At 46.4% G+C, this 54,254-nt stretch carries 48 protein-coding genes; 20 read left to right on the top strand and 28 right to left on the bottom strand.

The window, feature by feature from the left end; translation table 11 throughout:
- The 12 genes from OPS25_RS00435 to ccmA all read right to left on the bottom strand — a co-directional run.
- Nucleotides 1–411: hypothetical protein (locus OPS25_RS00435; RefSeq protein ID WP_265615671.1), on the bottom strand; the 411-nt coding region annotated here is incomplete at its 3' end.
- A 424-nt stretch (nucleotides 412–835) separates the two neighbouring features.
- On the bottom strand, nucleotides 836–3,163 hold the full coding sequence (locus OPS25_RS00430; protein WP_265615670.1) for a PKD domain-containing protein: 2,328 nt from the start codon (nucleotides 3,161–3,163) through the stop codon (nucleotides 836–838).
- A gap of 328 nt (nucleotides 3,164–3,491) precedes the next feature.
- The gene (locus tag OPS25_RS00425; protein ID WP_265615669.1) at nucleotides 3,492–4,310 is read right to left on the bottom strand and encodes an MlaA family lipoprotein; all 819 of its coding nucleotides are present in this window, start codon (nucleotides 4,308–4,310) and stop codon (nucleotides 3,492–3,494) included.
- Complete coding sequence (gene ccmI, locus OPS25_RS00420; protein ID WP_265615668.1) at nucleotides 4,307–5,548, bottom strand: c-type cytochrome biogenesis protein CcmI; 1,242 nt, start codon at nucleotides 5,546–5,548, stop codon at nucleotides 4,307–4,309. Before ccmI ends, OPS25_RS00425 begins: the two co-directional genes overlap by 4 nt.
- Complete coding sequence (locus OPS25_RS00415) at nucleotides 5,545–6,003, bottom strand: cytochrome c-type biogenesis protein (RefSeq protein ID WP_265615667.1); 459 nt, start codon at nucleotides 6,001–6,003, stop codon at nucleotides 5,545–5,547. The genes ccmI and OPS25_RS00415 overlap by 4 nt, the downstream gene beginning before the upstream one ends.
- Nucleotides 5,996–6,595 (bottom strand): redoxin family protein, encoded by a 600-nt coding sequence (locus tag OPS25_RS00410; protein WP_265615666.1) that lies wholly within the window; start codon nucleotides 6,593–6,595, stop codon nucleotides 5,996–5,998. Before OPS25_RS00410 ends, OPS25_RS00415 begins: the two co-directional genes overlap by 8 nt.
- Complete coding sequence (locus OPS25_RS00405) at nucleotides 6,592–8,595, bottom strand: heme lyase CcmF/NrfE family subunit (protein WP_265615665.1); 2,004 nt, start codon at nucleotides 8,593–8,595, stop codon at nucleotides 6,592–6,594. Before OPS25_RS00405 ends, OPS25_RS00410 begins: the two co-directional genes overlap by 4 nt.
- Nucleotides 8,592–9,062, bottom strand: a complete 471-nt coding sequence (gene ccmE, locus OPS25_RS00400) for a cytochrome c maturation protein CcmE (RefSeq protein WP_265615664.1) — start codon at nucleotides 9,060–9,062, stop codon at nucleotides 8,592–8,594. The genes OPS25_RS00405 and ccmE overlap by 4 nt, the downstream gene beginning before the upstream one ends.
- A gap of 12 nt (nucleotides 9,063–9,074) precedes the next feature.
- A complete protein-coding gene (gene ccmD / locus OPS25_RS00395; protein WP_265615663.1) occupies nucleotides 9,075–9,302 on the bottom strand; it encodes a heme exporter protein CcmD in 228 nt (75 codons plus the stop codon).
- A complete protein-coding gene (locus OPS25_RS00390) occupies nucleotides 9,292–10,062 on the bottom strand; it encodes a heme ABC transporter permease (RefSeq protein ID WP_265615662.1) in 771 nt (256 codons plus the stop codon). The genes ccmD and OPS25_RS00390 overlap by 11 nt, the downstream gene beginning before the upstream one ends.
- Nucleotides 10,062–10,730: a heme exporter protein CcmB gene (ccmB, locus tag OPS25_RS00385; protein WP_265615661.1), complete on the bottom strand. Its 669-nt coding sequence runs from the start codon at nucleotides 10,728–10,730 to the stop codon at nucleotides 10,062–10,064. Before ccmB ends, OPS25_RS00390 begins: the two co-directional genes overlap by 1 nt.
- On the bottom strand, nucleotides 10,727–11,398 hold the full coding sequence (gene ccmA / locus OPS25_RS00380; protein WP_265615660.1) for a cytochrome c biogenesis heme-transporting ATPase CcmA: 672 nt from the start codon (nucleotides 11,396–11,398) through the stop codon (nucleotides 10,727–10,729). Before ccmA ends, ccmB begins: the two co-directional genes overlap by 4 nt.
- Before the next feature lie 121 nt (nucleotides 11,399–11,519).
- On the opposite strand from ccmA, the gene fliK reads away from it, so the two are divergent.
- Nucleotides 11,520–13,466: a flagellar hook-length control protein FliK gene (gene fliK, locus OPS25_RS00375; protein WP_265615659.1), complete on the top strand. Its 1,947-nt coding sequence runs from the start codon at nucleotides 11,520–11,522 to the stop codon at nucleotides 13,464–13,466.
- The gene (locus OPS25_RS00370) at nucleotides 13,463–13,774 is read left to right on the top strand and encodes an EscU/YscU/HrcU family type III secretion system export apparatus switch protein (RefSeq protein WP_265615658.1); all 312 of its coding nucleotides are present in this window, start codon (nucleotides 13,463–13,465) and stop codon (nucleotides 13,772–13,774) included. The genes fliK and OPS25_RS00370 overlap by 4 nt, the downstream gene beginning before the upstream one ends.
- 99 nt (nucleotides 13,775–13,873) lie before the next feature.
- On the opposite strand, the gene recA is transcribed toward OPS25_RS00370, so the two are convergent.
- Nucleotides 13,874–14,911 (bottom strand): recombinase RecA, encoded by a 1,038-nt coding sequence (gene recA / locus OPS25_RS00365; RefSeq protein ID WP_265615657.1) that lies wholly within the window; start codon nucleotides 14,909–14,911, stop codon nucleotides 13,874–13,876.
- A 143-nt stretch (nucleotides 14,912–15,054) separates the two neighbouring features.
- Entirely contained in the window at nucleotides 15,055–15,576 is a 522-nt protein-coding gene (locus tag OPS25_RS00360; protein ID WP_265615656.1) for a CinA family protein, read from the bottom strand.
- Between the two features lie 127 nt (nucleotides 15,577–15,703).
- Here OPS25_RS00360 and mutS point away from each other — a divergent pair, with 127 nt between their 5' ends.
- The 13 genes from mutS to OPS25_RS00295 all read left to right on the top strand — a co-directional run bounded on the left by mutS (nucleotide 15,704) and on the right by OPS25_RS00295 (nucleotide 33,893).
- On the top strand, nucleotides 15,704–18,250 hold the full coding sequence (gene mutS, locus OPS25_RS00355; RefSeq protein ID WP_265616129.1) for a DNA mismatch repair protein MutS: 2,547 nt from the start codon (nucleotides 15,704–15,706) through the stop codon (nucleotides 18,248–18,250).
- A gap of 387 nt (nucleotides 18,251–18,637) precedes the next feature.
- Nucleotides 18,638–20,269, top strand: coding sequence for a CTP synthase (locus OPS25_RS00350; protein WP_265615655.1), 1,632 nt, complete (start codon nucleotides 18,638–18,640; stop codon nucleotides 20,267–20,269).
- A 66-nt stretch (nucleotides 20,270–20,335) separates the two neighbouring features.
- The gene (gene eno, locus OPS25_RS00345) at nucleotides 20,336–21,628 is read left to right on the top strand and encodes a phosphopyruvate hydratase (protein WP_265615654.1); all 1,293 of its coding nucleotides are present in this window, start codon (nucleotides 20,336–20,338) and stop codon (nucleotides 21,626–21,628) included.
- A gap of 69 nt (nucleotides 21,629–21,697) precedes the next feature.
- On the top strand, nucleotides 21,698–22,375 hold the full coding sequence (locus tag OPS25_RS00340) for a hypothetical protein (RefSeq protein ID WP_265615653.1): 678 nt from the start codon (nucleotides 21,698–21,700) through the stop codon (nucleotides 22,373–22,375).
- Between the two features lie 465 nt (nucleotides 22,376–22,840).
- Nucleotides 22,841–24,409: a 2-isopropylmalate synthase gene (gene leuA, locus OPS25_RS00335; protein WP_265615652.1), complete on the top strand. Its 1,569-nt coding sequence runs from the start codon at nucleotides 22,841–22,843 to the stop codon at nucleotides 24,407–24,409.
- A complete protein-coding gene (gene leuB / locus OPS25_RS00330) occupies nucleotides 24,410–25,519 on the top strand; it encodes a 3-isopropylmalate dehydrogenase (RefSeq protein WP_265615651.1) in 1,110 nt (369 codons plus the stop codon).
- A complete protein-coding gene (gene leuC / locus OPS25_RS00325) occupies nucleotides 25,512–26,906 on the top strand; it encodes a 3-isopropylmalate dehydratase large subunit (protein WP_265615650.1) in 1,395 nt (464 codons plus the stop codon). Before leuB ends, leuC begins: the two co-directional genes overlap by 8 nt.
- A gap of 3 nt (nucleotides 26,907–26,909) precedes the next feature.
- Nucleotides 26,910–27,518: a 3-isopropylmalate dehydratase small subunit gene (gene leuD, locus OPS25_RS00320; protein ID WP_265615649.1), complete on the top strand. Its 609-nt coding sequence runs from the start codon at nucleotides 26,910–26,912 to the stop codon at nucleotides 27,516–27,518.
- 126 nt (nucleotides 27,519–27,644) lie between these two features.
- Complete coding sequence (locus tag OPS25_RS00315; protein ID WP_265615648.1) at nucleotides 27,645–28,826, top strand: HD-GYP domain-containing protein; 1,182 nt, start codon at nucleotides 27,645–27,647, stop codon at nucleotides 28,824–28,826.
- Between the two features lie 386 nt (nucleotides 28,827–29,212).
- The gene (locus tag OPS25_RS00310) at nucleotides 29,213–30,568 is read left to right on the top strand and encodes a hypothetical protein (protein WP_265615647.1); all 1,356 of its coding nucleotides are present in this window, start codon (nucleotides 29,213–29,215) and stop codon (nucleotides 30,566–30,568) included.
- A gap of 32 nt (nucleotides 30,569–30,600) precedes the next feature.
- Nucleotides 30,601–31,704: a cytochrome-c peroxidase gene (locus OPS25_RS00305; protein ID WP_265615646.1), complete on the top strand. Its 1,104-nt coding sequence runs from the start codon at nucleotides 30,601–30,603 to the stop codon at nucleotides 31,702–31,704.
- Nucleotides 31,701–32,426, top strand: coding sequence for an MbnP family protein (locus OPS25_RS00300; RefSeq protein WP_265615645.1), 726 nt, complete (start codon nucleotides 31,701–31,703; stop codon nucleotides 32,424–32,426). The genes OPS25_RS00305 and OPS25_RS00300 overlap by 4 nt, the downstream gene beginning before the upstream one ends.
- Before the next feature lie 546 nt (nucleotides 32,427–32,972).
- Nucleotides 32,973–33,893, top strand: coding sequence for a cation diffusion facilitator family transporter (locus OPS25_RS00295; protein ID WP_265615644.1), 921 nt, complete (start codon nucleotides 32,973–32,975; stop codon nucleotides 33,891–33,893).
- A gap of 111 nt (nucleotides 33,894–34,004) precedes the next feature.
- Here the strand turns inward: OPS25_RS00295 and OPS25_RS00290 are convergent, their stop codons facing one another.
- Nucleotides 34,005–35,090 (bottom strand): general secretion pathway protein GspB, encoded by a 1,086-nt coding sequence (locus OPS25_RS00290; protein ID WP_265615643.1) that lies wholly within the window; start codon nucleotides 35,088–35,090, stop codon nucleotides 34,005–34,007.
- Entirely contained in the window at nucleotides 35,083–35,994 is a 912-nt protein-coding gene (locus OPS25_RS00285) for an ExeA family protein (RefSeq protein ID WP_265615642.1), read from the bottom strand. The genes OPS25_RS00290 and OPS25_RS00285 overlap by 8 nt, the downstream gene beginning before the upstream one ends.
- 533 nt (nucleotides 35,995–36,527) lie before the next feature.
- On the opposite strand from OPS25_RS00285, the gene OPS25_RS00280 reads away from it, so the two are divergent.
- The 4 genes from OPS25_RS00280 to hemW are packed head-to-tail and all read left to right on the top strand — an operon-like array spanning nucleotide 36,528 to nucleotide 40,619.
- On the top strand, nucleotides 36,528–37,640 hold the full coding sequence (locus OPS25_RS00280) for a CCA tRNA nucleotidyltransferase (RefSeq protein ID WP_265615641.1): 1,113 nt from the start codon (nucleotides 36,528–36,530) through the stop codon (nucleotides 37,638–37,640).
- Between the two features lie 45 nt (nucleotides 37,641–37,685).
- Nucleotides 37,686–38,885: an ATP-dependent RNA helicase SrmB gene (srmB, locus tag OPS25_RS00275; protein ID WP_265615640.1), complete on the top strand. Its 1,200-nt coding sequence runs from the start codon at nucleotides 37,686–37,688 to the stop codon at nucleotides 38,883–38,885.
- A complete protein-coding gene (rdgB, locus tag OPS25_RS00270) occupies nucleotides 38,882–39,487 on the top strand; it encodes an RdgB/HAM1 family non-canonical purine NTP pyrophosphatase (protein ID WP_407080202.1) in 606 nt (201 codons plus the stop codon). Before srmB ends, rdgB begins: the two co-directional genes overlap by 4 nt.
- Nucleotides 39,480–40,619, top strand: coding sequence for a radical SAM family heme chaperone HemW (gene hemW / locus OPS25_RS00265; protein ID WP_265615639.1), 1,140 nt, complete (start codon nucleotides 39,480–39,482; stop codon nucleotides 40,617–40,619). The genes rdgB and hemW overlap by 8 nt, the downstream gene beginning before the upstream one ends.
- 214 nt (nucleotides 40,620–40,833) lie before the next feature.
- Here hemW and OPS25_RS00260 read toward each other — a convergent pair whose 3' ends face one another.
- The 10 genes from OPS25_RS00260 to OPS25_RS00220 all read right to left on the bottom strand — a co-directional run bounded on the left by OPS25_RS00260 (nucleotide 40,834) and on the right by OPS25_RS00220 (nucleotide 48,884).
- The gene (locus OPS25_RS00260) at nucleotides 40,834–41,589 is read right to left on the bottom strand and encodes a YggN family protein (protein WP_265615638.1); all 756 of its coding nucleotides are present in this window, start codon (nucleotides 41,587–41,589) and stop codon (nucleotides 40,834–40,836) included.
- Between the two features lie 156 nt (nucleotides 41,590–41,745).
- Nucleotides 41,746–42,195, bottom strand: a complete 450-nt coding sequence (locus OPS25_RS00255) for a PAS domain-containing protein (protein ID WP_265616126.1) — start codon at nucleotides 42,193–42,195, stop codon at nucleotides 41,746–41,748.
- 41 nt (nucleotides 42,196–42,236) lie between these two features.
- On the bottom strand, nucleotides 42,237–43,229 hold the full coding sequence (locus OPS25_RS00250; protein WP_265615637.1) for a response regulator: 993 nt from the start codon (nucleotides 43,227–43,229) through the stop codon (nucleotides 42,237–42,239).
- Between the two features lie 171 nt (nucleotides 43,230–43,400).
- Complete coding sequence (locus tag OPS25_RS00245; protein WP_265615636.1) at nucleotides 43,401–44,132, bottom strand: LrgB family protein; 732 nt, start codon at nucleotides 44,130–44,132, stop codon at nucleotides 43,401–43,403.
- A complete protein-coding gene (locus tag OPS25_RS15965; protein WP_407080201.1) occupies nucleotides 44,129–44,434 on the bottom strand; it encodes a CidA/LrgA family protein in 306 nt (101 codons plus the stop codon). Before OPS25_RS15965 ends, OPS25_RS00245 begins: the two co-directional genes overlap by 4 nt.
- A gap of 151 nt (nucleotides 44,435–44,585) precedes the next feature.
- Complete coding sequence (locus OPS25_RS00240) at nucleotides 44,586–45,371, bottom strand: LytR/AlgR family response regulator transcription factor (protein WP_265615635.1); 786 nt, start codon at nucleotides 45,369–45,371, stop codon at nucleotides 44,586–44,588.
- A 56-nt stretch (nucleotides 45,372–45,427) separates the two neighbouring features.
- Entirely contained in the window at nucleotides 45,428–45,748 is a 321-nt protein-coding gene (locus OPS25_RS00235) for a DUF3718 domain-containing protein (RefSeq protein ID WP_265615634.1), read from the bottom strand.
- Nucleotides 45,749–46,630: 882 nt separating this feature from the next.
- The gene (locus tag OPS25_RS00230; protein WP_265615633.1) at nucleotides 46,631–46,960 is read right to left on the bottom strand and encodes a hypothetical protein; all 330 of its coding nucleotides are present in this window, start codon (nucleotides 46,958–46,960) and stop codon (nucleotides 46,631–46,633) included.
- 116 nt (nucleotides 46,961–47,076) lie between these two features.
- Nucleotides 47,077–48,210, bottom strand: coding sequence for an MbnH family di-heme enzyme (locus OPS25_RS00225; protein ID WP_265615632.1), 1,134 nt, complete (start codon nucleotides 48,208–48,210; stop codon nucleotides 47,077–47,079).
- Nucleotides 48,156–48,884 carry an MbnP family copper-binding protein gene (locus tag OPS25_RS00220; RefSeq protein WP_265615631.1) on the bottom strand — a complete coding sequence of 243 codons (729 nt, stop codon included), beginning with the start codon at nucleotides 48,882–48,884 and terminating at the stop codon, nucleotides 48,156–48,158. Before OPS25_RS00220 ends, OPS25_RS00225 begins: the two co-directional genes overlap by 55 nt.
- Before the next feature lie 139 nt (nucleotides 48,885–49,023).
- On the opposite strand from OPS25_RS00220, the gene OPS25_RS00215 reads away from it, so the two are divergent.
- Entirely contained in the window at nucleotides 49,024–51,792 is a 2,769-nt protein-coding gene (locus OPS25_RS00215; RefSeq protein WP_265615630.1) for a choice-of-anchor B family protein, read from the top strand.
- Nucleotides 51,793–53,229: 1,437 nt separating this feature from the next.
- On the opposite strand, the gene OPS25_RS00210 is transcribed toward OPS25_RS00215, so the two are convergent.
- The gene (locus OPS25_RS00210) at nucleotides 53,230–53,535 is read right to left on the bottom strand and encodes a hypothetical protein (protein WP_265615629.1); all 306 of its coding nucleotides are present in this window, start codon (nucleotides 53,533–53,535) and stop codon (nucleotides 53,230–53,232) included.
- Between the two features lie 455 nt (nucleotides 53,536–53,990).
- Nucleotides 53,991–54,254 (bottom strand): TIGR02391 family protein (locus OPS25_RS00205; protein WP_265615628.1); only part of this gene is annotated, 264 nt, incomplete at its 5' end.

The following is a 54,254-nucleotide window of genomic DNA, read 5'->3' as shown; positions in this document are numbered from 1 at the left end:
GGAGCCGCGGAGGATGACGGAAGAATGCCACTTCGTCGCTGCCTCTGTCACTTCGTCACTCCCACGAAGGTGGGAGTCTCCCAAACACGCTGCGTTAGTCGAATAATGCATCGGCTGAACATCAATTGCGTACGAGAGAGATCCTCCGCCGCCGCGGAGGATGACGGAAGAATGCCACTTCGTCGCTGCCTCTGTCACTTCGTCACTCCCACGAAGGTGGGAGTCTCCCAAACATGCTGCATTGTCTGAAAAAAGCATCTGCTGAACACCGGATGTGCACGAGAGAGATCCTCCGCCGCCGCGGAGGATGACGGGTGAATGGAGCCGCGGAGGATGACGGGTGAATGCCACCTCGTCACTCCCACGAAGGTGGGAGTCTCCCAAACACGCTGCGTTAGTCGAATAATGCATCGGCTGAACATCAATTGCGCACGAGAGAGATCCTCCGCCGCCGCGGAGGATGACGGAAGAATGCCACCTCGTCACTCCCACGAAGGTGGGAGTCTCCCAAACTAGCTGTATTACTCGGATAACGCATCGGCTGAACATCGATTGCGCACGAGAGAGATCCTCCGCCGCCGCGGAGGATGACGGGTGAATGCCACTTCGTCACTCCCACGAAGGTGGGAGTCTCCCGACGGATAAATGTGGCCCCGGAGGATGACATGTGAATGTGACAACGGAAGCTGACGGATGAAGAGGTATTAGAAGATAAGGATTTCTTAAGAAAGATAACGAACTAAAGAAGTGATGATAGGTATATATGAACAGTTTTTAAACCATGTTGCCTGTCAGATTATCTGACAGGCACATTAGTCAAGCGTAACCTCGACTTTTATTCAAACACAATTTCGAATGGAGCCGAGTTCGACTTGCTGATCGACAGGATAGAGTTAACTTCAAGATCCTGTTGATTAATAGCTATATCGTTTCTGTGTTGATAGCGGCTATTTAACAGTATTAGCTGATCCTCTGATTCATAGACTTTGGTCCATGTACGTGTTTCAGCTAAGCGGCAACCTGTGGTTTCATTTAACTCACGACAACTCGGATCAGAGTCGCCAATTTTCCTCTTGTCGAAGGTCTTTATAACAAGCGAGTTGCCGACGATTTCCCACTTACCATATTTAGCCGTAACTTCTGAATCAGCTTCCTTCAACATTCCATCCTGGTTGATATCTCTGGTGGTAAAGTCATTAGCATCACCGTTTTCTTTCAGCTCTAAGTAGAAACCGTCATAAGGTGTACTTCCTACACTTTTAAAGTTACCCACATAGAAACCTGGCACCTTTGCAGCATCCCATGCCACTACATTGCCGTTTAACACGCCAGTGCCTGTTGAGATTAGATGATGGTCAGACTCACCATCCTTTTCGACCGTGGCGCTGACAATCTGATGGCCTTCACGGGAGGTAACGACCTTGTAGGACAAGGTATCATTAACCGTAAAGTACGGGTTGGAGTCGCTGAAGTGTTTCATGCCGGTAATTTTCAACGCGTCGTCGGTAACATCCCAGGTAATATCCTGATCAGTTAAAACCGCTTTTCCCGTATTGTTAGAATTCAACTTAAATGTTTCATATTGCGTTTCAGCAAATAGTGTCACGCTATTATTTAAAGCATAAGAGGCATTTAGTTTATTTTTGGGTAGCGGCAGGTACACTGTGCTAGATAACTCTGGCAAGTCTTCGGTTTTAACAGAGACATTGATAGCATCTTGGGTCCTGCTTACGATATTGAAAGAGCCACTCCCTACCTTTTCTTCAAAGTCGGTAATTACGTAGACATTCGCGCGACCATCTACAGGCTCATCTAAAAGTAGTATAGCTACAGATGCGATGCCAAATTTGATTTCCCCCCCCCCAGATGAAGTTGACACAGCGTGGCCTTCATCATCAAACGTGGCTAAATACACACCTTCGTTGGTATCGCCAAACGCGTTGAACGTCCAGGTAAAAGAATATTGGTTCATTCTGCCCGTGCCATCCGCATCAAATACCATGCTATGACTCAACCCATTTAACGGTCGTACCGTATAATTTAATCCATCTTGCGGATTAAAATACAGTGTAAAAGGAGCTGATAATTTAGAGACTTCGTTAAAGTAAACACTGTCGGTAAACAAGGCTGCCTTAACGCCTGTCTCACTTCCATTGCCACTAAACTCAGCACTATAAAAGATGTCTTCCAAGTAGGTGGTCATCAGAACAGGCGATTCTGCCAGCTCAACCGTATTGCTTACGCCAGAAGGCAGTCCGAGCGCACCAGAAGCATCACCATGGGCATTTGCGACGACTATAGCCGAAGCCCAATCATGATAAGTAATTGTTTTGAAGTTTGACATTCCTTTAAGATACGCATCGGTCGAAGTTACACTGCTCCCAACCTGTTGTTTGAATAGGCTGTATTTAGCAGTCGTCAAAGCAGACAAGTTGACCATGAAGTTTTCGTCGTCAGTTAATGTCGCATCACCTTGGGCTTGTACGATTAAGTCATTCACCTTGCCGACTAAAGAGATTAGTCCAACATGAGCGTTAGCTCCTGTACCCGTACCTTTTATCGTAAGATAACCTTCTCTCGCCGCACCTTCTACCTCAAGGGTGGCTTCGTATGTGGTGTTGGTTGGCATATCGATGTCGGCTGCAAATTCTTCACCATTTAACAAAACGGTAATGGTAGAAATATCTGAGCTATCCAACACGTTGCCCTGTACCGTCAGCGTAGCCTTTGCGGTAGGAGGGGGCACTTCACCTTCAGGGAAAACGGTTACCGTAACATTCGCTGAGGCGGATGCGCCATCGTCGTCGGTAACGGTTAATCTTAGTTCTACGTCCTCAGTGCTATTTACATCGGGTGTTGTAAAAGTTACAGAACGCGTGTCTTCACCCGATAAAGAAATTGTTTGGGAACTGGTAACTTCCCATAGATAAGTATCGATTTGACCATCGCTATCGCTTGCGGTGGCAGTGATGGTGATCTCCGTATTAGCTTCTGCGTCAAAGCTTTCATCAACAGTAATGGTTGGAGCCTGATTGGCCGGAGGATTTCCGCCACCACCGCCGCCGCCACCGCCGCCACCAGCGTCACCGCCACCGCCGCCCCCACCGCAGGCAGCCAATATTGTTGACACCATAAGAATCGAAATTAACTTGGTGTACTTCATGATATGTCCTTACAACTATAAGTTTTATGTTTATTGCTAAATCCGCGGATAATGCGAGCCGCCGAATTAGAGTATCTTTCCGTCCATTGCTTGCGAAGAGGTTAGCCCACTCCCGACTTCTACACCTGAAAGCTGTTAAATGCATTCTTAACTCTACAGAGTATAGAAGACAAACCGTTAAATTATTAAAAATATTTAACGGTTGTTAATGAACTACCTACTATAAGCTAATTTTGTGCCAAACGAACAGGAAAAATTTACTCGCTAAATTTGTGCAGATTTTTAGATTTGATTTCGCGAATTTACCAACATTAATTTTTGTTTAGGATCAGTTTTCTAGGTCAGTTTCATAGTCTTCTAGTAGTGACTCAAATTCTTCAAAGTCTTCTAATTCATCTTCTTCAAGATTCTGGTCGCCACTTTTACCATCGGTAACTTTGAACTGGAGGTTTTCAAAGTAAGCATTTTTTACAAACGCATAATCATCCACCGCTTGTTTAAGTTGTTCCTCTTGTGGAATAAGGGAGGCGCGTGCTTCCAAGCCTTTTATTACAAATCGAGCGATAGCTAAGTTAGTATCTAAGATAGTGAGCGGATAATACATTCCGTCAACGATACTCCCGGACAGGCTGCGTACATCGCTTGGTCCTCTTGCTGGAATCATTAAATAAGGCCCTGTTTGCAGCCCCCATACACCCAGTACCTCGCCAAAATTCTCTTCCTGCTGTGGAATACCTAACTTAGCGGCAACGTCGATAGTGCCGAGTAAACCCACCGTAGAATTAAGGATGAACCTAAGCAAACTATCCATACCGGGCGCAACTTTACCCTGTAAGAGGTTGTTAAAGAAGTTACCCGGCTCTTCAAGGTTTTCCGCAGCATTTGAAAGTCCGGTTCGCGCAAATTGCGGCATTACCTCTACGTACCCTACCGTTACGGGACGGATTAAGTAGGCATCTAGGACTTCCCAGTTAAACTCCCAAATTTCCCTATTCACTGCTTCGAAAGGGTCTTTTGGATCTGAATAGTTTTGCGTTGTCTCAGCGCCGTCTGCCACTCTATTGGTATCTGGCGCGGTGGCACAACCAGATAAGCTGGCAATTAGTAACAGAATAAAGAAAAAAGATGACTTATTTTGCACACTCACTGCAACTCCTTGTCGATTATAATTGATTGATTAACAACTGTGCCCTCTACCACTTCTGTGATGATATGCCCCTCTAGCTCTCCTATCTGGGGCATCACATCTTCATCTTTGGAAAGACGCGCTGTCAGTTTGACCGTCTGTAGCTGGCTCAACGAATACTCGGCCATCATTGCATTATCGTTGGTTAACTTGAGTTGTCGAGGAAAACTTGTAAGCGGTAACTTAATCACCGCAGCTGGCATTTTATTATCTGAATTTGCATCCTGTGCAAAAACGATTAGATAGCCCGTATTTGGAATCTTATTTTCATAGCCTTTTGCAATGCTTATTGTCAAGTCAAACCCAGTAAGCGAGTTCTCCCCTTTATCAATGGCTTGCATTTGTGAAAGGTCGCTTCCTTCGATACGAGTGACAAGTTCTTGATAAATATTACTGTCCGGCGACAGCTTGTCTTTTATCTTTGCAAAATAATGCCTGGCCTTTTCCATATCACCTAATTGCGCTGAGGCCACTGACATCAGCAGGGAAAAATTGTCATTTTCAGGAAACTGTTTGATAAGCTGATGCAATATACCCTGAGCCTTTCTAAGAAGCTCAGGCTCATCTGTAGCAGTCAACAATTGCGCGTAGGTGACGTTGACCATGATATTATCAGGGGATACTAGGCGAGCTTTCTCCAGCGCATCGATCGCCTGTTTTTGTTGACCGGCAGCCATCCATAAACGGCCAAGATACAGCCAGCCCTGCACATCGGCGGGATCCACACGCAGTCGTTGACGGATAGCCAAGGTCAAGGCGGTAAGGTCTTGCGCAGTAAAGTCACTGGCCGAGCCATCGGCTAACTTTTCACTTAAGGCCGGAAGTGCATTAATTGCTTCAGAAGCCATACTGACCTGCGTCAACTGATTCGCAGAGAAATAGGCTCCCCCGCCAATGAGTACCGCAATCAATGCACCTGCACTCAAGATAAATGATGTGTGGCTTGAACTGGATTGACTCTTCCTGGTCTCATCAACCAATGCTATTTTCAGTTCCTTTACCGCCTGCTCGCTATCTTCCTTAGAAATAAGACCTTGTTCTACCTCCGCTTGTATTTCAGCTAAACGCTGCTTCACAATTTTTGTATTAACCGACTCTGTGACCTCGGCCGTCTTTTTTCTCCACCAAGGCAGCGAGATTATGAAAATTAACAGTGCAACCAGCATGACACTGGCCGTAATAAACGTTAGCCAGCTCATGATTTATCCTGTTCTAAAATTCGTTCTGCCTTGGCTAACTTCTCAGCATCGCTATCCGTGCGCTGCTGTTGTTTGCGTACAATCAGTACCACCACCGCGATGACGGCAAAAGCTATCGGTAATAACCACAACCAGATAGTGCCCATGGTGACTGGAGGCTGGTAGTAAATAAAGTCCCCATACCGTGATTTCATATAACTGATAACTTCTTCTTCAGACTTGCCCTCTTGCAGCAAGCGAAAGACTTTGCGCCGCATGTCCTGCGCAATCATTGCATCGGAGTCAGCAATATTTTGATTTTGGCACATGGGGCAACGCAGCTCCGCAGTGAGCTTTAAAAACGCTTCTCTTTGCGCCGGATCATCAAATTCATACCTATCCTTTGCTGCGTACGCATCCGTCACAAACGCCAGGGCAAGTAGGAGGATGCTCAATACGGTAATCCGATTACTCACGACCAAGCCTCCGCTCAGGTTCCTGCAGTAAGGTTTGGTAAACTGGCTCGATTTTATTTTTCCACACTCGCTCATTAATATCGCCGATGTGATGTAAACGCACCACACCGCTTTTATCTATTAAAAAATGTTCGGGCGCTCCTGTAATGCCAAGGTCTAATGCTGTCTCTCTGGCAATATCGAAAATATTGAATTCGTAAGGGTTACCATATTTGGTCAGCATCGTTTTCACTTCTCGCTGAATTTGGGGTAACGATTTCTCTCCGAAGTCGGGATCGAGATCCTGGTCGAAGTACAACCCTACAAATCGGACATTTTCACTCTCCTTTAAATGCGTCAGGTAGGGTAATTCAATAGCACAAGTGATACACCAGACCCCCCACACATTCAGAATGGTCACTTTGTTTTTGAACACCTCTGGCGTGTAAGTTATGTCTGTATTTAATAAGTCAGGGAGCGTGAATTCGGGCACAGGTCGGTTATTGATCTGAGATTCCAAAGCTCTGGGATCTGAAAACAATCCCTTGTATAGGAAAACTATAAGTAAGCAAAAACCTATGAGAGGTAATGAAAGTAATGAGACTTTTTTCAAGCACGCTCTCCTACAACTGAATGACGAATCTTGTTCACAAGCTTCTTCGTTACGGCGACTTTAGCCACCCGGTAACGTTTATCGGTAATCGAAACGAAACCGCCAATAGCCATGATAAATGCGCCTGCCCAGATCCAGGCTACAAACGGCTTAATGTAAATTCGCACGGCCCAGGCTTTACCCTCCAACGGTTCGCCTAACGCGATAAATAGATCGCCCGCTACCGTTGAATGGATGGCTGCTTCTGTCATCGGCATCTGATTTTTAAGATACTGACGTTTTTCTGGCTTAAGGTGGACAATTTGTTCACCAGATTTAAACACATCAAACGAGCCCGACTGCGCAGTATAGTTCGGCCCAGTCACGGGGCGCACATGGTTAAAGCGGAAACTATATCCACCCAACTCTACCTGCTCACCCGGGAGCATGCGGATATCTTTTTCTAAGTCATAATTAGAGACTAATGTAATGCCTATCAAACTCACAGCAAACCCTAAGTGTCCTAATGCCATGCCCCAGTGACTACGCGGCAACCTGAGCAACCTGGTGATTAAACTAAGCTGCTTGTCCATCGACGAGGTGCGCTGTAGCACTTCCTGAATACTGGTAATAAGTACCCAAAACGATAATACCAAACCAAAAGCAGCAAAGTAGGTGGGTGAATCGTACGCCGCAGCATTGATGAGGATCGCGGCGGTTATACTCAGTCCTAACGCAAATAAAATTTGGTTTCGTAGGGCGCTGACAGGCTGGCTTTTCCACCGACTTATTGGACCTAGCCCTAAAAAGGTTACGAAAGGAACAATCAACAAAGTAAACATTTGATTGAAAAACGGAGCGCCTACTGATATTGAGCCCAGGCCGAGTTCTTTATGAATTAGCGGTAGAATGGTGCCTAAAAACACCACCAGAGTGGCGGCCAGCAAAAAGATATTGTTTCCCATCAGTAGCGTTTCTTTAGAAAACCACTCATACCGCCCCTGGCTGTAAAGTTGAGTGGAGCGTAACGTAAACAGCACTAACGCTAAACCTGACAAAATAATTAAAATGGTCAGTATAAATAGCCCTCTTGCCGGGTCACTGGCGAACGAATGTACGGAGACGATTACGCCCGAACGCACTAAAAAGGTACCGAGCAAACTAAGCGAAAACGCGGCGATGGCCAGCAGCACAGTCCAGGATTTAAATACTTTGCGCTTTTCAGTTACTGCCAACGAGTGCATAAGTGCCGTCCCTACAAGCCAGGGCATAAAGGAAGCGTTTTCTACCGGATCCCAAAACCACCAGCCGCCCCAACCTAATTCATAGTATGCCCACCAGCTTCCTAGTGCCATACCAACAGTAAGAAAGCACCATGCGGAAATTACCCATGGGCGAGCCCACCTCGCCCAAGTAGAATCCAGTTGGCCTGAAATCAGCGCTGAAACTGCAAAGGCAAACGCGACAGCGAAGCCGACGTAACCCATATACAACATTGGCGGATGAATAATCATTCCGAAATCCTGCAGTAACGGATTAAGATCTTCGCCGTCCACCGGGAAGAAAGGCAATAAGCTTTCGAAGGGATTAGACGTTAATAAAATAAATAGATAAAAACCAATGCTAACGATACCCAGCACGGCCAAAACTCTGGCTACCATCGCCGCGGGGATACCCTTACTGAAGATAGAAACAGCCAGCGTCCACGATGCAAGCATCAATACCCAAAGCAGAAAAGAACCTTCGTGACCGCCCCATACCGCTGTGACTTTATAGTATAGCGGTAATGCAGTGCTGGAGTGATTGGCAACGTACGCCACGCTGAAATCATCTGTCACAAAAGCAAAGGTCAGCGCGATATACGATAAGAAGGTAAATAAGAACATTGCTGTTGCCAGCGGCCGAGCGGTGGCCATCAACGTAGCTTGTTGTTTAAACGCTCCGCTGAGCGGGTAAATTGCCAGAAGAATTGACGAAACTAAGGCCAGTACCAAAGAAACATTGCCTAATTCTGGGATCATGGCGTAGTTGCTCCCTGATTCGGACTGACATGCTTGATGCCTTTCATTTTTTCTGCAAGTTCGGGGGGCATGTATTCTTCATCATGTTTGGCTAAAACTTCTTCGGCGTTAATGGTGGTCTTGTCTACTAATACACCGGTAGCCACAATCCCTTGTCCTTCTCGAAACAGGTCAGGCAAAATACCAATATAATTGACGGTCACTTTGGGTCCAGTGTCTACAAGGTCAAAAGACACCGCTAGAGAGGTGGTATCGCGGACAACCGTTCCAGGCACCACCATCCCACCGATGCGAAGCCGCTGGCCTACCTTGGGATATTGGCCTGCCTTACCTTCTATTACCTCTGATGGGGTATAGAACAAATCAATGCTGTCAGTCAGTGCATAAAGCATCAATCCCATCGCGCCAGCAATTAACCCACCTACCGCGATGACTACCATTAAACGAGATTTTCTTCTTGGATTCATGTGTCACATCTCTTATGAATCGGAATATTGAATTGAATTAGCGGGTTTCGCTTGGCGTGCCTGCTTTATCCGTTGTCGGCGGCTTTGTTCTTTTAACACCTGACTCAACAGCTGTTTACGTTCAACAAAGCTTTGAATTACCAAAATAGCCATACTGAGCAACGTAACCCCAAATGACAGCCACACGTAAAACCCATAGCCACCCATACTAAAAAAGGTCTGGAGAGATTCAAACTGCATGATGCTTCTCCCCTTTATCATCCAGGTTTTGCGCAGCCAGTTGCTGTACCCATGGCCGATGGCGTTCGCGACGAATAATCTCGTTCTGTAAGCGAACCCCAGTGACGGCACCAATAAAGAGGGCAAAACCAAGCAAGTTGATTAACAAAGGCCACAGCATCTCAGCAGCAATTGAGGGGTTGTCGAATTTACTGATTGTGGCTCCTTGATGAAGGGTGTTCCACCATTCTACCGAATAGTGAATGATGGGAACGTTAACCACCCCCACCAGCGCCATGACGCCTGCTGCTTTTCCCGCTTGTTGTTTATCATCGAATGCCGCATAAAGCGCCATAACGCCAAAATAGAGAAATAATAAAATTAATTCAGAAGTTAAGCGCGCATCCCATACCCACCAAGCACCCCACATGGGCTTGCCCCATGCAGCCCCTGTAAACAGCGCAATAAATGTCATTAACGCACCAACGGGTGCCATCGCTATCATCGACATAAAAGCCGTACGCCATTGCCATACAATACCTACCAGTGCCGCTACGGCCATAGCCACGTAAGTTCCCATGGACAAAATGGCTGCAGGCACATGGATATAAATAATTCGAAAAGAATCGCCTTGCTGATAATCTGCAGGGGCAAAGAGTAATCCCCACACGGTGCCAATGCTTAAACACCCTAACGCCCCTAGCCAAAACCAGGGTTTTAAGGTATTACAAAGCTGATAGGCCCTTTCTGTTTTAGCGTAAGGATGCAACCATTTCCACATTAGTTCTGACTAACCTTTAAAGCATAAGACACGGCGAATGGCGATAACGCAAGCGCCAGCAACATGATTGCGGCTATGATAGCAATTTGTGGCCCGTAAGGTAATTGCATAGCAGCAGATTCCACCGCTGAGGTGGCAAAAATCAGTAAGGGAATAAAAATGGGGATAAGTAGCAAGGCTAGTAGCAAACTACCTCGCTGTAACCCGGTGGTCAGGCCCACCGCTATTGCACCAATCAATGAAATCACTGGCGTGCCAAGTAGTAAGGTGAGCAATAACGCCGTATACATAGGAAGAGTTAAATTTAGAAAGAGGGCTAACAACGGCGACAGCATTAATAATGGCATAAAACTTACGAACCAGTGCGTAATAATTTTGCACAACGCTATTTGATAAAGAGGTATGCCGCTTAGCTGCATTTGTTCCAATGAGCCATCAGCAAAGTCGTCGCGAAACAATCGCTCCATGCCTAATAATGAGGATAAAATTGCAGCCACCCAGATCACGCCTGGACCAATACGCTGCAATGTATCTGGTCCTGGGCCAATGCCTAACGGAAATAAGGTAACCACCACCAACAAAAACATTAGAGGCTGCATCAGTTCCGACTTTTGTCGAAATGCCAGCGTCAGATCTCTTTGCAAAATGCCTTTTAACAATACCCTCACAGTCGATAATCCAGATGTTCAACGCGCACCCTGCCCACGCGTTCAGAAAGCGCTTGATGAGAAGTCATGAGTATCGCCCCTTGCTTACTAACGTGTTCAGCAAAAGCTGTTTCCATCAAGGTAATACCTTCTGCATCCAACGACGTAAAGGGTTCATCCAGTAGCCAATACGTGGCGGGTTTCAACCATAACCGAGCTAGTGCCACCCTGCGCTGCTGACCTGCTGACAAATTTTTAATCGGTACCTCTTCCATGCCCACTAAATTCAACGCTGCCAATGCTTCATAAATTTCTGCGTTTGAAACATCAAGTTGATGCTGTGCGCTCCAATAGGTGAGATTTTCTTCTGCACTTAGCAAGCCATTAAGACCTGACTTGTGGCCGATAAACACGATGTTGTTTGCTACCGCAGGCTCAGAAATATCCACACCATCGTAACTCACATTCCCTTCTTCAGGAGAGGACAGTCCAACCAAAATTCTCATTAATGAACTTTTACCTGCGCCATTAGGCCCTTTCAAATGAACTAATTCACCTGCTCGCAAACGGATGTGGAGATGTTGGAATAAACATCTATCCTGCTTGTGAGAGGTTAAATTATTGCCGATCAGACCAGACAACTTAGGCTCCGCGCGCTGAGAATAAAAAATCGGCCAGCATTCTACCATATCCGCGGGTAATACCAATCTCCGTTGGCTCAGTTGTCGCTAATTGATGATACTCTCTGATTTTTATGATTTACTGAATTACACTCAATCAGAGATGTTTGTATATCGGGTAAGTTCGTTAATGAATTTTAAGTTCCCTCTGGACAGTAGCGGTTTGACCAAAACCCCTGATTCCGGTGCAGCCAATACACTAACTAACCATGCTGCCCGCGTGCAGGGAAAAGTTACCCTGGCGCGCTTGCCTGAAAATGTACTTCGCATACAGCCGCAAAGCGCGGCCAATTCAGATGATCTTCATTTCAAAACCCCTTCATCATTTTCTTTTAATGATAAAGCGCAGCATCAATTGGCACGAAACTCGAATTTTCTCGATACGAAACCGGTTCTAGCTGAATATACCACCTCCACCAAACGTGTGGTCGTAAGTCCAGAGCAAGCCAGCAAAATTGCGCAAGCGGTAAGTAAAGCATTACCCGCTAATGCTTCAGTAACGGCTGGCCCGATTCAAGCAACCGTTGTCCATGCACCGGGTAGCCAACTCTCGTTGAAACTAGCTTTACCGGGTAGTCCCATCGTTAATATAGCGTTAAATCAGCCGGTGGTAGTCACCCAGGGTGACAAAATTCAACTGTCTCTGATCGCTAATTCTGCTACCGACCTGCGCATTAATATCAATACAGGACCACCGAATAATACGTTTATCGCCGAGATGAAACTCACCCCAAATCATATTCTGGCGCAACAATTTACCAAACTACAATTGACAACGGGAGTCAGTATTTCACCTCACGTTTTACAAACGATCTTGGATAGCGCCGGCCTTTCTTCAGTAAAATTGGGCGATGCCGCCGCTGTCAGCCTCTCATTGAAAAACCAGCAACTCGCAGTTACCACTCAACATACTCAAGCAATAGCCCAACTGACCTTAACGAAAGAAGTGGTTAGATCGTTGCCAGTGTTAACAAGTCTGGATGTGGTGAAGTCATTACCTCAACTAGTTCCGTTAGAGCAAACCGCGGTTAAAAGCAGCCTTTCCAATTCCCCATCAACAGGTCATTTGTCAGCAAGGTTAGAATCAGCAGGAAAAATGCAACTTCATGACACTATCATGCAGTTATCTCGACGTTTACTTAATGAAACGGGGTCAACTCGCGAAGCACTTACGCAACTTATTACCACGCTGAATTCATCCCCAAAAACCACTTCCTCCGACACGGTGGCGTTAATGCGAGGATTGAGCCATCAGTTGACTCAGGGCTTGGTAGCAGAAGAAAGCATTGGCTTGAAAAATATACAAGGCGTAGCGTCGTCAGAGTCTACGGTGAAACCTCCTATGGTACAGGCCTTACTAACGTTGTTTTCCAGCCCAGCACTACCTGTTACCAGCCAGTCGATCATTTCACCGATTACCCAGTCTAATTTCGTCAACGGTTTGGTAGCCGTGTTACAAATGACGTTTGCCGGTCGCGCAATTCGTAACCAACCACATTTAGCCACTTTGGCAGATGATCCGAGGTCATTTTTACATAAAAGTATGACCAACTTAGGCGCGACAGGCTCACCGTCGAAGTCCAGCCAGGAGTTCTCTCGCTTCGACGGACATAGACAAATTCTGGACAGCATTAAAACTTTGTTAGCCAATCATCGTCAGCAAAAGTTAACTAACCTGGACAATCGAATTCAGGGGCAGGAAAGCTTTTATTATGTTTTACCCGTTAACAGCCAAAGCCAGGCGCCACCTGAAGTGTTATTAAAGCGTGAAGAGCAGCAACCGGATGCGCAAAACACTAATGACAACACAGACAAAGTGTGGAATTTCACCATGAAACTGGATATAGACGAGCTAGGCAAATTACTGGTGAAAAGCAAAGTGTCACCTACCAGCCTCAATTTAAATTTATATGCATCTTCAGATGCATTATTGGAAAAGGTTCAAGATACCTTACCAGCCCTTCTTAAACGCTTTAGTGCACTAGGACTGACAATTGAACAATCCAGTTGTCAGCGGGGTAAAATACCTGACACGTTAAGCGATAACCCCTACCAGCTTTTTGAAACGCGCGCATGAAAAATAAAAACAAACGGGCAATTGGCTTAAAATACGGCAACACTGATGATAAACAGGCGCCGAAAATCATTGCGAAAGGCTTTGGGGAGCTGGCTGAGGAAATCATTACACTTGCCAAAGAAAGTGGCGTGCTCATCCACGAAGACCCACATTTAAGCGAAGCGTTGGCCACGTTCGATCTGGGCCAAGAAATTCCAGAAACTCTGTATTATGTAATTGCAGAACTTATCGCTTACTCTTACGTGCTACAAGGTAAGAAACCCAATGGCTGGGATGATACTACTTCCCCCGTGAATGAAACGGTGTAAGAGCCAAAAAAAACGCTTTATCCGACAAGGATAAAGCGTAATGAGTGATTGGGAAGAGGATTTTAGATTCTTACCATAGGGCCGGCAGCCCCATGATGCTTATAAAGCTTCGTCAGATTCGCCGATGGCTTCTTCAACTTTATGTTTTTTATCCAATAACAATTCACTGCGAATTTTCGTTTCGATCTCGGCCGCAATTTCAGGATGTTCTTTTAAGAACTTCATAACATTTGCCTTACCCTGGCCAATGCGATCACCCTTATAGCTGTACCATGCCCCAGCTTTATCTACTAACTTCTGCTGCACACCTAAATCAATCAGCTCGGCCTCTTTACTGATGCCTTCACCGTAACGGATCATAAACTCAGCCTGTTTGAAAGGAGGGGCAACTTTGTTTTTCACCACTTTCACGCGGGTTTCATTACCTACCACTTCATCGCCTTCTTTAACCGCACCAATACGGCGGATGTCCAAACGAACCGATGAATAAAATTTAAGTGCGTTACCGCCGGTCGTTGTTTCAGGATTACCAAACATCACGCCAATTTTCATACGGATCTGGTTGATAAAAATACATAAAGTATTAGAACGTTTAATATTACCTGTTAGTTTACGGAGCGCCTGGGACATCAAGCGGGCTTGCAGACCTACATGCGAGTCCCCCATCTCTCCCTCAATTTCTGCTTTTGGTGTCAATGCAGCAACCGAGTCAACAATGACTACATCAACTGCACCAGAGCGGACTAACATATCGCAGATTTCTAACGCTTGTTCACCCGTATCGGGCTGTGATACCAACAAATCATCAATATTTACACCCAGCTTTTCTGCATAAACAGGATCTAGCGCATGCTCGGCATCAACGAATGCACAGGTTTTACCTTTTTTCTGAGCCTCAGCAATGACCTGCAATGTCAGGGTGGTTTTACCCGATGATTCTGGGCCGTAAATTTCTACTACCCGTCCGCACGGCAAACCACCTATACCTAATGCGATATCAATAGTAAGAGAGCCGGTTGAAATGGCCTCAATATCCATTGCCTGATTATCACCTAGACGCATGATCGCGCCCTTACCAAACTGCTTCTCAATCTGTCCAACAGCGGCGCTAAGTGCTTTCTGTTTGTTATCGTTCACGATAGCATCCTTATGAATGTATTCTATCTGGCAAAAGTGAATAGCTACCAGATTAGGTATAAGTGAAATTACCAACAATACTATACTGTATAATTATACAGCTCAAGTATTATTTGCGTGTGAAGAGAAGAAATTTTAAAGGATTAGTGCGGATGATCAACCAGCCATTGGTGCAGATATCCAATACAAAATGCAATTGCCTGATTCCGCACAGCATTTCGATCACCACTGAATACGCGGTGCAGTTGAATAGTTTCTCCTGCAATCCAGAAGCCGAACCAGACTGTTCCCACCGGCTTTTCAACACTCCCTCCGCCGGGCCCAGCGATACCACTCACTGCTATGCCAACATGTGCTTGCGCGTTCTGCGCACATCCAGCCGCCATCTCTTTTACGGTCTGTTCAGAGACGGCACCAAATTGGTTTAATGTCTGGCTAGTTACGCCTAGCAAGCGCTGTTTTGCCTCATTGGAATAGGTTACCCAACTTTGCCTGAACCACTCTGAGCTGCCGGCAACAGAAGTGAAATAATAAGCCAGTCCCCCGCCGGTGCAGGATTCTGCACAGCTGATGTGCCAAGCGCGCGCTTTGAGCAACTTACCAATGGAGATAATCTTATCGGAACTGGACTCTTGCACAGAAAGACTTGAAAATAGCTCGCTCATATAAATAATACATTGCTGGTCGATTCAATCTGATTGTGACATTTTTCGTTTTTCAGTGCGAGTCTGTCGTTTAGCACTTGACCATTAATAATAAAGTATCGAGGCATTCTTGGAATCACATACGCCGATGATGCGCCAATATTTATCCATAAAGGCGCAACACCCTAATATTCTTTTATTTTATCGAATGGGCGATTTTTACGAGCTTTTTTACGATGATGCGAAGCGCGCTGCGCACTTACTCGATATTTCGTTAACCGCGCGCGGGAAATCGGGCGGCGATCCTATTCCAATGGCGGGTGTGCCGTATCACGCGGTAGAAGGTTATCTTGCCAGACTGGTGAAATTAGGCGAGTCGGTCGCTATCTGTGAACAAGTGGGCGACCCAGCCACGTCGAAAGGCCCGGTAGAGCGACAGGTCCAGCGTATTGTTACGCCCGGCACGGTTACCGATGAAGCCTTACTCGAAGAAAGACGTGATAATGTTTTGGCAGCGGTGTGTCAACAACAAGGACGGTATGGGCTCTCTACGCTGGACATCACCAGCGGGCGATTTTTAGTATGCGAATGTGATACAAACGATGAGTTACTGGCTGAGTTGCAAAGAGTTAATCCGGCAGAGTTGCTTTATCCAGAGGGCTTTTCCAGCTTGCCTTTAATCGCACAGCGCAAAGGGTTACGCCGCCGCCCTGAATGGGAGTTTGATACCGACACAGCCGTCTCCCAATTGAATGAGCAATTTCAAACCCGAGAATTAAGCGGTTTCGGTATCGCAGATCTTACTATCGGTCTGGGCGCAGCCGGCTGTGTACTACAATATGTAAAAGATACGCAGCGCACTGCTCTGCCCCACATCCGTAGTTTGCACACATTACAACAAAACAGTCTGGTGCAGCTGGATGCCGCAACCCGCCGCAACCTGGAGCTTACCCACAGCATGTCGGGTGATCAGGATAATACCCTGTTCAAGGTAATGGATACGACTTCCACAGCCATGGGTAGTCGCTTACTGCAACGCTTTATTCATGCCCCCATTACCCATCGCGAAGAACTTCTAGCGCGCCAGGATGCCGTACAAGCGTTTGTTGATAGGCCGACAGATGAAATTCCAGAAAGTTTGAAAAATATCGGGGACATTGAACGAATTATGGCGCGCCTGGCGCTTCGTTCAGCACGCCCACGGGATTTTTCACGTCTGCGTAATGCCTTCAATTTGTTACCTTTGTTGCAACAAGAACTCGAGTCATTCTCCTCCCCCCTTATTTTACGTCTAAAAAAGCAAATCAATACTTATCCAGCGTTTCAATCTTTGTTAAACAGTGCCATCGTTGATAACCCTCCCGTGGTGATTCGCGATGGCGGCGTGATTGCTCCCGGCTATAACGCTGAGCTGGATGAATTGCGCGCACTATCGCAAGGTGCTACCGATTATTTAAACCAGCTCGAGCTGCGTGAACGCGAGCGCACCGGCATCGCTACGCTTAAAGTGGGCTACAATAAAGTGCATGGTTTCTTTATAGAAACCAGTCGTGCCGCCAGTAACGAAGTGCCCACCGATTATATTCGTCGGCAAACGCTTAAAAACACCGAACGCTATATCACCCCGGAACTCAAGGAGCATGAAGACAAAGTGCTCACCAGCCAGGGGCGAGCTCTAACTTTAGAGAAACAGCTGTTTGACCAGCTGTTTGATAAGTTGTTACCACAGCTTAGTGAACTCATCAATACGGCAGCCGCCTTAGCCGAACTGGACGTACTTTACTGCTTTGCAGAGAGGGCCACTGCCTTACAGTTACACCGCCCCGCCCTTACCGACGAAGATGTGGTGCAATACGAGAATGGGCGCCATTTAGTGGTGGAACATGTGATGTCTGATCCCTTCATTGCCAATCCGTTATCGTTGGATGAAAAGCAACGTATGATGGTGATAACCGGGCCCAACATGGGGGGGAAGTCGACATACATGCGGCAAACTGCACTTATTGTTTTGATGGCCTACATCGGCAGTTTTGTCCCCGCCGAGCAAGCAAAAATAGGCCCTATTGATCGTATTTTCACTCGGATTGGGGCTTCGGATGATTTGGCTTCGGGTCGCTCGACCTTTATGGTGGAGATGACCGAAACCGCCAACATCTTACATAATGCCACTGCGCGCTCTTTAGTGCTCATGGATGAAATTGGTCGTGGCACCAGCACTTACGATGGCCTGTCTCTGGCGTGGGCATGCGCAAGCTATATTGCACAATCACTCAACGCGTATACTCTTTTTGCCACCCATTATTTTGAGCTCACCCAATTGGCAGATGCCCATAGTCAAGTTATTAATGTGCATCTGGATGCCGTCGAGCATGACGACGTTATCCGCTTTATGCACAAAGTCGAAACCGGTGCCGCGAATAAAAGTTATGGTTTACAGGTAGCACAGTTAGCAGGAGTACCCAAACCGGTAATTGCCGCCGCCAAGGATAAATTACGCGAGTTGGAGCGCAGTCAACACCAGCCTGCGCCGATAGCAGATGCGCCGCCCGTTAGCCAATCTGCACAATTAGATTTTGACTTAACACAAGCTGACTCGCCACTCTATAAGGCCGTAGCTGAGATAAGTCCGGACGAACTCAGTCCCCGTCAGGCACTGGATCTGATTTATACATTGAAAAGATTGAGTGAGTCATAACGCTAACGGTGTGTAGTTACATTTTTTCGGCGCGAATCCCTAACAGACAGCCCCACCTCATAGCGGAGGGGTTACTTGGCAGGGTTACTCTGCACGGACGGCATCGGGGCGTTGCCGAATGGATGTTTCTAGTGGAGTGTGAAGCTAAAACCATAAATGGCGGCAATGGCTCTCGCTAATTATCTAAAACGGATGTGTTACAAGCTAAGAGGGTTCATATATGGTATTCCGCACTCCTGCGGTAAGGTAAAAATAAAAATTCCACCCTCGCTGACAGGTAAATGGATTGTTTGCCTGCTACTCTTTCGGTATACTATTGCGCCGTCCAAGTGCTAATTATTTCGCACAAATTAGTACGTTACCCAACTCCAACGCCTTAGGTTTTGCATGACAAATTATATTTTCGTCACAGGTGGTGTAGTTTCATCGCTTGGTAAAGGTATTGCTGCTGCGTCGCTCGCGGCTATTTTGGAAGCACGGGGGCTTACCGTCACCATGCTCAAGCTTGATCCTTATATCAACGTTGATCCAGGCACTATGAGTCCCATTCAGCATGGTGAAGTATTTGTAACCGACGACGGCGCAGAAACTGACCTTGACTTAGGGCATTACGAGCGCTTTATCCGCACCCACATGACTAAACGTAACAACTTCACCACCGGCCGGGTGTATGAAGAAGTGTTAAAGCGGGAGCGTCGCGGTGACTATTTAGGCGCTACTATCCAGGTTATTCCCCACATTACCAATGAAATCAAGCGTCGTGTTATCGAAGGTGCACAAGGCCACGATATCGCTATTGTTGAAATTGGGGGCACCGTTGGGGATATTGAGTCACAACCTTTTCTTGAAGCGATTCGACAGTTGGGTACCGAGCTCGGTCGAGACAAAGCCATGTATATGCATTTGACTTTGGTGCCCTATATGCCTGCTTCGGGCGAAGTCAAAACCAAACCTACGCAACACTCGGTAAAAGAATTACGTTCAATCGGTATTCAGCCCGATATTCTGGTATGTCGTTCCGTTGGCTCGCTGCCAGCAACTGAGCGCTCTAAAATAGCGCTGTTCACCAATGTGGCTGAAAAAGCCGTGATTTCATTAAAGGACGTGGACAGTATTTATCGCATCCCTGCGGCGTTGAAAGCTCAGGGAATGGATCAGCTGGTTGTCGATCGTTTCAGATTAGAGTGTCCGGAAGCGGATTTAACCGAATGGGAGCAAGTTCTTTACGCTGAATCTAACCCAACCGGCGAAGTTAACATAGGTATGGTAGGCAAATATGTCGAACTTCCCGATGCATATAAATCTGTTAACGAAGCATTAAAACATGCCGGATTAAAAAATCGACTGACGGTTAATATTCATCATATCGACTCGCAGGATGTTGAGAGTAAAGGCACGCAGATTCTAGAAAAACTGGATGCCATTTTGGTTCCTGGCGGCTTTGGCGAACGCGGTATTGAAGGCAAAATTGCCGCAGCGAAATATGCCCGTGAAAACCACGTTCCCTATCTGGGTATTTGCTTAGGAATGCAGGTGGCACTGATTGAATTTGCACGAAATGTCGCAGGTATGCAAAACGCCAACAGCACTGAATTTAATCCCGCTACCCCTTATCCCGTGGTAGGGTTAATCACAGAGTGGTTAGATGCCGATGGCAGCACTGCATTGCGCGATGAAATGTCTGATCTGGGCGGCACGATGCGCTTAGGTAGCCAGCTATGTCACCTGATACCGGGTACCAAAGTACACGAGATCTATGGTAACGCAGAAATCTACGAGCGCCACCGCCATCGTTACGAAGTGAATAATAACCTTCGCGAAAAAATTGAGCAGGCGGGCTTGAAAGTCAGTGGTTTGTCCACCGACAAAAAACTTGTAGAAGTCATCGAACTACCAGACCATCCTTGGTTTGTCGCAGGTCAGTTTCACCCCGAATTTACATCGACGCCCCGTGATGGGCATCCGTTATTTACTGGATTCGTTGCCGCAGCGGGCAAATATCAAAAAGCGAATCACTAATCTGAATTGGGGTGACCGTCGTACTCCCGTCGACTAAACCCCGTCAATTGTTGAGGAAAAAGTAGCATGGCGAAGATCACTCGCATCGTTGGACGCGAAATTATGGACTCACGTGGTAACCCAACCGTGGAAGCCGACGTGTATTTGGATTCAGGTGCTATGGGTCGCGCAGCTGCCCCATCAGGTGCTTCGACAGGTTCACGAGAAGCTCTGGAACTGCGCGATCACGATGCATCACGGTATCTGGGCAAGGGTGTTCTTAAAGCGGTTCAGGCCGTCAATGACATAATCGCTCCTGCTTTAATCGGTATGGATGCCAGCGCACAGGCAGAGCTGGATGGCAAGATGATTAAGCTGGACGGCACGGAAAACAAAGAAACCCTGGGGGCCAATGCGATCCTGGCAGTTTCACTGGCTGCGGCAAAAGCGGCGGCGGCCGATAAGGGCGTTGCTCTGTACGAGCACATTGCTGATCTTAACGGCACTTCTGGTCAGTATTCCATGCCCGTTCCGATGATGAATATCATCAACGGCGGTGAACATGCTGACAACAACGTTGATATTCAGGAATTCATGATTCAGCCTGTCGGCGCACGCTCTTTCAGAGAAGCATTGCGTATGGGCGCTGAAATCTTCCATAACCTGAAAAAAGTGTTGAGTGCGAAAGGCCTTAATACTGCAGTAGGTGATGAAGGCGGTTTTGCGCCTGACTTAAGTTCGAATGAAGAAGCGTTAAGCGTCATCGTTGAAGCCGTGGAGAAAGCAGGTTATAAGATGAACGAAGACATTACGCTAGCGTTAGATTGCGCCGCCTCTGAATTCTATGCTGATAAGAAATACAACCTGTCAGGCGAAGGCAAGAGCTTTGATAATGAAGGGTTTGCTGATTACCTTGCGGAGCTAACCAGCCGTTATCCAATCGTTTCTATCGAAGATGGCATGGACGAAAGTGACTGGGAAGGCTGGAGCAGCCTGACTAAGAAAATTGGTGACAAAGTACAGCTGGTCGGCGATGACTTGTTTGTCACGAATACCAAAATTCTTAAACGCGGCATTGATGAGGGAATAGGTAACTCTATTCTGATTAAATTTAATCAGATAGGTTCTTTAACGGAAACCTTAGAAGCCATTAAAATGGCGAAAGATGCCGGCTTTACTGCAGTAATTTCTCACCGCAGTGGTGAAACTGAAGATGCCACCATTGCTGATCTTGCCGTCGGTACCGCGGCCGGACAAATCAAAACCGGTTCGCTATGCCGTTCAGATCGCGTGGCTAAGTACAACCAATTGCTTCGAATTGAAGAGGCTTTGGGTTCCAACGCGACCTACAAAGGTCGCAGTGAAATTAAAGGCCAGTAAGCAGAACTTGCCGATAGCCTCTGCTATCGGCATAATCTTTTTGTTTACGCTTATTAATGCAGTTTGCCTATGTCGTCAGCTAACGACCAGTCTACATCGCAATCAGATTTCTTTTCGCATAGCCGCGAGCAGCATTCTCTTCATCCCGACTTTAACGAAATTTGCAATGCCTTATATGAACGCGAATTAGCCAATCTGGCCCATCGTGGTCCAACCCAAATCAGTTTATTAAAAAGGCGTTTAGGGGGATTACCCCATCATGTTCGGCGGATAGCCTATTACCTTTCGAATAACCAGACCCCGTTAGCTATCGACAGTCACAATGGCAGTTGGCAGGCTCGCCAGGCCGCCTCGTGTCCAGGCAAGCATACTGACAAAGAAAAAAGCGTGGCGTGGTTTTCAAAACACGCTGCTCATGGCTTAGTCGTTGGCGTGTGGGTTGGCACATTAAACGAAGAACACATCGAGCTTGACTCTGTTGACAAAGTTCAAAAAGAAAATCACACATTGCACCTAAACAAACATGGTTGGTTTACGTTTGAAGGTGACTTTCTCGACCATGAGAAAAGTGATTTCGACAAGCGCCAGATGCTCAAACCAACAAAATCCGTGATGCAGGCGGCCTGCTGTGGTCACAGTTGGAATCACAAAGGTAAGATATCACCTCGACCACTTTCCCTTCGAGAAATGCTGCTCTCGATGGAAATAGAATGGAAAAATTTCACGTTACCTAAAAAGAAAGAGTGACCCCTACTCTTCTCTGCTAATTAAATAAACGAAATTCCGCCTATCATTCATGAAATCGTTGTAGTGTATCCGGTTTACGTTTATCAAGGTATTCTGGCGCGTTCGCCCTTTTATAGGATGCGATGGAGCAGGTTAGCTCTGTGAATTGCTGAAGCAACAAAGTCTGAAGATCAGCAATAGCATTCGCTACCACAATTCGCCACCACCAGCAAGAATCAGGACTAAGTTATAATTTTGCGGCATATAAAAATTGTAAAGAGTAATTGACTTACTTAGCTTCGCTGGTTAAATTGAGAACGAATCTGGTCAATAATACTAAAATATGAACACAGTAAACCTCCTCACTCTACTCATTATGGCAGCAAGACTGCACGGGTAGATTGCGACCAGCAAACAGAATTCACCAAAACCCGTGCAATGCACGGGTTTTTTTATATCTGATTAACAGGAAAAAGGGTGCAGAAAATGACAGCGGACACAGATAGGGTACTCTTTTTTGATACTACCTTACGCGATGGCGAACAGGCTTTACCTGCGAGCCTGAGCGCCAAAGAGAAGCTACAAATAGCACTGGCACTGGAACGATTAGGTGTGGACATTATCGAAGCGGGTTTCCCCGTTTCATCGCCGGGTGATTTCGCCTCAGTAAAAACCATCGCCCAGTCACTGCGTACGGCTATACCGTGTGGATTAGCCAGAGCCCTCCCCGCTGACATTGAGGCGTGCAGTGACGCCCTTAAGTCCGCATCCCGTTTTCGCATCCACACCTTTATCGCGACTTCCGATATTCATGTAAATGCAAAATTACGCAAATCACAGCAGCAGGTGGTGGAGATGGCTGTGGCAGCAGTTAAACATGCGCGCCGATATACCGACGACGTGGAGTTTTCCTGTGAAGATGCAGGACGTACCCATATTGATTATTTGTGTCGCATGGTGGAAGCCGCGATTAATGCCGGGGCCAGCACCGTTAATATCCCCGATACCGTTGGGTACACTACCCCTACCGAATTTGCCGGGATTATTGAATCATTGTTTAATCGTGTACCCAATATTGATAACGCGGTAATTTCCGTCCATTGCCATAATGATCTGGGGTTGGCAGTAGCCAATTCGCTGGCAGCCGTTGAAAAAGGCGCCCGACAGGTGGAGTGTACGATCAATGGCATTGGCGAGCGCGCCGGCAATTGCGCGTTAGAAGAAATCGCCATGATCCTCAAAACCCGCCAGTCGCACTTGAACCTTGAATGTAATATCCGCTCTACCGAGATTTCCCGCACCTCCAAACTTGTCAGTCAACTTTGCAATATGCCGGTGCAGGCTAATAAAGCAATTGTTGGCGCGAATGCATTCAGTCACTCCTCCGGTATCCATCAGGATGGTGTGTTAAAGGCGCAGAACACCTACGAAATCATGACGCCGGAAAGTGTCGGCATAAACAAAAACCTGTTGAATCTAACGTCTCGTTCCGGCCGCCACGTTATTAAACATCGCTTAACCGAGCTAGGTTATCAAAGTACTGATTATGATTTAGACACTATCTATCAGGCCTTTTTACAGTTGGCTGATAAAAAAGGGCAGGTTTACGATTACGATTTGGAAGCATTGTTGTTTTTTGACCAACAAAAACATGAGCAGGCCTACTATCAGCTGCTTTATTTACAAGCCAGTTCTGGTCGAGAGGTCGTTCCCAGCGCCACCGTTACGCTAAAAATTGGCGAACAGGAAAAGTCAGGTGCCGCCATTGGTAATGGGCCGGTGGATGCTGCATTTAACGCCATTATTACCATGCTGGGTAATATTGAGGTGGAAGTGGTCGACTTTAAACTTGACTCCAAAGGCCAAGGTGCGGACGCCCTTGCTCAGGTAAGCGTCATTCTATCTTATAAATCCCGCCGGTTTCACGGCATTGGTTTGGCTACTGATATTGTTGAGGCAGGTGTAAAAGCCTTGATATATGTTTTAAATAACACCTATGTAGCGGATCAGATTGACCACCATAAGACCCAGCAAGAGCGCATAGCAGGAGCATAAATGAAACAAGCAAATATAGCCGTGTTAGCAGGCGATGGTATTGGTCCAGAAGTGATGCAGGAAGCATGTAAGGTGCTTGACGCAATTTCTACGCTCTACTCTGTTCGCTTTTCACTACAACCCTATCTGGTAGGAGGAATAGCGATTGATAATACCGGCAGTGCGTTACCTGACGCTACGCTAAGAGGATGTGAGCACGCCGACGCTATTCTATTTGGTTCGGTTGGTGGACCCAAGTGGGATTCACTTCCTCCTGAACAACGGCCTGAACGCGCCGCCTTGCTCACGTTACGCAGCCATTTTGATTTATTCAGTAATTTACGTCCCGCAAAAATTTATACGGGTTTAGAGCATCTATCACCGCTGCGAAGTGACATCGCTGCCAGTGGGGTGGACCTGGTTGTCGTGCGTGAATTAACCAGCGGTATATATTTTGGCGAACCCAAAGGGGTGGAAGGCGATGGCGAAGAGCAGTTTGCCTTTGACACGATGCGGTATTCAAAACGTGAAATTCGCCGTATTGCGGTGGCCGCCTTCGAAGCGGCGAGCAGACGCCATAACAAAGTGACCTCCATCGACAAGGCTAACGTGCTTACTACCAGCCGTTTATGGCGTGAAGTAACTGAGGAAGTGGCGGCAGACTACCCGCAGGTCATCCTTGAGCATATGTATATCGACAATGCCACTATGCAGGTCATGCGAAATCCTGCGCAGTTCGACGTGCTGCTGTGCCCCAATTTATTTGGTGATATTTTATCAGACGAATGCGCCATGATGACTGGCTCGATGGGTTTACTACCTTCTGCCAGCATGAATGCCACGGGGTTTGGTTTGTATGAACCCGCTGGCGGGTCCGCCCCGGATATCGCAGGAAAAGGTATTGCCAACCCCATCGCGCAGATCCTTTCTGCGGCACTGATGCTGCGCTATAGCCTGAACATGGAAGACGCCGCACTCGCGATTGAGAAGGCGGTCGTTAGCACGCTCGCATCAGGCGTGTTAACTAAAGAGTTATGCAACTCTGCCAATTTACACTCGGCTGCTTTGACCGCCCAGGTAGGTGATGCCATTGTTAACTTTTTAATAGAAGGAACAACATTCAATGGCTAAAACACTTTACGATAAAATTTGGCAGGCACACCATATTGGCGATGTCGATGATGATGCCTTATTGTATATCGACAGACACCTGATACACGAAGTTACCTCCCCTCAGGCCTTTGCAGGCTTGGCTGAAAAAGGGCGTAAAGTGCGTTGTCCGCAGCGCACTATCGCGACTATGGATCATAGTATTTCTACCCGGTCTCTGGCGTTGGATGCCTGTGGCCCTGCCAATAAATTACAATTGACTACGCTGGCTGATAATTGCGCTAAACACAATATTACCCTGTATTCAGTGGGCCATCACAAACAAGGTATAGTACATGTAATGGCCCCGGAACAGGGCTTCATTTTACCGGGTTTTACGGTAGTCTGTGGCGACTCGCACACTGCCACCCATGGCGCTTTTGGCGCCCTCGCGTTCGGCATAGGCACCTCAGAAGTGGAGCACGTGCTGGCGACCCAGACATTGAAGCAGAATCGTGCTAATAACATGCGTATCACGGTCAATGGTACGTTAGCTTCTGGCATTACGGCGAAAGATCTTATCCTTGCAATTATTGGCAAGATTGGTCATGCCGGTGCCACGGGCTATGTGATTGAGTACGCTGGCAGCGCGATACGCGCTCTTTCAATGGAGGAAAGGATGACTGTCTGCAACATGTCTATTGAAGCAGGTGCGAAAGCCGGTTTAATCGCGCCGGATGAGGTGACCTTTAATTATTTGAAAGGTCGGCCACAGGCTCCGGCAGGTGAGCTGTGGCGAGAAGCAGTGGCGCAGTGGCAACAGCTTTATTCCGATGCGAATGCCGTGTTCGACGCTGAAGTAACATTAGATGCCGCTGAAATAGCCCCTCAGGTCACCTGGGGCACCAACCCAGGCCAGGTTATCCCTATTACTTCTACAATTCCCGCTCGCTCCGATTTCACCTCCGAGGTGGAACGCAACAGTGCTGAGCAAGCCTATCAGTATATGGCGCTCACCCCGGGCAGCAAATTAACCGATTTAAGTGTCAGCCATGTGTTTATTGGTTCATGTACCAATAGTCGTATCGAAGATTTGCGTGCCGCCGCGTCCATTGCGGCAAAGGGTCACGTGAGTCATGGGGTCACGGCCATTGTGGTACCCGGTTCCACCGCGGTAAAGCGGCAAGCAGAAGCTGAAGGGTTGGATAAAATTTTTACGGATGCGGGGTTTGAATGGCGATTACCCGGTTGCTCAATGTGCTTAGGGATGAATGATGACATTCTGCAACCTGGCGATCGCTGTGCTTCCACTTCTAACCGCAACTTTGAAGGTCGCCAGGGTAGAGGTGCTCGTACCCACTTGGTGAGTCCGGCTATGGCAGCCGCAGCAGCCCTAACTGGGAAGTTCGTTGACGTGAGGGAGATGTAAAAGATGGCAATTTCAAAAGGGTTTAACACGTATATTGGTACGGCGTGCCCCTTAAACAAAGCGAACGTAGATACCGACCAACTTATACCCAAACAATTTCTGACCGGCGTCACCCGTACCGGGTATGGTCGGCATTTATTTTACGACTGGCGCTATTTAGAAGGTGATGTGACAAAGCCTGATCCGAATTTCGTTCTTAATAAAGCAGAACATGCAGGAGCGGGCATTCTATTAGCCCGCGAAAACTTTGGCTGTGGTTCCAGTCGCGAACACGCGCCTTGGGCGCTCGCCGATCATGGCTTTACTGTTATCATTGCCGCTAGTTTCGCAGATATTTTCTTTAACAACTGTATCAATAATCAGATCCTACCCGTGTCATTACCATTGGACGAGCTGGACAGTCTTTTTACGCTGGTTGCGCAAAAACCCGATACACAAATACGAATAGACTTGCCTGCTCAACAACTTACTGCAGATAGACTGGCAATTACTTTTGCTATTCCCGCCCAAGCTAAAACTAGATTAATTAGGGGCTTAGATGCAATAGACCAGACCCTTGAGCATGAATCTGCGATTCATGCATTTGAGCATCGAATGCCAGCCTGGAGCTAGTGAAGCAGGTTTGGCGAACGTGTGTACACCCAAACATTTGAGAGAATACGCAAATACACTTGATCTGCGCATTCGTTTCAATGCTACTATGGGATAATAATAGCTGTTTCGCAGATAGGACACTCTATGCAAGTAAATATCGATGAGCTCAAGCCCGGCATGTATGTTACGCAGGTAGTTAAGCAATCTGGTACGATGGAAATTCGCTCCAGGGGAATGGTCAAAAGCCAGACCATCATCGATCAGTTAAGAGCAAAAGGCATAGAGGTCGTTGAGATAGATGTACGCAAGAGTAAAATAGACACGCCGCTGACGGTCAAAGAAGAAGAGGAAAAAACCAAAACCACGAAAACTAAATCTATCAGTAGCGAATCTGTTATCGAAGCCAATGCGTTGTATGCTCAGGCCGTAACCATTCAGGGTCAGCTAATTAAAGCAATGCAGTCAGGCGCACCTAAAGATCTAGGTTCCGTCTCGAATCTATCCACGAATATTATTAAATCGTTGTTTCAAAACCCAAACGCACTTTTATGTCTCACCATGATAAAAGATGCGGATGAGTACTTACTCGAACATTCAATTAATTGCAGTATTTTAATGGCCATGTTTGCCAGCCATCTTGGCATGAGTGAAGAAGAAATTAACCATGCCTGTATGGGTGCCATGTTAATGGATATTGGAATGGCCGAAATTCCGAAAGAATTAAGAACCAGCAAGCGGGAACTGACAGCAAAAGAGTGGGATGTCATACGCTCGCACGTTAAACGTGGGAAAGCACTGGTGGAGCAATTCGAAGGTATCCCTGCAAGCGTACTCACCACCATTGAACAGCATCATGAACGCAATGATGGCAGTGGTTATCCAAATGGCCTGAAAGGTGACGAAATATCTCAGATTGCCCGTATGGCTGCGATTATCGATTCGTATGACGCCATGATATCCGAGCGTCCATTCCAAGAAGCCGTAGCGCCAGCGGTGGCATTAAAGCGGTTGCATCAACAAGATAATTTAGACAAAGATTTAGTTAAGAAGTTTATTCATTGTATAGGCGTTCACCCTGTCGGTTCATTGGTTAAACTGAAGAGCGGTAAATTAGGTATTGTCGCGCAGCTTGGTAAAAAAGACCTGATGAAACCGGTTGTGATGACCTTTTACAATATTAAATCAGGCCATTACAGTGAAATTAAGCGACTGGATTTAAGCCAGATCCAGGACGAAATTATCAGCGGTGTAACCCCTGGTGATTTTAATATCAACCTGCCGAAATTTTTCCATGACGTGTTTGTAAGTCAAATCCCGGAAAGGTAACTGTGGGCTAAGAAAGCTTAATTTTACTGTCTTGTAGGGCGCTTATTTTACCACAGAGAAATTCGCGCCCGCTGCCGCCTGACCGTAATGCGGCCCTTCTTCATCCTTACCGACAACCAATGTTACCAGCCCCCTAGAAAAGACAAGTCGAATAGACGTGACAAGTTCCCCCCACTTAGCCAACAAAGCTTAAGATTTGGATCAATGTTAGAGCACACCTCTTGGCAGCGAGGAGACGAGTCTTATCGAACCCGCGCTGAATGCGGCCACTATTGTGGACAGCAATAGCATCTTAATCTAGTGCAGCTTTGGTGGGGTTAATTGCTATATAAAAAGCGTGTTACTACACTTGTTCATACGCTCAAGAGCAACCACCGAAGAAAACAATGAATCAAATAAAACTACTAACCCTAATCAGCTGTTTTACATTCATGTTGGGTTGCTCAAAAGCAACTGACGTAGCAGGTACAGATACCTCTGCAAACCAGCCTGACACTGAGTTCACCGCACAAATCGGTGACAATGAAAAAACCCAAGGCATCGTGCTGCTAAGCGGTTTACCCACCTTAAATACCAAAGATAGCATTGCCATACTGGAATTAGATCCGGAATCGGCGAAGTTTGGTGAAATTCTTTATGAATATGAATTACCCGAGTTTGATGCTCCATTACACCACTTGTACTACAGTCCCAATGGCCGGCTATACGCCACAGGTCTGGGCACTCAATGCAGTCTGGCTGAAATTGCCCTTATTCGCGATGCTACAGGCGCGCCCACTGTATCAGACGTGGAATGTCTTGATACACAAGGGCAGGTCGTGGGTGAAGATATCATGTGGCACAGTGTAAACGGCAAAGAATATATGTTTGTGACATTCATGGGAGGCACGGGTCTCGCACAACCAGATGGGGGTTCGGTTGGAGTATTTAACTCGCAGGACAACAGCGTTATTAAAGTGATTGAGGCCCGCAAAAGCGAAGTCGGTGAAAATGAACCGTATATCATGTTCCCACATGGTATTTCGGCCTACGGTGATCGTATGGTTGTTACCTCTACTATTCATCCCGATTTGGCCACAGGGGTGGGTAATGCGTTGACAATTATTGATCTTAACAAAATGGAGCCTATCGAAAATATAGTGACTGAAGACGCCCAACCTGTGGGGTTCCCATCTTCCCCGGTAGAAGTTCTGTTTGTCAGACCAAGTATTGTAAAAAATGCACAGCCAGCAATCCTGGTCAACACCATGTTCGGATTTGAGACCTGGAAAGTGCCCTATAATGAATCAGATAAATCTTTCGGAGTTCCGGAAAAGCTTTACGATGGTGCCACCGCGGGTACAGGTGTGCCGCTGGAATTGTATGGAAATGAAGACGAATTATTTATTAGTCACGCCATTCCGGGGATTGTGAAACGTTATAGTCTCAATAGCTTGCCAGAACTTGTATCCAGCGGCGAGGATATTCAGGCTGAACCTGGTGCCCACCACATGATTTTCTATTCCTCGGCGTCAGGCAGAAAATTAATTGCGATACAGAACAATTTGTTGAATCTGGGTGACGCAGCAGACAACGACCCAACCGATGTGGATTTTATTGCGAAGGTCAACCATCACTCGCTAACCGTGCATGATTTGCAGACCGGTGAACGTCTCGGTGAAATAAACTTTAAGGATAAGTTTAAAAAAGGGATCGATAATATCGAGGCGTTATTTGGCTCTGGCTTTGTGCATCACCACTGATTTTCGTGCGTATCTGGGTCATTTGGGGAAGCGTGGTTTCACTCATAGCAGGCTTCCTCGTTATCTATATCTTAACGACCCCGCGTTATGGTGCGCCCAATCCAGTTGAGAACTTCAATGTTCCCTTTGTGTTTGGCCGTTTTACGATCCCGGCTGACAATCTGCTTACTAAGGAATCCATCGCGCTTGGCAGGCGTCTGTTTTATGATCCACGCCTCTCAGGAAACAATCAGATTTCCTGCGCAACGTGTCATCAACAATCACTGGCATTTACGGATGGGCTTGCAGGTTCAGTGGGAGTTTCGGGAAAACCGTTGGCATTTAACAGCATGAGCCTTGCTAACCTGATGTGGGGACCCGCGCGTTTTTTCTGGAATGGTCGCGCAACCAGTCTTGAAGAACAGGCACTGATACCCATTCAACATCCTGACGAAATGGCTCAGGATCTGGGCTCATTGATAAAGGAGCTGTCCCAGGACGATACCTACGTCGAGCTATTTGGTATTGCCTATGACGGGATAAGCAAAGAGGCTATCGCTAAGGCATTAGCCAGTTTTCAACGAACGCTGATATCTGCGAATTCGCGGTATGATCAATATTTACGGGGAGAAATATCTCTTAATGAAGAAGAAGAGCTGGGAAGAAAGCTGTTCATGGCCCACCCGGATACAAAATCAAGCTTAAGAGGGGGAAATTGCATCGACTGCCATAGCCAGTTCCTAACCAGCGGCTTTACGGCTCAGCTTGATGGCTTCAGCAACAATGGACTGGACAACGACGCGGCACTACTTGCCGGCCTTTCAGAGGTAACAGGTAAAGCGGAGCACCGAGGCTTTTTCAAAACACCGACGCTGAGAAATATTGCCGTCACAGCGCCTTATATGCACGACGGAAGATTTAGTACTTTAGAAGACGTACTAAATCATTATAACGGTGGCATTCAGCACAGTGAGACCCTTAGCCCACTGATTGTCGAGGCGGATAATATTGACAATCATCAAGGTAGTACCATCAGCCTGAACCTCACTGCAAAAGAAGAAAGAGCCATTATTAGCTTTTTGCACACGTTAACCGATGAGCAATTCCTCAGCGACACACGTTTCTCCGACCCTTTTAAGGAGGCACCGCCCAGATGAATATCACAAAAATAATTTTCCTCATTGTAGAAATATTTTCAGTGCTTACGGCATGTATGGAACAAGCTTCCACAGCGCAAAAAATTACCCTTCGATTGCTCCCCTATGTGGGTCAGCAGCCTCTTATATTCAATGAATATCGTTATTCCAACCCCGGTGGGAAAGGTCATTTTAAAATCCGCGACTTTCAGTTTTACTTAAGTAACATCAGGTTGTCGGCCGAAGGACACGTTTATCGGGTACCGGACAGCTATCATCTGGTTAGGTTTGATAACGAAAATGGTTTTTACGAAATTGACTTAACAATTAAAGAGCCGTATCCGTTTTCACAGATCACATTTGGGGTGGGTGTTGATGAAAAAGCCAACGCTACTATCCTCAATGTAGGCGATCTGGATCCGAACAGTCGGATGGCGTGGAATTGGGAGGTAGGTTATAAATTTATTTTATTTGAGGGCTTTTTGAGTCTTTCGGAGGATACCATTCCACTGGTGTATCACATAGGGTTCGATGAAAACTACACGGAACTTTCCCTGCCCTTGCATTTAGCAGACACACCCCATGTGAGCATCTTCAAGGTCGATATTTTGTCTCTCTTTAACGGCCAGGGTGCTTTAGATCTTGCTGAAATACCTTCAGTTAAATTCGATAGGCAGGATGCCAGACAGATTGCGGCAGGATTTGCTCATCTGATCAGTACCTGCGATGCCTCCTGCACTTAAACGAAAGCAGCATAATACTTCGATTGACCGCCTAGACGAATAAGCTCCCCGGCAAAGTGTTTTTTTGTTAGAGACGCTGAGCTGGCATGCACTGGGGCCAGTCATACCCTAACAAGCGCAATGAGAGATAACCTGATGTAGACAAACACTAAAAACTCCTGACTTGCCAGCACCCAGGTGAGGGGCGTCAAAGTCAGATGGCGTCGCACCGAAAGGTTTTTTGACCTGTTTGAATGTTTCCGGTATTTCGTTAAGAGCTCCTCGTTTTCACGGGGATGACGACTCTTATCTACACACGCAAATGACACTTAGCTCCGTAATAAACTTCGGGCCATACTTAACAGAATACGCAGCAATAGGGTGAAATTTGCATTCGGTCAGTTGGTTGTACTAAAACCGATATCGTAGAAAAATACCCCACCACTTGATGACGCGAATTTAACGCCATTTCGCCCGTATAAAAAATAAACATCTTGTTTGCAACTATCTCTTTTCTTTAGCCAAAATAAGAGTAATATCCGGGCACTTTTTATGAGGGCTCTCTCGATGGCTATTGGTTTTCACGAACGTAAAGAAAGGCAGCTGCTGCGCTTGTCTCTGTATGTTGCCTTTCTTTTCGTGGTGGTGTCGATTGTGTTCGCCATTGCAAGTGGCTCCAGCGCCATTTTGTTCGATGGCGTGTACTCGTTGATTGCATTTTTTATGGCACTGCTGACCTTGAAAGTCGCAAGCTTAGTGCAACGTCCTGATGATGATCGCTTTCACTTTGGTTATACCGCCATTGAACCCACATTAAACTTGTTTAAGTCGCTGATTATAATCGCGATTTGTTTATATGCTTTTTTTAGCTCACTGATCAGCCTGATAGAGGGCGGCAATGTGTCGGAATATGGTATCGCCATTGTCTACGGTGTATTTGCTACATTTGGGTGTTTTGGCGTGTCGTTTTATATGCGCCGCCATGGTAACAATCTGCGCTCAGATTTAGTTATGGTCGATGCGCATACCTGGTTCATCGATGGCGTGCTCAGTGCGTCGATATTGATTGGCTTTATCGTGGCGTATACCCTCAATCTGTATGGATACAGCACATTGGCCCTGTATGTCGACCCCGTGCTTCTGATGATCCTGGGGCTGGCGTTATTACCCATTCCAATTAAAATTTTGCTCGCGAGTTTGAACGAAGTCATCAATAAAGCGCCGCCTGAAGCTGTGACCACGGTTATTGAGAAAAAACTGGCTAAGTCACTCAGCGCCGTGCCATACCAACACGTGGAGGTACGCATCAGTAAGCAAGGCAGAGATCTTTATATGTTGGTGCACATTATTGTCGATAAATCGTTTTCGGTGGCCACCATCAGTGAATTGGATGCTATTCGTAAAGATTGTGAGCGTGATTTACGTGAATGGGACCCCTCGATAATGATGGATATTCTGTTTATTCAGGATCCAAAACTGGCTGACTGATCGCAATCAGGGCATCCTACATGCATCAAAGCAACAAAAAGTGTGACAAAAATATCTAGTTAGCTCATTTTGTAGCGTGGGTAGTTGATGGTCGCTGCGACTGACTTCCCCTCACCAGTCTGTCAGTGCAGCCATACTGAACAGCTCATCCTCAAAATTCAAAATCACCCGTTGGCCTTCTATATTGACTATCTGCACGCGATCTGTGATCCAGTCCCCTTCTCCCAGCTGCTTGCCATTTACCCTGACCCAGCGATCGCGAGGGTTTGATGCATACATATGCGCGCTAAAGTTCATGCTTGGCAAACGTGTTAGCAGCTTTACCGGAAGTTGATCAACGCGCGGCACGTCTGAATGTACATTTACTCTGGATGGCGGAGGCTGTGTTTGCGATGCGTTTTCTGTATCAAGCGCTTTAACTGCTTCATTAAACTTTGCCAGCAGCTCTGGCGAAACATCCACACTATTGCTGACCCGCTCATTTAAGACTTTACCTTCGTAGGCGGGTTCTGATTTGGTTTGCAGGGTTACTGCTTTTTCTTCAGGTTCCGACACAGCCGTTATTTGAGTTGGCTGGATGGCCTCGCCCACGGCTTCGTCGGCGCTCGCCTTTTTAGCAGTCGGTTGCTCTGGTGGCTCGCTCTGTGAAAGGCCGGCACGTTGCTCAGCCGCCGGCTCGTCCTTCACGACTGCAGGATTTCCCTCGCTTGGTGACACCTTTGAATAAGTGGCCTGTGGAACCGAAAATGACGCCGTTAGCACAGGCCACCAGCGCTCAGCGCTCCCTGCAGTAAATCCTAATCCCAACCCACCGATCATAATGACAGCAAACAGGGAGAAGTCCTTGGCATACTGCTGCCATACAGAGGGCAACGATTGAACCGTAGGTAAAAACAAACTGCGATTGAATTGGTCAGATAACGAACTATCCATCGACGCTACGGCTTTAGCTGCGGTATCGTGGTGTCCGCGCAATAACGCCTGTGTTGGCGTTTGATGAGTGATTTTAGGCGCAAGTTCAACGGTTAAATCAGGATCAATCTCCACTTCCTGTACGCCCATTTCAGCCAAGCCTTGAATCATAGAATCACTCGATATCAGTCCGGATTTTTGAATCGCTACCGGACCATTTTGTTGCGTTATCCGTGTGATGGTCATGCCCGGTCGCAGGTTTTCTATTAATACACGATCAGACATACCAGGCTCCAAGCATATAACCAACGAGCATCGCCGAGACAAAAGTTAAACCGAGCCATAGCGTATGTTGATGGCGTAATCGTTGCCCTACTACATCGTCGCCAAGGATCTGTTTCGCGGCGGCAAGAAATATCGGCTTTTTAACCACCGCATGGTGCTTGGTATAAGACAACATGAGAGCTCTATCACAGAGTAAATTGATCACCCGCGGTATCCCCGCGGTGATACGATGAATCGCTTTCAACGTGGCCTTACTAAACAGGTTGATATCGCCCTGCGCCACATTTAAACGATGCGCAACGTAAGCACTTACTTCTCCAGCGTTGAGCGGCAATAAATGGTAGCGGGCAGTAATACGTTGGGATAATTGGCGTAACTCAGGGCGCTTTAACAGTTGCTGCAGTTCCGGCTGCCCAATCAGGACCACCTTAAGCAACTTTTCACGATTGGTCTCTAAATTTGTTAGCAAGCGCAGTTGTTCCAGTACTTCCGGTAATAGATGCTGAGCTTCGTCAATCATCAATACGGTATTGAACCCTGCATGATGGTTGTCTGCCAATTTGGCTAAAATACGGTCGGTAAAATATTTCAAACTGGCTTTGTCAGGGTCACATTCAATCCCCAGTTCATCGCACACGGTGGCAAGCAGCTCTATCGCTGACAGGGTTGGATTGAGGATCATCGCGACTTGGGTATGGTCGGGCAATTGCTGCAATAACTTACGCGAGACGGTGGTTTTCCCAGTCCCCACTTCCCCCGTTAGCATAACAAAACCGCCACTTTCCCGCAGTCCAAACGTTAAGTGTGCCAACGCTTCTTTATGCCGCGGGCTCATATACAGATAGTCTGGATTAGGAGCGATGGAAAACGGGTTATCTGTTAATCCAAAATAATTAAGATACATGCCTGCTACAGTGTCTGAAATACATCGCGAACTAAACTAACCACAGCGTATGAAGATGTCAAAAGATAACTCCACTATTCTTACTTTTTTGACTCAGGCATACTAGAGCATATTGCTGTTGACTCTCCCCAATAGGACAACGCAGGGCGCTTTCGGTTCGCGACAACCAGATATTACGCTTAGTATGCTTTATGCCTAGGGTACTAGGAAGGTAAGGACGGCGTTTGTGAAAGTCAGCTGGAATACAAACAAAATAACGCGTGGCCGACACTTTGCGCATACCAATCCGCATTGACGTTTGAGCAGCTCAGAGATAGCTGCGGGTATCTCGTCAAGGCGCTTTGAGGAAGGAAGGCTCAGGCTTTTCGAGCCAATGTAAAGCAGAATCGAGGTCCGCCTTTGGCACCCATAGGGCGCGACTATTTACCCTTTTCGCCGTGGCGGGCGTGCATTCATACACGCTGGCCCTTAATGACAATAAATATTAACGGTTAACACGCGCTACTACGGCGAACGATTAAATCAGGTGAGTGATGCAAATTTATTTGGTGGGTGGTGCAGTGCGTGATGAACTGCTAAACCGCAATGTGACAGAAAGAGATTATGTGGTGGTAGGAGCGACTCCACAGCAAATGCTAGACAAAGGCTTCACCCAGGTTGGCAAAGACTTTCCGGTTTTTTTACACCCCAAAACCAAAGAAGAGTATGCGCTTGCCCGTACGGAGCGAAAGTCTGGCAAGGGTTACACTGGATTTGTGTGTGATGCTAGCGCCAGTGTCACACTGCAAGAAGACCTGCTACGACGAGACCTGACCATTAATGCTATGGCTAAAGATGCCGACGGTAACCTTACCGATCCATTCAATGGGCTGGACGATCTTAACCAGCGTGTACTAAGACACGTATCTACTGCATTCATAGAGGATCCCCTGCGGGTATTCCGTGTTGCCCGGTTCGCCGCGCGTTATGCCCACTTAGGGTTTACGGTGGCAGCAGAAACCATGCAACTCATGCAGGAAGTATCACAACAGGACGAAATAGGCCACCTTTCGGCAGAGCGAGTGTGGAGCGAAACCCAGCGCAGTTTACTTGAACTGGATCCGCAGATTTATTTTATAACACTCCGAAACGCCCAGGCACTCTCCCCTTGGCTTACCGAGTTAATTGATTTAAACGAAGACGCCTATACCGCGCTGAAGTTGTCAGCCGAACGCAATCACAATGCAGAGGTTCGGTTTGCGGTATTAAGTAGTTATTTAACGGCTGACAAAACCCGCTCATTATGCAAGCGTGTAAAAGCGCCTAACGCCTTTACCGAGATAGCTGTGCTAGCCTCTCTATTTGCCGAAAAATTGAGCCATGAGGTATCGGCCGAAGTCCTGCTAGACATTTTCACTCAAGCCGATGGCTGGCGCAAACCAGAGCGGTTCAAGGCGTTACTTGATGCTATCTCGTGCCGCGATTTACCGCGGCAGAATAGCCTCAACCGAGAGTTGATTTTGTCTGCCCTGGACAAAGCATCACGTATTGATACGCGTCCTATTATCCTTGCAGGCTTTAAGGGAGCCGCCATCAAAAACGAATTAAACAAACTTCGTTTAACGGTTATTTCAGAAATTCTTTCAGACAAAGGCGGCACAGCCTGATAACAATGCTACAATAGCCCAATTTACCGGGCTATCTGCATTTATATGACCTTTGAAGACTTAGATCTCGATTCAGACTTATGCCACGCATTGGCAGATATGAATTTTACCCGTCCCACCAGCATTCAGGAATTAGTTATTCCTCCTGCTTTAGAAGGTAAGGATATTCTGGCTTCTGCCCCAACTGGCACAGGCAAGACGGCAGCGTTTTTACTGCCTGCGTGCCAGTATTTGCTGGATTTCCCGCGCAAAGAACCGGGCGCAACCCGTATGCTTATTCTCACCCCCACCCGCGAACTCGCGCTGCAGGTGTATGAACAAGCCCTTGCCATTACCAAATATACAGATTTGGTTTGCGGCGTCATCACTGGTGGCATCAATTATGGCACTGACAACGAAACTTTAAGTAAGAGCCTGGATATTTTGGTGGCAACACCCGGTCGCTTATTTGAGCATATTAACAATGAGCACGCGGACTGCCGGGATATTGAATGTTTAATTCTGGATGAAGCTGACCGTATGCTGGATATGGGATTTGGCGGCATCGTGGGCCAAATCGCTGGCGAGGCTCGTTGGCGGAAACAAAATATGCTGTTTTCTGCCACACTCGAAGGCGTGGGCGTGAAACGGTTTGCTTCGGATATCCTCAAAGATCCGGTTGAAGTCACCGCCAATCCGTCCCGTAAAGAAAAAGCGAAAACCCATCAGTGGTATCACCTGGCCGATGATTTAGCCCATAAAGATGCATTGCTGGTTCATATTCTTACTCATCAGATCGAAAACGCCATTGTGTTTATTAAAACACGCGATCGGCTGGATATGCTGAAAAGTAAATTGATGTCGCAGGGACTACACGTTAGCTGGTTGCAAGGGGAAATGCCTCAGGATAAGCGTAATGCCGCCCTGGCATCTTTTAAAGAAGGAAAGGTGAAGATTCTTCTCGCCACCGATGTGGCGGCCAGAGGTATCGATGTTCCCAATGTAAGTCATGTCATCAATTACGATATGCCACGTTCCGCTGATGTTTATGTGCATCGGGTAGGACGAACAGGCCGAGCCGGGGCTAAAGGGATCGCTATCTCACTCGTTGAAGCGCATGATTTTGAAATGGTAGGTAGAGTCAGTCGTTACATTAACGAGCCTTTGAAGGCCCGAGTAATAGACGAGTTAAGACCTAAACATAAAGCGCCTTCTACAGTCCGTAAAAAGAAAAAGTTGAAAAGTAAATCGAAGGGGAAAAAGTGACCATCTTTCCTAAAAAAATTGTGCTCGCTTCTGGCAATAAAGGCAAGCTTCGTGAATTTGAAACCTTGTTCAGTGAGCTGGGTATTGAAATAGTTTCGCAAGGGGCGCTGGGCGTAAGCGAGGTTGAAGAAACCGGTACCACTTTTATTGAAAACGCCATCATAAAAGCCCGTCATGCGGCAAAAGAAACTGGCTTGCCTGCCATTGCCGACGATTCCGGTATTGTGGTCGACGCATTAGATGGCGCACCAGGCATCTACTCAGCGCGCTTCGCTGGTCAGGGGGCATCCGATCAGGACAATATTGATTTGTTACTTGACCGACTGAAGGGGCAAGTAAACCGTAAAGCCTACTTTTTTTGTATGTTGGTAATGATGCGTCATGGTGATGATCCGGTACCTGTGATCAGTCAGGGCGAATGGCACGGCACCATTACGCACACCCAGGAAGGCACAGCAGGGTTTGGTTATGACCCGGTATTCTATGTCAATGAATTTCAATGTACTGCCGCACAGCTAGATAAGATGCAAAAAAATCAAATCAGTCACCGCGGGCAGGCGCTAGGCGGTTTAATGACACAAATGAGACAAGTATTTGCGTAATCCTCCACTTAGCCTTTATGTACATATTCCATGGTGTGTGCAAAAGTGCCCGTACTGTGATTTTAATTCACACGGGGTGAAATCAACCGTACCCGAAAAGGAATACATACAACATTTACTCGATGATTTGGCTATCGATGCGAAGTTAGTCAAAGGCCGTGCGGTAGAAACCATTTTTATCGGCGGCGGCACACCCAGTTTATTCTCAGAGCAGGGCATTGCAGATTTGTTGGCGGGGATCCACGCACGAGTTGAGGTTGACAGTGAGGCTGAAATTACCATGGAAGCTAACCCCGGAACCATGGAAGCCGCGCGCTTTGATGGTTACGTGCAGGCTGGTGTGAACCGATTGTCGGTAGGCGTGCAGAGTTTTCAGTCGCAACATTTAAAGCTACTTGGACGTATCCACGATACAGACCAAGCAAAACGCGCTATTCATATTGCGCGTAAGTCAGAACTTGCTAGTTTTAATCTTGATTTGATGCACGGTTTACCTGAACAGTCTGTCGACAATGCCCTGTCCGATTTAACCACCGCTATTCAGTTAGCGCCACCGCATTTGTCCTGGTACCAACTTACCATCGAACCCAATACGCCCTTTTATTCGAAACCTCCGCAATTACCCGACGATGATATATTGTGGGATATTCAGGCGAAAGGACATGCATTGCTTAAACAGCATGGGTATCAGCAATACGAAATTTCAGCTTACAGTCAGATCGGTAAACAATGCCAGCATAATCTAAATTACTGGCGCTTTGGCGATTATATCGGCATCGGTTGCGGGGCGCATGGCAAGCTGACAGATGCATCCAAAGGCACGATCCGACGCACCGTTAAAGTAAAGCACCCGAGGGGTTATATGGACCTTGCGCGCCCGTATATTGACCATAACGATAGCGTTAAACGCGACGATTTGGCGTTTGAATTTTTTATGAATCGTTTTCGTCTCACTGAACCCTGCCCAACTGAGCAGTTTGAAGCGTTCACTGGCGTACAACTGTCGACTCAACAAGGTGCAGAACTGGAGAAGGCAGCTGATCAAGGTTTATTGACCTTGGCGGACAGCTATTGGCAAGTGACTCCTAAAGGGCATCGCTATTTAAATACACTTCTGAGTGCTTTGGTTTAAAACCAAAAAAATCCCGGCTAACCAGGCCGGGATTTTACTTCACGAAACGAATTTAAACGCACCCACTGATTGCTAACTATCTAACCAAAATAGTTCTCATCAAAACGTCAAATGCGATATTGGTTATCTAACAAGTAATGTGCCAGTTCGTAACATACTGAATTTTGAACAATTTAAAAAAAGGCAATTTGCTGACTGTAAATTTTATTGACAGTTAGCCCTTCCCTTTGTCAGCAGTGATCACGTCAATCGGCTTTAATTGCGGGATATGACGGCGGAGTTGCTCTTCCACCTTATTTAGATCTGTCAGGGTATCGCAAAACCATTTGGCTTTATTTTTAAGTGTCGACGCGCGAGGGCCCACGTCCTTATCAATTTGCTTTCCCATTTCCTCTAATTGACGAGAAATCTGTTCCACTTTTTTGCTGGATAACTCTGGGTCTGTGGTATTGATGCCCCCGATAGCAGATAAAATGCCCCCAATGGAGGTTGATATGGCTTCTTCCAGTTGCGCTTCTATTTCACTATCGACAAATTCATCAACACTCTCTAATGAGCCTGGCCCTATGGCATAGTACGGCCCGGTATGGCGAAACTTGTCTTTTACTTTATGCTGAACACGTTCCATCGCCACTCTGATTTTTTCATAGCTTTCGTGATCACTTCCTACCAACCCCAGATAAACATGGTCGATAGTTTCAATGGCCAGTTCCACTCCCTCGGTGGCCAAGATAATCATCTTAGGGATAACATAATGTAAGCCTGAAGCATATTCATGAAGTAACTTTGTATCAGTCTGGTTCAACTGAATCCAACGGCCGCCAACAAACAATTGTGACTGATGGTTTATTTGCACTATGGTGCGGGATTCATCCAGTACGCGAAGCTGGTCTTCTGTGACAAGTATTCCATAGGCGAAATCGATGTCACAGGTAAATTCCGCCTGCGCTGGCTTGAGTAGATCTATCATGCAAACTGTGGTCAGCAAGATAAAAGTAAGGCATGTTTTTACATTCATGAAATAATAATGCATGGGGTGGTAAAAAATGAAAAGGACAATGAGGTTAATTCGCTAATATATAAGCCGAAAACAACTTTAGGCAAGCAGCTGACACTTTTACTGAACCTAAGGTTGCGTCCCTCTTTCTGCTGCCACGCTTTCGCTTACCTGAAGCGCTTCAAGTTGTTTTTTACCGCTGGCAATATCGGTCATGTCGTAAATCATCATGCTTATAAACTCCACTGTACCGGTAGTTGACCTTAACGGTGACAGCGCTATGTTCTGGTACATGAAGGGCTCGCTACCCGTGATCGGGCGATAATTGGGAAATTTAAACAAGTAGGGACGTTGTTCCCACGTCATGAAGGCGCGGGTTTTTAGCTCAAATACGGGTTTGGCCTTTTGCGCGAACCATTCCTCTTCAATATGGTTAAACAAGTCAAATAAGCATTTTTGTTGTACTTCACTGGGTAACAGACCACTATGGCTTTCCATAAAGCCGTTCCAAACCTGCACTTTGTATTCACGATCTAATACCACTATACCCACATCCACGGATTGCAACATATCTGCCATCCAGTGAAATTCTCTGAGTTCATCTAAGGCATCATTGGCCACTACTCATCCTCCAACAGGTGCGAAAGTTTCTTATTCATGGTGCTCATAGAATCTTCGGTAAACAGCAAAATCAAATCACATTGCACATTGTACCCTTCCAAACCATAACTTAATTCGATCGCGAGGGTGCGACGCCAATTTATACTGTTCATATTGACGATGTCAGTGATCAGGCGATGTTGACCTAATACCACGGGATGTCCCTGGCTGAAATTGACATCCATTTGTTCTGCCAAACCTGCCAAACAGGTACCAATCAGCAAACTTGCTGCGTCCATTAATAATTCAAGCTGGATCTGATCGTCCACCTCTTGTTTGATATTGAGAATTTTGGCCACATCCTCGAAGCTGGAATCACTCAGAATACACAGCGCTTCACCACGAATTCCCGGCCCTAAAAAACCCTGGCACACGGCCGTCACCTGCTCGTGCTGCTCAATATCTGTCAGCATCATATGTAGCTCAGATACCTCGATAAGATTGACATTTGGAATAGGTAAACGCACGAACACGTTCATAATACGGGCCAAATGATCGCCCGCCTGCCCCATCGCGATATTGGTTATTTCCTGATAACAATCGCGTACTTCAGGATCGAGCAAACTCTCCTCTTCAGTCGCTTCATAATTTTTAAGAATGTCATGCTTTACTAGCACATCGCGCAATTTATCGGCTTTAACCGGTTTTTGAATAAAATCTATGGCACCCAGTTTGGTGACCCGTTGATGTGCTTCAGGCTGTATGTCACCCGATATCACAACAACCTTGGTAGGCAGGCCAAGCTGCTGAATTGCCTCTAACGTCTGATAGCCATCTTTCACCGGCATATTGAGGTCTAGCAGGAGCAATTGCCCTTTCCCTTGTTGCAGTGCTTCTATCGCTTCGCCACCGTGTTTGGCAAAATGCACTGCCACTTCCCAATCCTGAGGCAAGCATTTAGCTACCTGTTTGCGGGCAACTAACGAATCATCACATACTAAAACTGAAAACATTGATTTTTATTACCATCCTTAACGATGTTGGCTATTGCTAACGCATGCAATTCCGAGATTTGTTACCACTGGGAGGTAGATTATCTTTATTACATCACTTTAATACACCAGCTATAACTTAGCGAAAGTTTTTACTGTAGTAACAAATAGCATTTATCCACTAAATGTCCATTATCCTAAAGTTGAAATTAACATTGGCAGAATAAAAGCGGTCATTATTCCATTTAATGACAATGAAATTGCCGCGAGGGCGCCAGTCAGTTCAGATATCTGCAATGCTTTGGCCGTCCCTATCGCATGTGCCACTGTGCCTAGGGCGACGCCCTGCGCTTCGGCATTGTCGCCCCCCAGCCATTTAAATACCCATGGCGCCACTATTGCCCCCACCATCCCTGTGAAAATGACGAATACCGCTGCCATGGCTGGGATCCCTCCGATTAATTCTGCCGTTTCCATTGCCAAGGGCGTAGTAATCGATTTAACCAGCATGGTCGTGGAGAGCGCCACAGGTACACTAGACCAGTATAGTATCGCCCAGGCCAGGGCGGGGGCAAATACACCGCCGGCAAAGATAGCCAGCCAAAGCCGCCAGCCCAGGTTTGCGATATGTTTGCATTGAAAATAAAGCGGTACCGCCAGGGCGACGGTCACCGGCCCCAGTAACCAATGGATCAAACGGGTTGACTGCTGATAATCTGCAACAGGTATATTCAGAAAGTGCAGGATACCACCTAGTGCCAAAGCAGAGGTCAGTAGCGGCAGGGTTAACGGATGGCCTTTGGTCTTTGCATACAAGCGCGAAGCTATCATATAGATTGCAATGGAAAGCGTTATCCAAAGCACTGCATTAAACGTAATTACACTTTTTACTACTGAGACAAGAGGGTTAATAATTTCGCTCATTTATCCTCAACCGATGAGGTCGACGGTAATACCTTTTTGGCTAACCAGTAGCTAAAACAAAGACTGAAAACGGTGGTGCCGACTAATGCTAATAAAAGGGCCTCGATGTTTTGTTGAAGAGTTGACCAGTAAATTGCTATTCCAAGAACTGCCGGAAGAAAAAAGAAAGACATGTGAGTCAACAGAGGTTTTGCCGCGTGACTTATCGATTGTGCGGATGCCGAGGAAACCGTCATCAAGCAAAATAATATCGCTATTCCAATTAAAGCGCCGGGCAGCGGCAGTGAAAAGTGTACAACCAAAAATTCACCACCTACATAACTGAGCAAAATACATAGCCCGCCAATCAGATAATGTTTGATATTGACTCTCTACTCACTTATCCAAGAATGTGATCATAGTAACGTAAAAACGTCATCGTCTTGAACTAAAAAGGAAGAGCCGGCTGCTTTTTTAATGAAGACGATTACGATACTGTTCAAACCAGCGGGTAGAAAACTTTGCTACCGAGTTATCGGTAAGTTGCACATAATAATTGGATTGCTGGTCGCAGAAAATATTCACTACATACCTCATATTTACTGTAAGCGACCGGCTTATTCTCAAAAAGTGCTGATTATCAAGTTTTTTGAGCAATGCCCCCATACTACTGCGGACAATAAGGGGATCTTGTTTAGTGAACACCTGCATATAATCGCCTTCAGCTTCTATCTTTATAATATCTTGCCAAGGTAGAAAAACGGTGTTGGTGAGTGTTTTTAACACGAGAACATTGTCATTTTCAGCCTCACAAAAACGCAGTATATGCGCAGAAACAGCGGTTTTCGAGATCCCGAGTTGCTGACTTAGACCGTGTTGAATCGCCCGCCACTTCGACACAATCTCATCATTACCTCGTTGCTGCTTTAAGCGCTGGCAAACTTTTTCAACTTGTTCGTCCACCAAGGGAGTCGTGAGAAAACTAAACGCATTGTGGGTAAACGCCTCAAGGGCATCATGATTGTTTAACCCAATCAACACTAATCGTTCTATTCGATAAGGAAGCACAGCAACATGCTTCCAGGTCGCCATATCACAAAAAAGCGTTAAATGCGTAAGCTCACTAACCGGCATAGTCGACGGAATAGCCAGGTTCACTGCGTCAAACACCGCCATGTCGATGAGTCGTTTTTTTAGATCAACGGCCACCGGCTGCGATTGAACGGCAATAATCCCAATATGAGAAACTTTTCGGTCCATAACTGCTGAATATCAACTGCCTCTGAAGGCATTTTCAGAGGCAGTGATGAAAGTGCTCATCGTTTTGCTGTCAAGGTCTGGGTTTTTGTTCCCGCGCGTCTTTCAATCGACGCGTATAAGGATGGAGATTTATAATTTCCAGCAAAAGTCAGCATATCCTGACCGTTACAAAGCAAACCTTTATTCAACTCTCTGAATTTAATTCTGCTGTTTTTTATCGCCCGGTTAAATTTTAATTTGTTTCCAGAAGCAATTGCGTAACATACCTTTTTCAGTTCAGCTTCATAAGGAATGCTTTTTGCGCTTACAGTAACGCTAGTCATTGTTAAGCCAGCAGTGGCAAACAAAGTCGTAATCAATGCTATATGTTTTTTCATGACGCTTTCCTCTTTTGTATCCTTTCCCATCAACGAAAAAGGTAATTCAAAAATAGGTAATACCGTTAAGGATCGCCTGCTAAATTCGGTAAACCGCAAGTCGGTGCGATGTTGCGATTAATGGGGTCTTGGGGCCGACTAATAATCGCCCCGACAGGTAATTCAACGTACAACCCACACACTTTGTTACCAGGTAAAAAGTGATGATGAAAAATAATAACCCATTCGCCGTATGCCCAATTGAAAATCGTTCACGGAACTAACTGGGTAGGTGCACGCGTGGATATCGTGATATCAGGATAAAGCTTGTGGTTACCTATGCGTCAAGCTGGTCACTCAACCATATGTTGAGAAAGGAACCAGGATGTAATTTGCTGGAGAAGCCCCCACCGTATGCTAGCGGGAATGCTGCTTGGTTAGCCAAACAATGCCATAAGAAATCGTGATACGTTACACCTATCAAGAGTGAGCGGAAATGACTGCCCAAAGTCGTTGCTGTAAGCAGCTTCACTGCCCGTGCTACCGCGCTAGTGTTAATTCCACCCGCTATGCGAAGCGCACAGAATAAGTTTTAGTGGGGCTGCTTGAAGAATCCCTAAGGCTTTTTTATGTCCCGTCGGTAGCCAGCCAACGCCGTTACATCAAAGACGGCTCCCGCGCGGATGTTGGTATTCGTGAGTGACGCCAGGATGAAACAAACAGATATGGAGAGAACCCCGTGCGATTTAGATGCCTTACCAATTAATTAGGATCGACGTGGCTTTCGTTTATATCGTTGCATAAAAGGGAAATTTGCTCGCGAGGTCAGGCGATAACGAAGTAATCGCAGCAACTGGGGGGCAGTAAGGTTAATCCCCCGCAAGCTGATAGAATATCTAGTACTTAGAACGTACTATCCTGATGGATTTTGATGAACATTTCCGTACCTGATTTGCTGTAATCGATTTTGTATTCTTTGCCATTTAGCGTTTGGATGAAAAGTAAGGTCTTCTCATCGCCAAATACATCGCCAGCAGTAATATCTACTAATTCCATATCCATCATCTTTGCGTCACGCTTATTCTCAGGAACCTGACCTTCGTAGCGCTTTATTCCCTTATAGGTCACTATAATGGGTGGAGCATCGTCACCATTGACAACCAAAAGATCTAACTTTCTTACTTTGTGGATGATGGTGTTACGACCGCTTACCAGAAAGGGTCTTTCTGTCATTATTATCTCCGTACTGGCTTTGTAATACTGTTAGCAGGCAAAAGATATCAAAGAACAATCAATAATGCACTTACTAGATACAGCATTTGCGTAACATTTTTGCCGCCTTCCTTAACTTAAGGTGGGCCATAATCAGGATCCGTCAGAAAGGTATCGTCGGTTAAACTCTTCAAAAAGGCTTCCAACGCTTTTTTCTCATCCTCATTTAATTGGAAACCTTTGATAAAAGGGCTTTTATATGGGTTGCCTTTACCTTCCCCTCTGCCGCCCTGAGCATAAAACTCAATTACATCTTCAAGCGTGGCTAGACTACCATCATGCATATAGGGCGCGCTTACAGCGATATTGCGTAATGTTGGCGCACGAAACTTTCCCATATCCTCGCCACGGTGGGTGATGCGTAGCAATCCCTGGTCCGATTCGGGGTAGGCCCCCTCCCCATCTTCATTATAAAGGCCAGTATTGTGAAAAGGCTGTAAGATAAGGCTTTGTCCCTCATGTGTACTGGACTGACTAAAATTGAGCCCACCATGACAATGAAAGCATTCTGTCCGTTCGGAAAAAAACAGGTTCATTCCCTGAATTTGTTGTGAGGTCATGGCAGTGTCATCACCTTGATAAGCGTATTGGTCAAATGGGCTATTGAAGGAGGTAATGGAACGTACAAAACTGGCCAGCGCTTTGACTACCCCATCTAAGGTAGGTTTATTTGAGGCAAATGCAGATTCGAATAATGACCTATATTCAGGCGTAGATAAACGCTGGAGAATAATTTCTTCACTGCCGGTTATGCCTAATTCCACCGGTGACTCGTTGAACAACGGGATCATCAATTGTTGCTCAATATGGCTGAATCCGTTATGCGCCCAGGTAAACGCGCTGTTATACGCCACATTCACTAACGCCATAGTGTTACGCGGCACTTTTTCACCTGTCGAGCCCGTGGCGTGCATGGCAGGTTCCGCGAAAGCGAATGGCTGCTGGTGACACGAGGCACAGGATTGGGATTGATTTGCGCTTAAGCTGGTATCATAAAATAGCTTACGCCCCAAATTGACTTTTTCCTCGGTAATGGGGTTATCAGCTGGAATAACAGGAAGAGGAACATTTTCGGGTAAGCTAAACCTGTACGGCGTACTTTGGGGTTGGCAAGCTGTGAGCAGCCACCCCGTTAATACAAGTGCCGTAGACGCAGTTAATCCCAATTTATCCACGGTCGACTCTGCAGATTTTTCATCAATCGGCCGCATACCCCGGCGTCGGGCGCTTCAAACATACACCCTTCTGACTCCATTAACTTCGTTTGCATAATCAGGTGGGGCAGAGACACTTCCAATGCCAGATCAAAGTCTAATTGGGTGGCTGGCAATATTACGTTCACCCGATTGGTAAAGGTGCACGATTTTGCTGGGGGACGCACGGCTGAGTCGGAGGTGCATCCAATACTGCCTAAGTGATAGGAAAAGGTATGCTCCAAATTTTGTTTTTGGCGAAGATCCATTCGCAAAAACTTATGCCCATCCTGCCAGGACCAAAACATAGAACTATCATTTAACGGTGAAGGCTGGGTAAGAGGATTAGCGTGATTTTCTGCAAACGGTAACCCCAGCGTAAAACGAAACGCGGTAGACCGCTTCATCAGCTCTTTGGTCGCGACCAGTTTTAAGCTCGTATTGGTGGCATTAGCACCCTGACAGTTGGCGTGAAATTTAAGTAACGCTATGTCGGGCGTTTGCCACGGTGTGGTTTCAAACTTTATCCGCTGCCACTTGCCATCTATTCTCACTTGCGGATCGCTTAGGTAAAAGCCGAAATAGTCAATTTGCCACCTTTCACCGGCTAATTTAATTTCATAGGGACAGGTCTTGGTGTCCATCCCTTTTACGGTGACAGGGATTTCGCCAGCGCCCGGCCTTGTGAACATAAACCCATCGCATCCAGCTATAGCCAGACACAGTATAAGGGGTAGACAACGAAAATAAGCTTGCATCAAAAACTGCACAATTAGTAACCACTCTGCTAAATTTTAATAGGTAGATGGCAAAGTGAAAAGTGAATAATCATTGCATTTGTTTAGTCTGATTTCTTCCCTGCCTGGATTGATTGTGCTGCTAAGTTTAACGATCAGTCAAGCAGTTCAAGCACATAGTGAAGGCGATAAGTATCGCTTCGTGGCGAATGATGGCAAAGATACTGGGGCTTGTGAAAACCGTTTTCGTCCCTGTGAAACCATAGCGTATGCCACATCGCAAGCCAATAAAGGCGACCAGATATTGGTCTCGGCCGGTCATTACCCCGTGCATGATGAACACACGCTATTTCACCTTATTAATGAACTGGTGCCGGTGTTCGGCGGCTATAGCCGAACAGACCACTACCAGATCCAAAATCCTTCCCGTTATGATACGGTGCTTTCGGGGGTGCCTTTAGAATTTGCGAAGCAACTCTCTGCTAAGGGTTTTAACGTCATTGCAGACGGCAAGCAAAACATCACAACGGCGGTATTAAAGCAAGTTGAGCAGTCTGTCACCCAACTTACCACCCGTCATAGTACTGCCGAGTGTGTTGATGGCATGGCAGCCGGATTCACATGTCAAAATATTTCGTTGTTGGCTCACCTACCGTTAGCAGAATTGCCCACCGATTCAGCTTCAGCTAACGATATCTGGGGCCACGTCGATCTTAACACCATGCGCGAATATGCCCTGATTGGATTGCGTCGTGGAGTGGCCGTGGTGGATGTGAGTGATCCCGCATCACCGCAAATTGTGGGGTCAATTAGCGGAGCGGCCACTACGTGGCGAGACATAAAGGTATATCAATACTTTAACCGCCCTACCCACAGTTGGCGGGCTTTTGCTTATATCAGTGCCGATAGCGCGAGTGAGAACTTACGCATTCTCGACTTGAACCAGCTGCCCCACCGTGTTGATGAAGTTGACGCTTTGACGGATGATGTCCGCGCGCATAACATCTACATAACTCACACCGATCCGGGCTTAAATATCTCGCTTCCGGGCAGTACGTCTGAATTGATCGTTGCGGGCGCGGAGAATTTTTTTGGGGCGTGGAGAAGTTATCGCTTATCCACGCCCAGTAAGCCCACGGCAGCTTATCGTAATGAAATTGCCTCAAGAACGGACTACTCCCATGATGTATCAGGCTTTTTCGTTACCGACGAGCGAGCGCGCGAAGACTGTAAGGGAAGCAGTTCAATTTCATGTAGCGTTATTTTGGATTTTAATGAAGAGAGTGTGCGCTTATGGGATACCAGCAACCCACAAATCCCATGGCAGATAGGCGAAACCACCTACCCTAATTTAGCTTACACCCACAGCGGCTGGCCAAGCGAAGACAATCAGTATTTGTTCGTACATGATGAAATGGATGAGTCCTCACTCAGTCTCAACACCGCGGTGTATGTATTCGATATTAGCGACTTAACCGTACCCAACTTAGTTACCACTTGGGAAGGTGATACGCGTGCCATCGATCACAACGGTTATGCAAAAGGGAATCGCTATTATTTTTCCAATTACGAACGCGGGCTGACAGTATTAGACATTAGCGATCCTACCTCCCCTGCGGAAATAGGCTCTTTCGATACCTTTCCCTCGTCAGACAACGCTGCGTTTAACGGCGCCTGGGGTGTGTACCCTTTTTTACCCAGCGATATCGTGCTAGTTAGCGACATTCAAGGGGGACTGTATATATTTCGTGATGACACCAGTGTGGATGCCCCGACGACGGTAGGATTTACTGAAACCGAAATTACCGTTCAGCCAGGCGAGACGGTGCAGTTACCAGTGCAACGACAAGGCGCTGCCAATATCAATGTAGATTATCGAATAATCTATGGTTCGGCGAACAATACTGACTTCACCGCCAGTGACGGTACGTTGAATTGGAACGCGGCTGACGATCCCAACCAGAACATCGAAATCGACATTAATGAAAACGAAGACGATGAATTTACTGAGACATTTTTCATACGCTTGATAAACCCTTCCACAGGCAATGTAAAAAATGGGTCCGGGCTGTTAGCGGTGCATATCAAAAGTGAACGGGGCAACCAAGGTGTGGCGAACTTTACCAGCGACCGCTTTGAAGTTGCTGAAACCGTAGCCTTGTACAATCTCAACGTGGCACGCGTGGGCGGTGTGCAGGGCGCGTTACGCGTCACCTTTGAAGTGACTGCAGGTACCGCCAGTAGTGAAGACTTTCAACCCCAATCTGGCGAGCTGGCTTGGGAAGATGGCGACAATCAGGATAAAATTATTTCCCTTATTCTCTACGATGATGAAATAGAAGAGGAAACAGAAACCCTCACCGTCACGCTTACAGGCACCGACGAAAATGCAGTGGGAGACATTGCCACCACCACGGTATCAATTCGCGACAACGAATCCAATCAGCCACCACAGGTTAATGCTGGTGCCGATCAAACTGTCAGTGCCGGCGCGCAGGTAGAGCTCAACGCCAGTGCCAGCGACCCCGAAAACGATCGCCTTACCTATACATGGCGACAGTCTGAAGGCGAAACCGTTACCCTTGCTCAGGCGGACAGCTTGACCCCATCATTCACTGCCCCCCAGACAGCCACCACCCTAGTCATCACCCTAACCGTAACAGATGAACTGGGCGCCAGTGCTAGCGATAATGTCAGTATTAGCGTTATCGCAGATAACGGTAGTGGAACAGGTAACGAAGGACTAGACAGTAACACCGGCTCCGGAGGTGGGGGTTCCCTGGGCCAGTGGTGGCTGCTCTTTCTTACCTTCACTCTGCTTTTGAAAACAAATAAAAACAAAGCCCCGTCGACTCATTTTTAACCAATCAAACCCACTTCGCATGAAAAGGGGCTTCAAGTAGGGTGACAAGCATAAAAAAAGTGCTTATACTTCGCCCCGTTTTGAAAAACCTGTTCAGGCGAATCAAACAAATCTTCAACGGCCCCATAGCTCAGTTGGTTAGAGCATCCGACTCATAATCGGCAGATAGAACGAAAACCATTTTCCTAAAATCTCTATATTTACTGCCCTTATAAGTTAGCATCCACTATCATTTTATTAAATGTCACTAATCAAAGAGTCCCTTGAAGAGTCTTATTGAATTTGTTGTTACTGCAAGGAGTGGGTAAAGACATCGACCAAAATTATTAAACACCCACTTTGATCAAAAAAAGTGATATTCAATTTCTTATCCGATGCTCGCAAATGATGTTTGCATTAGCTTATACGGGTTAATTTTTCTACTTTGAAAGTTTTAACGATATGACCGCGCAATACTTCCCAATGCTGCATCCATCGCTGCTTTTCTTGCTGAGAATGCATTTCCTACTTTTTGTCTTCCAGTTTTTGAAACAACAAGGCTTTAGCTAAACGCTTATTAGCATGCTGGCTTCATTCTCTTTCAACACGAGCCCTAAAGGTTTGGAAAATGTACAACTCTGAATTAGGTGTAAAAAAAACTGGCGGGCCGATTTTCGTATGGAACCGCCTAACAGCATGCATTGATGGGCATCAATAGACAAGAAACGGACGTTTAAATTATCTAATCCGAAAATCAACTACGAAGCAGCCTATTAAACAACGCAACCGTTAATAGCAGATATTAGAAAACTAATAGTTCTTAAATGACGGGTTATAACTTTGTCTGCTAAATTCGCCTAGTATTGATTGCGACTCTTGTAAAGCGCGTACCACGAGTGGTGTAGAAATTTCGTGTAGAGTTTCCTCTCCCCTCTCGATTTTTACTATTATCCGAAACAATACAGCAAATGAGTCGCAGACCATATCAAGCGTGCTAGCATCAATCCAAAAGTCACCAAACTCACGTTTGCGTCGTTCACCATACCAACATGGGTTTCGCGAATAAGTAAGAGTGTCACCAAGTACACCGGCCACACCGTGGACAATGTTATTTCTAATTATAAAGCCCGAGGCACAGGCTGCACACCAAAGTTGAATAAAGCTTTTATTTTTATTGTCTTCGAGGTTTTCAGAAAACTTTTTAAAGGATGGTATCAACTGCGAAATCGGCTTTGCGTCTGTTTCAGGTCTTATACCATTAGGATCAATACCTTCGCATCTCCATATCGCTCGTTCGAGATAATACTCTATGCTTCCTGAATACGTAACTATGGCAGCTATCTTTTGGCTGGTTAATGGCTCCAGTCTCCAGCTAAGTTCAATAATCGAAGACCTTCCATATTCTTTATAGGCAGGTTTTTCACTAATCAGAGTCCTCTTTCATGCAGAACTATCGGTTTAAATGTACTTCTCGTATCGAGGCTCCATGACCTCGTCCCATAATTCAGAAGACCTCACTATTCGACTGTGAGATTTTAGGTTTTCATTTGAGAAATCAATTAGCTTTGAAAGCGCTTCTTGGATTCTGTTTAACCAGTAATCACTGCCTATCGTATCGTTATAGGAGTCTTCTCTGTTGCCACGGAAGTCCCAGGCATCCAATCTGTACCGCAGTCCAACTGGTAAGCCATCCATTTTAAGAATATCGTTCTCATAATCCTTGACAATATTCTCTGGCAGATGAGGACGAACTTTCCTTAACATTTTCCCAATGTCGTGCCGATACTTTTCGATCCAATTAATAAGCGTCTTGCCTTGCCTATCCGCACTCTCAAAATAACAGATCAAAGATTTCAAGACTGACTCAACACCCATCCGCAGATCAATGAACGATTTTATACGCATTGACTGAGGCGTATAAAACAACGGCCCTTCGCTTTCCATACAATGCTTATATCGGATAAAAAAATCTCGAGCATCGTGGAAGAAATGATTTGAAACCTCGAGGTATCGAGGTCGAGTCAACTCTTCGCTCATACTCCCTCACACTTGAAAATTAAATAATGCATAAATCTTGGGTGTCTGTCTATTGCTCATTAATGCCATTAATAACTTAATGGGCCAACGACCGCTTCACATATTCAGCTGTTTTAGAGTAAGCACTGACAGGCATCAATAGATAAAGCGGACGATCAACACTTTACTAATGAGTGACCAAATTATGGCCTGCCTCGATACAGTTTTTGAGCTTCTATTGCACCATCCAGCCGCCTGTGAATTAGCGAAACAGTCGAGAGTATATCCAAAGCATCTTGCTCTTCAATTACCCATGTTACTCTGGGCGCGTGAGCTGTCGTATTGCGAAATGTTCCAAATACACCTTTTAAAAAGTTGGCAAACCCTTTTTTGAATCGCGCCGGTAAATTCGGAGGCGGATTTGTTTGAGTCATGCTGCCGTATCTTCGGCTAATTGTCGATAATAG

It is taken from the genome of Alteromonas aquimaris, assembly GCF_026183695.1.
Lineage (GTDB): Bacteria > Pseudomonadota > Gammaproteobacteria > Enterobacterales > Alteromonadaceae > Alteromonas > Alteromonas aquimaris.
Note: the sequence above shows the minus strand (reverse complement) of the source record. Positions and strands in the feature narration are given on the sequence as shown.

Excerpts from the sequence above, each read along its gene's own strand:
- OPS25_RS00430 (WP_265615670.1), bottom strand. The coding sequence starts at position 3,163 with ATGAAGTACACCAAGTTAATTTCGATTCTTATGGTGTCAACAATATTG.
- ccmI (WP_265615668.1), bottom strand. The coding sequence starts at position 5,548 with ATGAGCTGGCTAACGTTTATTACGGCCAGTGTCATGCTGGTTGCACTG.
- OPS25_RS00405 (WP_265615665.1), bottom strand. The coding sequence starts at position 8,595 with ATGATCCCAGAATTAGGCAATGTTTCTTTGGTACTGGCCTTAGTTTCG.
- ccmE (WP_265615664.1), bottom strand. The coding sequence starts at position 9,062 with ATGAATCCAAGAAGAAAATCTCGTTTAATGGTAGTCATCGCGGTAGGT.
- ccmD (WP_265615663.1), bottom strand. The coding sequence starts at position 9,302 with ATGCAGTTTGAATCTCTCCAGACCTTTTTTAGTATGGGTGGCTATGGG.
- OPS25_RS00390 (WP_265615662.1), bottom strand. The coding sequence starts at position 10,062 with ATGTGGAAATGGTTGCATCCTTACGCTAAAACAGAAAGGGCCTATCAG.
- ccmA (WP_265615660.1), bottom strand. The coding sequence starts at position 11,398 with ATGGTAGAATGCTGGCCGATTTTTTATTCTCAGCGCGCGGAGCCTAAG.
- fliK (WP_265615659.1), top strand. The coding sequence starts at position 11,520 with ATGAATTTTAAGTTCCCTCTGGACAGTAGCGGTTTGACCAAAACCCCT.
- OPS25_RS00370 (WP_265615658.1), top strand. The coding sequence starts at position 13,463 with ATGAAAAATAAAAACAAACGGGCAATTGGCTTAAAATACGGCAACACT.
- OPS25_RS00360 (WP_265615656.1), bottom strand. The coding sequence starts at position 15,576 with ATGAGCGAGCTATTTTCAAGTCTTTCTGTGCAAGAGTCCAGTTCCGAT.
- mutS (WP_265616129.1), top strand. The coding sequence starts at position 15,704 with ATGATGCGCCAATATTTATCCATAAAGGCGCAACACCCTAATATTCTT.
- OPS25_RS00350 (WP_265615655.1), top strand. The coding sequence starts at position 18,638 with ATGACAAATTATATTTTCGTCACAGGTGGTGTAGTTTCATCGCTTGGT.
- eno (WP_265615654.1), top strand. The coding sequence starts at position 20,336 with ATGGCGAAGATCACTCGCATCGTTGGACGCGAAATTATGGACTCACGT.
- OPS25_RS00340 (WP_265615653.1), top strand. The coding sequence starts at position 21,698 with ATGTCGTCAGCTAACGACCAGTCTACATCGCAATCAGATTTCTTTTCG.
- leuA (WP_265615652.1), top strand. The coding sequence starts at position 22,841 with ATGACAGCGGACACAGATAGGGTACTCTTTTTTGATACTACCTTACGC.
- leuB (WP_265615651.1), top strand. The coding sequence starts at position 24,410 with ATGAAACAAGCAAATATAGCCGTGTTAGCAGGCGATGGTATTGGTCCA.
- leuC (WP_265615650.1), top strand. The coding sequence starts at position 25,512 with ATGGCTAAAACACTTTACGATAAAATTTGGCAGGCACACCATATTGGC.
- leuD (WP_265615649.1), top strand. The coding sequence starts at position 26,910 with ATGGCAATTTCAAAAGGGTTTAACACGTATATTGGTACGGCGTGCCCC.
- OPS25_RS00315 (WP_265615648.1), top strand. The coding sequence starts at position 27,645 with ATGCAAGTAAATATCGATGAGCTCAAGCCCGGCATGTATGTTACGCAG.
- OPS25_RS00310 (WP_265615647.1), top strand. The coding sequence starts at position 29,213 with ATGAATCAAATAAAACTACTAACCCTAATCAGCTGTTTTACATTCATG.
- OPS25_RS00300 (WP_265615645.1), top strand. The coding sequence starts at position 31,701 with ATGAATATCACAAAAATAATTTTCCTCATTGTAGAAATATTTTCAGTG.
- OPS25_RS00295 (WP_265615644.1), top strand. The coding sequence starts at position 32,973 with ATGGCTATTGGTTTTCACGAACGTAAAGAAAGGCAGCTGCTGCGCTTG.
- OPS25_RS00290 (WP_265615643.1), bottom strand. The coding sequence starts at position 35,090 with ATGTCTGATCGTGTATTAATAGAAAACCTGCGACCGGGCATGACCATC.
- OPS25_RS00285 (WP_265615642.1), bottom strand. The coding sequence starts at position 35,994 with ATGTATCTTAATTATTTTGGATTAACAGATAACCCGTTTTCCATCGCT.
- OPS25_RS00280 (WP_265615641.1), top strand. The coding sequence starts at position 36,528 with ATGCAAATTTATTTGGTGGGTGGTGCAGTGCGTGATGAACTGCTAAAC.
- srmB (WP_265615640.1), top strand. The coding sequence starts at position 37,686 with ATGACCTTTGAAGACTTAGATCTCGATTCAGACTTATGCCACGCATTG.
- OPS25_RS00260 (WP_265615638.1), bottom strand. The coding sequence starts at position 41,589 with ATGATAGATCTACTCAAGCCAGCGCAGGCGGAATTTACCTGTGACATC.
- OPS25_RS00255 (WP_265616126.1), bottom strand. The coding sequence starts at position 42,195 with ATGGCAGATATGTTGCAATCCGTGGATGTGGGTATAGTGGTATTAGAT.
- OPS25_RS00250 (WP_265615637.1), bottom strand. The coding sequence starts at position 43,229 with ATGTTTTCAGTTTTAGTATGTGATGATTCGTTAGTTGCCCGCAAACAG.
- OPS25_RS00245 (WP_265615636.1), bottom strand. The coding sequence starts at position 44,132 with ATGAGCGAAATTATTAACCCTCTTGTCTCAGTAGTAAAAAGTGTAATT.
- OPS25_RS00240 (WP_265615635.1), bottom strand. The coding sequence starts at position 45,371 with ATGGACCGAAAAGTTTCTCATATTGGGATTATTGCCGTTCAATCGCAG.
- OPS25_RS00235 (WP_265615634.1), bottom strand. The coding sequence starts at position 45,748 with ATGAAAAAACATATAGCATTGATTACGACTTTGTTTGCCACTGCTGGC.
- OPS25_RS00230 (WP_265615633.1), bottom strand. The coding sequence starts at position 46,960 with ATGACAGAAAGACCCTTTCTGGTAAGCGGTCGTAACACCATCATCCAC.
- OPS25_RS00225 (WP_265615632.1), bottom strand. The coding sequence starts at position 48,210 with ATGCGGCCGATTGATGAAAAATCTGCAGAGTCGACCGTGGATAAATTG.
- OPS25_RS00220 (WP_265615631.1), bottom strand. The coding sequence starts at position 48,884 with ATGTTCACAAGGCCGGGCGCTGGCGAAATCCCTGTCACCGTAAAAGGG.
- OPS25_RS00210 (WP_265615629.1), bottom strand. The coding sequence starts at position 53,535 with ATGTTAAGGAAAGTTCGTCCTCATCTGCCAGAGAATATTGTCAAGGAT.